Source organism: Acidobacteriota bacterium, assembly GCA_016208495.1.
GTDB lineage: Bacteria > Acidobacteriota > Blastocatellia > Chloracidobacteriales > Chloracidobacteriaceae > JACQXX01.
In genome coordinates, this window is the sequence record JACQXX010000079.1 from 1 (window position 1) to 57,671 (window position 57,671).

Sequence of the window (57,671 nt, forward strand, 5' to 3'; positions counted from 1 at the left end):
TGCTTTTGTTCCGGGGTAAACTCAAATGGTTCACCTTCCGATGGATAGACTGGAATCACGACTCCGCGATCCAGTCCAACCGTGATGGGTTCCAGGCTTGCTTCGTCCATCTGGCGGTATTCGGCCTGGAGTTCTTCTTCCGTCGCCAGTTCCTGGCCATCCTCATAATTGAATGACACGAAATACTCACCATTCCGACGTGACACCGTGATTGAATGTGGTGATTGAAACTCCCGCCGGGCGTCAAAACTCAGCTCTCCAATCTGATTGGTCTTTGTTCCAATCAGCAGTTGGTACCCAATCACGTCTCCGGTTTGGTCATCCGTTTTCGGTTTCAACTCAAATAATTCGCTCGTCAGCCAGACTGAATCCCGGTTGCCTTTCCGTTTCCTGACCGGTCTCTCCGCCAGTCCCGCCACGTATCGCTGGTAGGCTTCCCGCCACCGATACGCCGCATTCCGCAGCACCTGGCTCGGGATGTCTTTAAGCCAGGCCGTCATTTCCGTTTTGAACTGGGAATAGCACTGGTCCACCGGCACCGGCACCCCGACCAGCGCCAGGCTGTGCGCCTTGAACGTCCGGAAATACTCGTGTTCCGCCACCTTCGCGTTGTAGATAAACCGCCCAGCGCCCATCCATTGCGATAACACTCGTTTTTGCTCATGGGTTGGATGCGCCTTGAATTTGACGCCACACAGTGCCATATATATTCCCAATCTGTATTATTACTCTAGTAATAGCGTGCACGATACCATGTCGGTCTGTTTCCCGTCGAGCAAAATCTCATCTCTTCACGGCACTTTCGGTTGAAAGAAGTCGTTTCCAGATGCTGATTATCTTTTCCGTGATCCATCCAGTTCTGCTTGTACTCAGGTTCCTTGATTCTCAAAACCAGATCGGACTCGCTTAACTCGGCCATGAAGGGCCGAGACTGCGCTCGTCGTTTTGTTCAACAGGAAGATGGTTGCGCTGATTGAGCGGGCGTGTACAATGGGCAACAACCCATGACTTCGGCAAATGATTCCAGTGAAAGATTTTCAGATATAACCTCAAAGTATAGTTTTTCAAATAGATATCCTGTTCAGAGTATTGCCTTTAGGCGAGAGGTTTTAGCCACTGGGACGAAGTCCAAAGACATCTCGCCTAAAGGCGATCCTCTAAACCTTTTTCTGAGAAAATCGACGCGGCGCTTCCGCTTCTTATAGTGATGAGTATGAAAAAAATATATTCCAAATTTGCCCTTTTTTGTGTCGCTTCAGCATTAACCGCCACAATCGCGCTGGAATCCGGGAGAAGCCAGGCAACTCCCCTTTACGACGGACCAGGAACTGTGGCCGCCGCTGCCAAGGAAGGCAGCAAAATCGACAAAGAGCAGTATCTTGTCGAGATAAAATCAACTGCTACGTGCTCTGCGGGCCAGGAGTGCATGGTCGAGATTAGTATCAAAGCAAAGGCTGATTTCCACATCAATGATAAGTACCCTACCAAGTTCAAACTGGCAGATCCTGCCCCTGAGGGAGTTGCCTATACCAAGGTGTTGGTGAAGCGGGAAGATGGGAAGTTTGATGAGAAGTCAGGGAAACTCCCGGTGGGATTCACCGTTGCCAAGCCTGGAAAGGTCAGGATCTCCGGTACGCTATCGTTCAGCGTGATCAATGATGCAAATGCGCTCATGGAGAAGGTTGATCTTTCAACCGAGGTCGAGGTGAAATAGCCGTTTCCTCATATCCTTCATTTGGCTGGACGGCGAAAGCTCATTCCGGGCTTATCCACTCCTGGAAATCCGCGAAGGTCAATTCCGTGTTTTCGGTGGCATCGCAAAATGCCTCAGCCGCTGCTTTGGTGACTGTCCAGACAAAAAAGTTCAGAGTTCCGCCTTTAGGCGGGTTTTGTATCCCAAATTTGGTCTAAACAGATGCTGGGGCCGCCTAAAGACGGAACTCTTGACTCGATCCCAAACTTCAAACAAAGAATTGCTGACTATGCACGGGTCAAACCTTTATATCAGCGCGCCCTGGCAGTTTATGAAAAAGCGCTTGTCCCCAACCACCAGTTTGTTGCCCAAAGCCTCAGCAACCTGCCTCGACAACCTTGCCTCGCTGTATCAAGACCAGCCGGAGTTCTCAAAAGCTGAATGATCAGGTATTACAGTTGCTCAAAACCGGAGTTGGCCGGTCAACAGCACTTCGGCAGGTACGCCGGGAATTCCTCAAAAACCCAAAACGCAAGCATCCTTACTTTTGGGCCAGTTTTAGCTTATACCAATTTGCAATGAATACCTCGTATTATGAGAAAGCTAAATCATTGAAAAAATTGGATTTCCCTGACCTCTAACCCCGATACCCTGACCCCAAATTGGTATTATCGGGCGAATGGGCCAATTTCGACGGGAAAAGATGATCGGTGGCAAAATGACAAGGTGGCAGGAAAATCGAGAATATGTTGGCTCACCTCAAAACAATCATCGCACGTGGTATTATAAGTTGGGTTCTGCTTTCTGGCTCAGGCCACAGCAGTGCTTCTTCATCCCTCCAAATCTCTCAGTTTCAAACTCTCAGCCCCGGCCAAAAACATACCTATCCGCTCACGCTCGAAGCCAACGACTTTCTCAACCTGGTTGTGGAACAAAAAGGAATTGACGTGGTAGTGCGCCTTGTCGGGCTGGATGGAAAAATACTGATTGAAGTTGACAGCCCCAATGGCACCCAGGGACCGGAACCGCTTGCGTTCATTGCCGAACTGGCTGGTGACTACACCCTGGAAGTCGAATCACCAGCCAAAACCGGCTCACCGGGAGCATACAAAATAATTCTGGATCCGTTTCGCCCCGCCACGGACCAGGATCGCTCACGGCTTGAAATCAACATGCTCCTGGCAAAAATCCAAACCCTTTCGCTGGCAGGTGACGACGATGATGCCCTGCCACTGGCAATTGAAGCACTTGAGAAAAGTGAAAAAACTTTTGGTGAAAACCATGTCCTCACCGCTGAAAGTCTTCAGCACCTCGCACGGATCTATCAAAACAAAGGGGCTTACGCTCAGGCGGAACCACTCTCTTTGAGATCGCTGGCCATTCGGGAAAAAATGCTCGGCGCTGAGCATCCGGACGTGGCCAACAGTCTGAACAATCTGGCCGGGCTCTATTATTTGAAAGGAGAATACAATCGAGCGGAGGTCCTGTTTGAACGGTCGCTGGCAATTCGGGAAAAAAGACTGGGAAGCGATCACCCACTGCTGGCCGTGGGCCTCAATAATCTGGCTTCGGTTTACAAGGCCAAAGGCGAATATCCAAAAGCTGAGTCAATGTATTTGAAGTCACTGGCGGTTCGGGAGAAGGCGACTGGGGTTGATCAGTTGGAAGTTGCCCAAACGCTCAACAATCTGGCTTTGGTTTATGAAATCCTGGGTGATTACACCAAAGCCGAACCACTCCATCTGAAATCGCTGGCGATCCGGGAGAAAATCTTGGGACCTCATCACCGGAGTGTCGCGGTGAGTCTCAACAATCTCGCTGAGTTCTACCGAAGGAAAGGTGATGACACCAGAGCTGAGCCGCTCTACCTGAGATCACTGGCCATCTGGGAGAAAACATTAGGCCCCGACCATCCAGACCTGGCTTTCAGCCTCAACAACCTGGCCAGTCTCTATGAAACCCGAGGCGATTACACCAAAGCCGAACCGCTGTATCTGAGAGCGTTCGCCATCCGCGAGAACGTGCTGGGCCCAGATCACCCTGATGTCGCTCAAAGCCATAACAATCTGGCCGGGCTGTATCAAACCAAAGGTGATTATTCAAAAGCCGAACCGCTGTATCTGAAAGCACTGGCAATTCGAGAAAAAGCACTGGGTGCCAATCACCCGGAAGTTGCCCAAAGCCTCAACAATCTCGCGAATCTGGCTGAGGTCACCGGTGATTTTACCAAAGCGGAATCCCTGTATTTAAAATCGGTGGCCATTTGGAAGCAAACACTGGGTGGAAATCACCCCAACATTGCCCAAAGTTTCAATAATCTGGCACGGCTCTATCAAACCAAAGGCGACACCGCTCAGGCCATTCGGTTTCTGACCGAGTGTAATGAGGCAACCGAGCGTGACCTCATGCGGAATCTGATCGCCGGTTCTGAAAATCAGAAAGCGCTCTACCTGAAGCAAACCGGCGCCCGGACAGATCAGACGATTTCACTTCACGTCCAGGCGGCACCACAGGATAAGGACGCCTTGCAGGCGGCACTAACCGTCATCTTGCGGCGGAAAGGACGGGCGCTGGATGCGATGGCCAGTGCTATCGCGGTGTTAAGAAATCGAAAAGACGAACCAACCCAAAAGTTGCTGGACACGTATGCAAGTCTGGCCAGCCAAATTTCAGTCCTCACTCTTCAAGGTCCTGGCCAAAAGAATCTGGAAACGTACCTGGCCGACATCCAGGCATTGGAAGTACACAAAGATCAACTTGAAACCGAAATCAGCCGCCGGTCAGCGGAATTTCAGGCACAGACAACGCCGATTACCCTGGAGGCGATCCGGGAGTTGATTCCCGCCAATGCCAGTCTGGTCGAATATGCGATTTATCGCCCGTTCAACCCAAAAACCGCCCAGTACGGCGGCTTCCAATATGTAGCCTATGTATTTGATCAGAAGGGAGTTATCCAGTTTGTTGATTTAGGTGAAGCCGAGCCGATTGACAAAGCCGTGGTTGCTTTCCGCATGATGGTGCGCGGCACATCAACCCGTTTTTCAAAAGATGCAGCCTCAGCGGCGCAGGAACTTGACCGACTCGTCATGCAGCCAGTGCGAAACCTGATCGGGTCAGCCACTCACTTGCTGATTTCACCGGATGGAACCTTAAATCTCATTCCCTTTTCAGCCCTGGTTGATCCCCAGGGGAAGTTTCTGGTTGAAAACTATACTGTGACCTATCTTACCAGCGGACGTGACCTGCTCCGGCTCAAGGTCAAACTTCCGGCTCAGGAACCGCCGGTCATCATTGCCAACCCCAATTATGGGAACGGCGCCGGACCGATCCTGGCGGGTCACCCACTTGCCCCCTTGCCACAGCTACCTGAAACAGCCAAAGAAGGAAAGAACATCCAGACCCTTTTGAAAAGAGCCGGCTTTGTCTCTGGACGCAAGGCGACTGAACACTTCGTCAAATCCATTCGGCGACCCGAAGTGCTCCACATTGCGACCCACGGCTATTTTCTGGAGGACGCCCGCAAAGAACGAACCACTGAGGCAACCCGAGATTTAAGACTTCAAACCGTGGGAGATCTTGAAAGCTGGCGGATTGCCAACCCACTCTTGCGGTCATGGTTGTTCTTTAGCGGTGCCAATCGGGGTGGACAGGCCGACAATGATGGCACCATGACCGCGCTCGAAGCCGCCCAACTCGACTTGTGGGGCACCAAACTGGTCGTGCTCTCAGCCTGTGAAACCGGAGTTGGAGAAGCCAAAAACGGGGATGGCGTCTTCGGCTTGCGTCGCGCCCTCGTCCTGGCCGGGAGCGAAAGCCAGATGATGAGCCTCTGGGCGGTGTCAGATCAGGCAACACGCGAATTGATGGTTGACTACTATACCTGGCTCAAAAATGGCGAAGGCCGCTCTGAAGCTCTGCGTAATGTGCAACTCAAAATGCTCAAAAATCCAAAGTACCAGCACCCGTTTTACTGGGCGGCATTTATTCAATCAGGTGAATGGGCCAATCTGGATGGAGTCAGAAAGTGAAAAGCCGGGTTCTGGGTTCCGGGTTCCGGGTTCCGGGTTCCGGGTTCCGGGTTCCGGGTTCCGGGTTCCGGGTTCCGGGTTCCGGGTTCCGGGTTCCGGGTTCCGGGTTCCGGGTTCCGGGTTCCGGGTTCCGGGTTCCGGTTCAAAATCCCAAACCCGGAACCCGGAACCCCCTACTCTGTCACCACCACCGTTTCCCATTCGGCATAGAGCGCCTCGATACGGGCGTTGAGGGTTTCGTACTGAGACTGGCATTCGGCCAGTAATTCTGGATTTGAAGCGACTTCGGACGTGCCCATCCGGTCTGAAACTTCGTGGAGCGCAGCTTCTGCTGTGGCAATGTCGGCTTCGATGGTTTCTGGAGCACGCAGCTTTTGTTTGTTTTTGCGGGCCGGTTTTTTCTCTTCCTGACGCGCGGCGGCTTCCGCTTCGGCTTTGGCGCGGCGTTCTTCCTGAGCCTGAAGACGGGCCGCCTCAGCCGCCGCCTGACGTTCAGTCTGACGAAGTTCCCAAAACTCAGTGTAGCTGCCATCAAACAACCGATAGTCCTGATTGCGTTCGAGATAGAGCAACTGCGTCGCGACCCGGTCCAGAAAATACCGGTCGTGCGACACGATCAAACACGTTCCGGTGTAGGCATTGAGCGCCTGTTCCAGCGCTTCGCACGAAGCAATGTCCAGATGGTTGGTCGGTTCATCTAAAATCAGCACATTGGCCCGGCTGTAAATCAACTTGGCCAGTGCCAGCCGACCGCGTTCTCCACCGGAAAGCGTGCGAATCTCTTTGTATACATCATCATTGCGAAACAGAAACTGCGCCAGAAACGAGCGTAATTCGCCTTCCGAAACATTCAGATGATCAGCCTGGAGTTCCTGCAACACGGTATTGTCCAGTCGGAGTGATTCAAGCCGCTGGTCATAATATCCAGGGTTGACGCCAGTTCCCCATTTCCAGTCACCATCAACCGGAGTCAGATTTCCAAGCAGCGTTTTCAGCAGGGTCGTCTTCCCTGTCCCGTTTGGACCAATCACGCCAAGTCGTTCGCCGCGTTTGAGCGTCAGGTTAAACGGACCGGCCAGCGGTTTGCCGTCATAGCCAATCTGCAATTCATCCAGCGTCAGTACATCTTCGCCGGTCCGGGCCACGGGTTTGAGATTAAAGTTGCTCGCCTGGCCATCGGTGGTCGGCGCTTCGAGGCGTTCCATGCGTTCAAGCTGGTTGCGGCGGGATTTCGCCTGCTTGGTTTTCTGCCCCGCCAGATTACGCCGGACAAATTCTTCGACACGGGCAATTTCTTCCTGCTGCTGTTCAAAATGCCGGAGCTGGATTTCGCGCTCGATCTCGCGCTTGATCAAATATTCAGAAAAGGACCCGGTGTAGGACTTCGCCACGCCCCGATCAATTTCAACCGTGCGCGTCGTCACCCGGTCCAGCAAAAACCGGTCGTGCGAGATGACGACATAGGCTGTTTTGTAGGCCATCAGGAATTCTTCAAGCCATTCAACCGCATGCAGATCCAGATGATTGGTCGGTTCGTCGAGGAGCAAAATATCCGGCTCGCCAAGCAGCAACATCCCAAGGTGCAACCGGCCCTGTTGCCCCCCACTAAGCGTCATCACGTGGGTGTCGAAATCACTTTTTTGAAAGCCAAGCCCCATCAGGACTTCTTCGATACGGGCCCGGTAGGTAAACCCGCCCTGCTCTTCAAACCGATGCTGACAGTCGCTGTATTTCTCCAGGATTTGTTCCAGGAACTCATTTTCTTCCGAGTGCTCGGCCATTTCATGTTCCAGGTCAAGCATATCGGCTTCAATTTTGAGGAGCGTGGAGAAAACGCTGCGGGCGGCTTCAAAAACCGTGATGTCGGATGGAAAATTGGGATGTTGTTCGAGTAACCCGATTGAGAGATTGTTGATGCGGACAACCTGTCCACGGTCAGGGGTTTCCGTCCCGCAAACAAGTTTGAAAAGAGTTGATTTTCCGGCGCCGTTGCGCCCAACCAGACCGACTTTCTCTCCGGGGTTAATCTGGCAGGTTACACCACACAAAACATCGGTGGCGCCGTAGGACTTATAGACATCATCAAGACGAAAAAGCATGAGAACAATTGATTGGCCACTGGCTGGCTTTTATTGATTGAAACCAGTTGGTGTTGGATTTGAATTTGGAATGCGTTGCAACCCATTTGTATTCGCAGTTTTCCAGCCATGCAAGTTAATCAGGCCAATTGTGAAGACCAGACCAGGTTCTGTTGACATTTCTTCACCGCCTGGCGTCGGTTGAATGAGAACTGGTGACTGGAGCGCTGGGAATGACCAGATCCGGAATTGGAAGCCGTAAAACCACCGAAATTTGAGGAAGGTAAGGCCAGGAACAAGAATCAAAAATATCAACCCAAATTAAATTGAACTCCGCCGACAATTTAATTTTCCTCACAATCCCAAGTGAAGCTCATCCAGGCTGCCCAAACGGGTGGCCAGACGCTTGCTGTCTCCCGCTAAATCAATGACTGGTAACGATTTCTTTCTTTTATAAACGAATAGTGAAGGCTGGCACTCCAGTTGCTCTTTTGAGTGGGCACAAATTCACTCTGGAGCATAACCGTGCGAAATAAATCCACAACATCGCCTTCACCAAAAACTGGGAGATCGTCGTCGCCATCCTTCGATGGTTGGAACGGGCGAGTTGCTCATCCGAATTCACCCAACGGCGGAGGTGGACCTGGTGGCTTTACCCAACCGAAACCATTGGGAGTGAACTTCACGGCTTCAACCAGGAGTCCCCATCCCCTGGCACCGGCCAATCGCAATCGGGTTCCAAGTGAAAAACCTGTGGCGGGCCCTCCGCTTGAATGGTTTTCAAGTGGGGTTGCGGGCTACTCCAAAGAAGAAATGAACGATGCGCTCCTGTTACTGTTTGGAGAGGTTTCGACCATTATGTCAACCCTGGATGAGGAAATTAAGGCGGCGGCATCAACCCTTTTTAATCGTGCAACTTTAATTGACAAAACCCGACGTGAGCTCATGCGGGTTTATCGGGAAAAGAAGAAAATTGAAAAAACAGTCATCAAATTCAAAACGGAATATTCAAATTTGCTGAAACAATCAAAAAATCAAAATCAGACCGAAGAAATAAAGGCCGAGCTAAACAAACAAAAGGTCTTCTTAAATGAAGTTGAAAGGTTACAGAATTCAATCGTCGAATCCCTCAAAGAAGCCAATGACAATCGGTTGTCGGCTGAATCCTACATCAAGCGTGACCGAGTCGGATCATCATCCAAGTGGGCCAAGCAATACGAAACCGGGATTCCACGCGTTACACTGACTGAGGTCATAAATGGTCCGAAACAATATGAAGCACAATTTTCCGGTAGTGCGCAAAAACGGTTCGATAGGTATTCAAGGTTAGACCCCAAGAGTAAACAAATTGATTTTCAGCGATGGGAACGGATCAAGCAGATATTGACCCAACTTGCCCAAACCCCAAGTTCCCGAACGAGATATATTTCATTCCTGGCACATCAAAATGGATTTTCCGCTACGAAAACAAAAGCAGACCTCATCAACGGAAAACAAATCGGAGGAAACGATTTTTGGGAACTGAGCTGGGGAAATATGTACCTGCCCTAGTTTTTTAGAATCAAAGACCTGATTCGGCGAGCCATTTCCGATTCACTTTATTGACCGGCATTTCAAAAACCCGCCTGAAGGCGGAACTCTTAACAGTTTTGTCGAAAGCAAAAGGGCTGAAACTCTCAGAGTTCAGCCCTTTTTCTTCAGCCTTGAACTTGCGAATCTTCAGCCTAAAGAACGAATGACACAATTTTCACACATGAGACTGAGAAACCTCAAAGATTCAAGCTGCAATTGAAACGTCATCGGGCAGCACGACTTCAATGGGAATATAGGTCAGATAGTCGCCGACTTCTAAAAATGGCTCTTCGGTTTTTTGGCTTTCGGTAAGGTGAAAGGCAATCCCTTTTGGTGTCGGTAGTGTTTCACCATCTTTTACCATTTCCGAAAGGTGCAACCGGAGCGCAGCTTTCATTTCTTCAACCGTTTTTTCAATCGTTTTTCCAGTGGCAACACACCCCAACACATCAGGCGAAAAGGCCGAGTAATTCCGCTCTCCTTTTTCAATCACAATCAGATATTGGTTCATCACACACTCCATCAACGGTTTATTTCAAACCTGCTTGTCTTAAAATGCTATTCTCGGTTTTTTTGAGCAAGTCGTCACTGAGTTTTCCTGCCACAGTCACTTTTCCTGGTTTGAGTGGATGTTTAAATTGGCGGTGACTGCCTTCAGTTTTTGCTAAAAACCAACCATCGGCTTCGATAATCTTAATGATTTCTTTGACTTTCATTTTGATTTAACTGGCCAATGTAACTCAATGTTCTTAAAACAACTTACAACAAACTAACAGTACCCAAGTTTATACCACTTATATTCAAGACACCTGGAAACCCTAATTTACAAAACACTCAGTGCAAGAAATAGGTCACCAGTTGGGGGTTGAAGACTTAGGGCTGAAGACTTCCGGGCCTGAAACTGAAAGACCCATCTTCTTCAGCCCATTTTCTTCAGCCCCGAGCCCAATGTCTTCAGCCCGTTTTCTTCAGCCCGATTCTTCTTCAGCCGGCCTTACTTTTTATCGGCTGGCTTGGTTTCGGCTGGCTTGGCGGTTTCGGCAGGTTTGGTGGTTTCGGCAGGTTTGGCTTCGGTAGCCGGCGTCGGCTGTGGTGAAGCATTGAGGCTGGCTGGCCGGGTTGAACCAAAATTGGCCGGGTTTTCCAACACACGCTGGGCCAGATAGTTCTCGATCCGGGATTCGCTCATCGCGCTCAGCATCAATGCCTGGCTGATGACCTGTTCACGCTGCTGGCGAATGTATTCCGCAATCTTGCGTTTGACATCCGCGTTGTCGAGCTTGAGTTCCTGTTCATCCAGTTTTTTGCCCGTCACTTTGAAAATGAAAAAAGCACCCTGGAGCTGGATTGGCTCGGTGACTTCGCCTTCGCGCATTGCGAAAAAGCGCTGTCCCAATCCATTGGGAAACCCTTTGAGCGATTCTTCGGGGATAAAGCCCATATCGCCGCTCTGCAACGCTGACTGATGTTCCGAGTAGTTGCGGGCCACCGTGGCAAAGTCATCACCGGCTTTGAGTTGGGCGGCAATCGTCGCAATTTTCTGCTTGGCCTGTTCTTCGGTCACGGCATCGTTTTTGAGGCCGTCATTGGTTGGGCTCACGACGATCTGGCTCAGGTAGACCCCTTTGCCGAGTTTGAACTGCTCAGGATTTTGCGCATAAAAGTCGGCGATTTCTTTTTCAGCCGGCGCGGGGATCCGCGTCTTTAAGCGATCAACCAGCTTGTTGATGAGCAATAATTTGCGCTGTTCGGCCCGGAATTCTTCTTCCGTCATGCCCAGTTCTTTGATCGTTTTCTGGTACTCTTCCTGGCTCCACCCTTGTGCCTGGATTAGTTCCTGAACGCGCTGTTTCACATCGTCGTCAGAAACCTGGATGCTTTCTTTCTGGGCGCGCTGGAGCAAAACTTCCTGCGTGATCAACTTATCCAGCGCCATCATCCGCAGCGAAGCCAACGCAATTGGGCTCAGTTCGGTCAGGGACTGGTTAGTTTGACTTTTCAATTCCTGTTCAATCTGGCGATCAACTTTTGAAAGCGGAATGATGACTGAATTCACTTTAGCGGCAACTTCGGCGCCACCGCTGCTGCTTGATGCTGCTTGATTGCAGGCGCATAGCGTGGCGACGCAGATCAGGCAAATGAGGTTGAGAAACAAACGAAGAGAGAAACGCTGGTTCACGTGGAAAAACTCCTTACACAGAAATTAGAGAGTGATGAAGGATGAATGATGAAGAGTCTCCCCAATTACATACCAGACAGCTCGCTTTGTCATCATTCATCGTTCGCATCGAAATGGATTTCGCCATGACCTACAGGCAGTAGGGGGGGGTACGTCTCAACGGCGTGCTGACTCAACCGGTCCGGGCCTGGAGCATTTCCGGGAGATCGGTGCCGCGCGTCCTCGGCCATAGCTGAACGAAGGACGTTTAAGACTTTTGGCTTCAAAAGATAAGAGCTTGGTTTGACTTACCAGTGACGACTTTGCTATAAAGTCGAGTTTTGCATTGTAACTAAGAAAAGAAAGGAGAGCAATTCCCATGGCGAAACGATGTGACATCTGCGATAAAGGGCCCATGTTTGGTAATCGCGTCTCACACGCGAACAACCGCACCAAGCGGCGCTTTAACCCAAATTTGCAGCGCGTCCACGTTCGAGTTGGTGGTGGTAACACCCATCTGCGCGTCTGTACTCGCTGCATCAAGGCTGGCAAAATTGTCAAAGCCGCCTAAGCCCTGTTGTTTGAAGAACTAGCCGAAGCTCTGGTACGCGGGAACATGGTTGTTCCCGTCATCACACGATGCCTACGGTCCGTTTCTTTCGCTGATCGTAAAATCCAAAAACGTCCGGCTTCCCTCACCTACCTTTCAAGCCAGCTTTTCATCACGCGTTTTTGCGGTTTTCAATCACTTCTGATATCTAAAACTCCTGCCCCAGCGGGCAGAGGTTTGTTTACTGCGGAGGATTTTTCTGTGGCACTCGCAAGCGAATTAAAAGCGAAAATTATTGCGGAAAATAAAACCCACGATTCCGACACGGGATCGCCTGAGGTTCAAATTGCGCTCCTCACCAAGCGCATCGAAGAACTCACTCTTCACTTCAGAACTCACGTCAAGGATAACCACTCCCGTCGTGGTTTGTTGAAACTTGTTAGCCAGCGCCGGAGCCTGCTCGATTACTTGAAGCGCATTGATAATGAACGCTATCACCGACTCATCGCCAAGCTTGGAATCCGGAAATAATTCAACCGTACAGTGTCAGCCACTTATCTATAACGTCGCTCAAGTACAAGCCGCCAGCACCCCCAATCTTGCTTTGCAGAGCGGGGACTGCTGCGGCTTTTTCTGTTCACGAACTGAAAGTACCCCACCTGTCACGGACTGTGGGCGGAAATTCCCAGTTTGTGCGTCAGGGGCGAGAGGTCAATCACCCCTGAGACCCTTGTGTGTCTGAGATCAACACACAACTAGATCGGTAGAGGAGAAGATATATATGTATGTAAAGCAGTCCATCCAATTCGGAGGACGTGAGTTTTGTCTTGAAACTGGAAAAATTGCCAAACAGGCCAACGGATCGGTCATTGTGCGCTATGGTGACACCGTGTTGCTCGTGACGGCAGTCGGCGCCGCTGAACAACGCCCCGATCAATCCTTTTTTCCATTGACGGTTGATTATCGCGAATACGGCTATGCCTCAGGCCGGATTCCAGGTGGCTATTTCAAACGTGAAGGCCGCCCCACCGAGCGTGAAACCCTGATTTGCCGGCTGATTGATCGCCCAATCCGGCCCCTGTTCCCAGAAGGCTACATGGCTGAAACCCAGGTTATCGCCATGGTGATCTCGGCAGATACCAACAATGATCCAGATGTGCTGGCGATTACTGGCGCATCCACGGCCCTCTTTATTTCAGATCTCCCATTTCATACCCCAATTGCCGGGGTGCGGGTCGGTCTGATTGATGGTCAGTTTGTGGTCAATCCCAACTACCAGGACATGCGCAATTCGGAACTGAATCTGGTTCTGGCTGGCAGCGAAGAAGCGATTGTGATGGTCGAAGCCGGCGCCAAGGAAGTTTCGGAAGAAACCATGGTCAAAGCCATGGTCTTTGGACATTCGGAAATTAAGAAACTGTGCGCCTTGCAACGCGAACTGCGTGAAAAGGCTGGAAAAGCGAAACGCGAAGTCGCACCGCCTGAACTGGATGCGGAACAACTGGCTGAAATCGAAGCCAATTTTGCTGGCGATATTCGGACCGCGCTCGATACCCGCAATCGGGACAAACTGACCAGCTATGCGGAGCTGGATGCGCTCAAAAAACGAATCGCCGAATCGTATCCGGAAGATGCCCCGGCCAAACGCAGCATGGCCAAACAAATCTTTGAACACCTCAAAGAACAAATTTTCCGTGATGACATCCTCAACAACCGCCGCCGTCCAGATGGTCGCCGATTTGGAGAAGTTCGCCCAATCAGCATCGAAGTCGGCTGGCTGCCGCGCACTCACGGAAGTTCCCTGTTTACCCGTGGCGAAACCCAGGCGATTGTGACCACCACGCTTGGAACCAGTGAAGATATTCAGTACCTCGATGATCTCGAAACCGGCGAAGTTAAGCGGAACTTCATTTTGAACTATAACTTCCCACCGTTTAGCGTGGGGGAAACCGGTCGGATGGGCACCCCTGGCCGGCGTGAAGTTGGTCACGGCGCACTGGCGCATCGTGCGATTCAGGCCGTGCTCCCCGGAGATGAGTTCCCGTACGTGCTCCGTGTGGTTTCAGACATCACCGAATCCAATGGATCTTCTTCGATGGCAACGATTTGCGGTGGTATTCTGTCGTTGATGGATGCGGGTGTGCCGATCAAAGCGCCGGTGGCTGGGGTTGCGATGGGTCTGGTGATGAGCGACAAGAAATATGCCATTTTGACTGACATCGCTGGTGCCGAAGACCACTATGGCGATATGGATTTCAAAGTCGCGGGAACGGCCAACGGGATCACCGCCCTCCAGATGGATATTAAAGTCAAAGGTCTGAATGCTCAGATTCTGGCCGATGCACTGGCCCAGGCCAAAGAAGGCCGGATGCACATTTTAGGGAAAATGGCCGAAGTTCTGGTCGCGCCGCGCGCCGCAATCAACCCACTTGCCCCACGCATCATGACGATTCAAATTCCAGTCGCCAAAATCCGCGAAGTGATCGGTGCGGGTGGGAAGGTTGTTCGTGGAATTGTCGAAAAAACCGGTGCCAAAATTGACATCGAAGATACTGGCCGCGTGACGATTGCCGCTTCCGATACCGAAGCTGGCGAACGTGCCAAAGCGATGATCGAAGCCATTATCGAAGAAGTCGAAGTCGGCAAAACCTATCTCGGCACCGTCACGCGACTGGCTGATTTTGGCGCCTTTGTCGAAGTGCTGCCAGGAACGGAAGGGCTGCTTCATATCTCCGAAGTTGCTAACTACCGTGTGCGCAGCATCCACGACGAACTCAAGGAAGGTCAGCAGATTATGGTGAAGTGTCTCAGCACTGATGCCAGCGGCAAAATCCGATTGAGCCGCAAAGCTCTGTTGACCGACGCCGATGGCGGCCCCAAAGCCAACGGCAATGGATCTGAAGAAGCTTCAGCCGCCCCGGAACGACAGGAACGCGAACCGCGTGAAGAACGTGAACGCGAACCACGTCACCGTGGTGGTGGAGACCGTCGCCCACCCCGGCGCAAATAAGAATGAAGAATGAAGAATTGAGAATGAAGAAAATGAAGAATGAAGAATAAAAAATAGAGAGCGGCTCAAAACGCGGTTCTCTTCAGGCTCAGCTCTGGAATTCTCAATGCTTCATTCTCAATTCTCAATTCTTCATTCTCAATGCTTCATTCTCAATGCTTCATTCGTGCTTATGAGTCTTCCCAACATTGCCGTTCTGATTTCAGGTCGTGGATCAAACCTGATGGCGCTAGCCAATGCGATTGATCGTGGTGAACTGCACGCCCGGCTGGCCTGTGTCATCAGCAATCGGGCAGACGCCCCCGGCCTGAAACTGGCAGCCGAACGACACATTCCCACCTGCATCCTTCCCCGTCAGGGACTTTCCCGTCAGGCCCATGGCCGCCACATTCGCGAAGCGCTGGCCCCTCATCACATCTCACTGATTTGTCTGGCAGGCTATATGCGATTGCTCGACAGCGAATTTATTCAGGCGTACAAAAACCGGATCGTGAATATCCATCCATCGCTCTTACCAGCCTTCCCAGGACTCCATGCCCAGGTTCAGGCATTTGAACATGGGGTAAAAGTGACGGGCTGTACCGTTCATTTTGTGGATGAAGAACTCGATCACGGCCCCATCATTGCCCAAACCGCCGTGCTGTCCCAGGATACAGATACTGAAGAAACCCTCGCTCAACGTATTCTTGACGCTGAGCACCACCTCTACCCCGCTGCTGTTGAAAAAATCCTCCATTCCAGATGGACGATTCAGGGACGTCGCGTCGTTTTTGGATAACAATTGCCAGCCAGGAGAATCGGCTGGTACTGGCTGGAATGAACTCTGGCACCAATCCATCTGCTAATTTGATCAGGCCGCACACAATCTTCTTGAAAAAAAGTGAAAATCAATGAAAATACCTGCGCCCAGGTATTTTCAATCGTTCGCACCCACATTCACCCCAACCCAATTTACCATTCCGCCCCAATGTGCATTAAGTCGGGCAACTTGCTTTTCTTTTCGACCAGTCTTGAGTAGCAAGTACGGGAATCGTTTTTGGTTTGAGGTGACTTGTGCGCAAGGAGTTGAAGTGGGTGTCGTGTCGTCTCACGTTTTCTCAACAAGTCAATAGACTCGGCCCGCAAGGGCCGAGCTTGAGTCGTGTCCCCACAACGCCATCCTGATGGATGGCCGCTGTGGGGAGAATGGCTCAAGTTCCGGTTGACCAGATCCCCGTGCAAATCACGGGAACCGATTGGGAAGAATCGATAGGTACCTGCGGATGCCGCCTCAGTCCGCTGCTCTACGGTGACCGGTTAAACAGGCATGGGAGTCAGTGCCAGTGCCGGTCACGGCAAACCTTCCCAAATCCGGTCGAGAGGACGTCGAATCCGGTCAGCGGTCACAGTCGGACCGGTACGCACTACCCGACGCAAGTCGGTGCGTGACGTGAATCTTTCACGTCACATCTCAAGCGGGAGGAATTCGTTCTTCCCGCTTTCACACTCACACCCAAGCAGGAGCGGCGTTTCCTCCCGGCCCAGCCAGGACCGGGTCTCCACGCCGAAAAGAGGATGAAGCTGTGTCCAAAGTGCAACACGCAATGGGATGATTTCAAACGATTTTGCCCGTACGATGGGACATTTCTCCCGTCACTGGCTCACCCACCTGTGGAATCTACGGCTGAACCAACCAACAGCACCAGTGACTTCCGGACCTCCCAAATCGGGTATGCTTCTGACCAGCCTCAACTGGCAGGCTTGCCATCAGAAGGAGCACCCGTCTTGGGAATGACAGGTGTTCCAGCCCCAGTCTCAGTTTCAGCCGCCACCACCAGTGCCCAAACACCCTCGCCCGCCAGTCCATCTCCACCTCTTTGGACAACCGACGATACCCCAACGGTCAAAGCCAGCCATCCACATGCAGTCTGGCCCGCTTCTTATCAACCGGGTCAGACCCCAAGAGAAGGGGTACCCGCAATCCCGGTTGATGATGACCAGCTCTTTCCACTTCAAGAAGCATCAGCTCCCAATTCAGGGCCAATCACCAGAGAAACTCCAACCGCTCCAGTGACCGCGCCTGAAATGCCATTCACACCAGGTGCCTGGGGTGGCGACTCACCTGAAGATGTCGGATTTCTCTTTGATGCCACACATCAGGCTCCAAATCCAGATGCGGTTCCAACCACACCAGCTTCACCACTGCCCGGACAATCATCCGGTGGAATAATCCATCGTGACCTGGAAGCCACGGCCAAAGCTCCTCCGGCTGATATTCCGAAAACCGTGAGTGTTTTTGAAGTTGCCAGAGAAGCCCGAGACCGCATGCGCCGCTCACAGAGCATGCCGGCTTTAGTCGAACCAAGCCGTCCCAAACGCACGCATGCCGAGTATTTTCAGCTCCTGAACGAACGAAATCGGATTATCCAGCAATTTGTTGAAGTTTTAGTCAAACAAGGCTTTTCATATAAAAGCAGTTACAGCAACAAAGATGACCATCTGATTTATCGGTTTGATCTTTCATTCGGAGACGCCGACGATCACCGGACATTTCCAGTCTCAGTTGCCCTGCACCGAAAACCGTCTTATTCCGTCCTGGTTTCAATTGATTTGTTTGAGATTGGTCGAACGCTTCCCGAACGAACGAAGCGAACGGAATTGATTGGCGGAAAGGTAGAACGAACTGACCATGGCATGTATTTCCATATTGATGCCACTGAAGACCTCCCCAACGAATACCTGATGCAATGGCTGGACGAAAATCTGAAGAGCATTTTCCGCATCACGTACGAGAACTGATCAGTTAAGAGCGAGTAGTGAGTAGCGAGTGGTGAGTAGTCAGGCAAGGTGAGGAACAGAAAGTAAGGAGGGAATGGACGATTCCAGTTCCTCGGTCACCTTGTCACTCTGTCACCCTGTCATCCTGTCACCCTGTCACCCTGTCACCCTGTCACTTTGTCCGCCTGCCCCTGAATCAGAAGGTACCGAGAAATTATTTGGTGGCGACCAAAATCAGCGGTATACTTGGAGTGCGGCTCACTTGACGCCGCTTTCGATCTTCAGCAACTTCACTCCATCTCTTTTTTCTTTACCAGCTTAGGCAGTGTCAAGCCGTTGCGATGAAAGCGGCGTCAAGTGAGCCGCACTCCAAAAATATTACCCGACGAGCTTTCTCAGTCTGCGACCTCTGAATCTGATTTTTTAGACGCGGCAGGAGACCATCTATGTTTCTCAACAAATCACTTCTTCGCATTGGAGCCATTGCTGCAGCCATTTGTGGGTTAGGTGGTGCAGCCCTGTGCTTCATCAACCCTAGCCTGGGTGGTGCGCTTATCGGGTTAGGCGTCGCTCTCGGAGGCGGCAGTTTCTGGGCTCTGGCAGATTTATTGGCTCAACAGGAAGATAACTATCAAACACCAAAAACGCTGAGTTCGTCGTTGGCAGCTCCAAATGCTCCTTCCTATGAATCAAACCCAGTCAGGTTGCCATCTGCCAGTCCAGCGCCCGCGCCACCGGCGAGTAGCCCAGTTGCAACTGGCGCCCGGCCACCAATGCCGGCACCGCCATCAACTCCGGCTCCAGCACCGCAAGCTCTGATGCCTCCGCCGCCCGCGCCACAAGCCTTTACGCCACCACCGCCACCACCCGCGCCACAAGCCTTTACGCCACCACCACCGCCGCCAAGACCAGCACCACCAGCTCCTGCTGCCCGTCCAGCTCCGCCGCTCCCACCGCCACCGCCGCCAGTTCTTTCCGCAACTCTTCCGCCACCGCCACCGCCACCAATGGCAGTTGAAAAACCGGCTCCATCTGGACATGGCCTTATGGGAGGTGGCGTGACCCAACGATACAATCCATTTGAAGACCCGCTTGATTTACCAGCACCTGAACCTCCTCCAGCGGCGCCAGCGATGTTTATCCCGCCACCACCACCATCGGCTGATCTATTCGGCGGGTCTGGATTGATGGGACGGGGGGCAACCCAACGGGTTTCATCGGAAGAAGCCGCCGGATTCTCCCTCGATGTTCCATTGCCACCAGCTCCGCCAGTTCAACCTTCGGTAAGTGAAGGAATGTCCCTTGCCCCCGATTTTGGCTCCGGGTTGATGGGAAAAGGTTCAACCCAACGCGTAAGCGCTGAGGAAGCAGCCAGTTTTTTGCTGGGAGAAACCCCATCACCAACTCGACCGGTTCCACCGCCCCCAGTTGCGCCCCCCCCAGCCGCACCTGAACCGCCGTCTCCATCAATGGGATTACTTGGACATGGGGCCACCCAGCGATACAACCCGAGTGAAGATCCATTGTTTGCACCACCACCCCCGCCAAGTGCGAACAAACCCAATATTCAGGAAAGCAATTACAGCACTTTTGGCGGGCTGTCACTGGGAAGCCCGGTGGTTTCATCGGCACCAACGGCATCCAAACCGGCGGCGCCCCCCCAGGAGACGCCAATTGATTCGACTCAGCGGTACAGCACGTTTGCCGGGTTGTCCTTAGGTGACCAGCGATCAACAACGCCCCTCCCTACTTCATCACCGACTGCATCATTTACCCAGCCGCCAACTGCCAAAAACAAGGTTGAAGATATTGCTTCAACCCAGCGGTACAGTACCTTTGCGGGATTGTCGTTGAATGAACCCACACCACCATCCACCTCACCACTCACCGAACCAGATACACCTCGTTCGGCGCCGCCTTCAACCCAGCGATACAGTACATTCGCGGGATTGTCTTTGACCAACACACCACCTCAGGGAATTCAACACCCTCCGGCCAGTGGTGGGGGATTTAATCCAGATCAAACAGTGAAGATGGGCTCCACACCGGCCCCGCCGGTCGTGGCCGAAGTGAAAGGAAAAGTGCCTCGCCTTCAAGATGGGTTCTGTTCCGCCTGCGGCAGTCCGCAATCAATTGGTCAAGATGCCAATAAAACACCGACCGGCATGCCTGAATTTTGCTGGTACTGCGGTGTCCGATTTGAACCGTGATTGGGGCTGAAGACTCGCAGGCTCGGGGTTGAAGAATGTGAGAAAAAGTTAAACGGGCTGAAGACTATGGGGAATATAAACCCATCTTCTTCAGCCCGACGTCTTCAGCCCCAAGCCCACTGTCTTCAGCCCTAATTGGTTTCGGCGGCTTTTTTCTTCACAGGTTTGGTACTGGCGCCTGGAAGTGCGGCCAGTTCGGCACGGATTTCACCAAATGGGGGAGTCGCTTTCATCAATAGAGGCAATCGCTTGTGATCGTTGCTGATCCACATCCGAATCTGCATGGTGTCGGATGGATTGCCGGCTTTGTCCTGCGGACGAACGGCCAGATGGACGGCTTCGAGTTCTTCCCCACCCACAGTGAGTTTTTCAGTTCCAAGTTGCTCCACCTCAACCAGAAACAGCTTCCCGGCGCGGGTATCAAGTCCATTGAGTTTCTGGGTCTTCCCGCCCTTAAAATTCAGGTTGCGAATCGCCCACATTAAACCGGGAAGGTCAAACGTGGGTTTTTTCAGTGTCACCGTGGTTTTACCATCAATTTCAGCTTTCAGCTTCGAATGGTCAAACACCACCACGCCGTTTTCAGTGCGCTGACCTTCCTGAATATCACGTTCAGCCCGGTATGGAAGCCGGGTTTTTGGATCCAGGTAGGTAGTAAAAAGGTCGTTGACTTCGATCATGGTCTTGCGGATCAGACCAATTGTCTCAACTTTGGTCGTTACCTGATAGCCTTCCTGATCATGGAATGTCCCTTTGCCAGCCACTTCGAGCATCAGGCGTGCGGCGCTCACGTCGTTGAGCTTGACGGTATAACTCAATTTTTCACCAACCGTGAGGTGGTGGAATGATCCGACTTCAGCCGTGGTTGAATTCAGAGCCGGCTGGGCTGCCGAACCACGCCGCTGAGCTGCTGCCGGAACGACGGTTCCGGACCCAAATATCACAAGCAGCAATACCAGAATAAATACTTTGCGCATAATAATTTCCTACAATTGATGTAATTCCAGTCAGTAGTTAATAAGTCAGTAGTCAGTAGTCAGTAGTCAGTAGTCAGTAGTTTGTTAAGGGACCCAGAAGAAAATAAAATCCCACTGAAATCGGGTTCAGGGTTCAGGGTTCAGGGTTTCGGCGATGAGTTGACTTATTCCACGCAAGATGAAGGCTGGGGAACTGGCGGGTACCACTCAACGTGGAGTATCTGGCCCTGAACCCTGAACCCTGAACCCTGGTGGTATGATATTTCCATCCGACTCCCTAAGCTCATCTAGTTGAATAGCGTGACTATTTTCTAATGTGGGAGTCCCACTCCAAAATGGTATCAGTAGTCCACTAAACACTGATACCATTTTGGAATGAAGTAGTTGTATTAGAAAATAGCCAGGTAATTCAATCAAATAGAGTGAGTGAACTACTAACTACTGACTACTGACTACAAACTGATATCATTTCCTCAATCACCCTGGTGGCAGCCTCCGCCGGATCAGGATGGGCCGTAATTGGTCGGCCAACAACGAGATAAGAAGCTCCGGCACGGATGGCTTCTCCGGGAGTCATGACTCGTTTTTGGTCATTGGCGGCGGCCCAAACGGGTCGAACACCTGGCGTTACGATGTGAAAAGTCGGGTCTGGAATAGCCTCGCGAATCAAAGTAATTTCCTTTGGCGAAGCCACAACCCCGTGAAGCCCCGATTCCTGGGTTAATTTGGCCAGCCGGACGACCTGTCCTGCCGGAGTTTGGGCAATCCCAAGTTCATCCATCGTGCTTTGGTCACTGCTGGTCAGGACGGTCACCGCAATAACCATTGGTAATGCGAGCTGTTCGGCTTCGACAGCGGCGGTCAGTCGGCGGTTTGCTTCCGCCATCATGACACTCCCGCCGCTGGCGTGGACATTGAGCATTGTCACACCCAGTCGTGTGGCAGCAATCACGCTTTCCGCTACCGTGTTTGGAATATCATGGAACTTGAGGTCCAGGAAGATGCGGACGTTCTGGCTCAGGATGTCTCGCACCAGCCCAGGTCCTTCCGAAGTAAACAACTGGCTTCCAACTTTGAAGAAGCTCACCACGCCCGCCAGTTTTTCAACCAGCGTTACGGCTTCAGCCCGTGTGGCCACATCGAGTGCAACAATAAGTTTTTCATTCATAACAGTTAGGGGTCAGGGGTCAAGGGTCAGGAAATAAAGAATGAAGAATTGAGAATTGAGAATGAAAAACTGGTTCTTGGGTCTTGGGTCTTCTTCGAAAATATTGATTTCTAAGCACTAAGGGACTGTAAAAATACAACTTCCCGTTTTTATCGAAAGTCACCCGGAGAGATCCAATTTCAGAACAGGAAACCACGAAATACACGAAAAACATCGACCAATCTGAGTGCGGCACAAGGGTCAGCATAGTTGGCGGTTCCGATTTGCACGGCAGTCGCCCCAGCCAGAATAAATTCAATGGCATCCATGGCGGAGACAATCCCACCAATGCCAATCCGGGGAATGCGCAGGACCTTTGACACTTCATAAACCATCCGGACGGCAATCGGCTTGATGGCAGGTCCAGAGAGCCCGCCCGTGGCAAATGCCAGCCGTGGACGATGGGTGTAAACATCAATTGACATTCCAACGATAGTGTTGATCAGTGAAACCGCATCCGCACCGGCATCTTCGACGGCTCGGGCCACACCAATCAAATCACCAGCATTGGGTGAAAGTTTGACAATGACTGGACGTGTGGAGGCTTTCTTGACCGCCGCCGTGACTTCAGCCGCCAAAACTGGATCATTCCCAAACTGAGTGCCTCCCTGTTTGACGTTGGGACAGGAAATATTGAGTTCATACGCCGCCACGCCTTCAGCATCGTTGAGCATCTGGACCACTTCAAGATAATCATCAATCGAATATCCAAACACATTGGCAATAATCTGGGTGTCATGGGCTCGAAGCTGAGGGAGTTTTTCTTCAATAAATACTTTTACCCCAACATTTTGCAGGCCAATTGCATTGAGCATGCCGGCACTGGTTTCGGCAATCCGAGGGGGCGGATTTCCCTTGAGCGGTTTTGGAGAAAGCCCCTTGGTGCAAAAGCCGCCTAATCGTGATAAGTCAAAAAATGGAAGGAACTCCAGTCCATAGCCAAAGGTTCCGCTGGCGGGAAGCACCGGATTTTTCAAGCGAATCCCCGCAATTTCGACCTCAAGCGGATTACCAGACACACTGGAAGGAGCAATAGGCGCAGACGACATAAAATGATACCCTCGGTTTTTTCGGGTTTGATGAGTGAAAGAACCCTTTGATCCGTACCGGATGGATTGAAACTCGCCAGTGTACCGATTGACCTTCGACTTGGAAAGTCATTTATCAACTTCCTGGCATGCAAATGGATAAACAAGAATTGTAAAGCATTGATTTTCTGAATTTTATGAATGGACGTTCGTCTGCTTCGGCTACTACAGTTCCAGAGTCGGTTGCACCTGCCCTCGCCGCTGAATCCCAACCAACTGCTTCGTTCCCCGCCCCCGCGATTACCAATCTTCCACCAGCCATTCGAGCCCTTGCCTATCGTGACTTTCGCAATATCTGGCTTGGCGCCATGACTTCCAGCACAGGTTCCTGGATGCAAACCGTGGCGCAAAGCTGGCTGGTTTTTACGATGACCGGGAGTGCCTTTTGGCTTGGACTGGATGGATTTCTGGCCATGGCACCGTCCATGATGTTTTCATTGATTGGCGGTGTAGTGGCTGACCGGGTTGACCGCCGCAAGTTGTTGCTCTTTTCGCAATATTCGCAAATGACCTATGCTTTTGTCCTGGCGGCCCTGGTTTTTACCGGGAATGTTCAGGTCTGGCATATTTTGGTGCTCTCGTTTCTGACCGGTACCTCACAGTCCTTTGGCGGACCAGCCTATATGTCGCTCCTCCCAACGCTGGTGGCAAAGCAAGACATCCCCAACGCCGTGGCATTTAACGCCATCCAGTTCAATATGGCCCGCGTCATTGGCCCGGCACTGGCGGGGATTGCGCTCTACAAATTTGGAAGCGCCGCATGTTTTCTGCTGAACGGGGTTTCATTTCTGGCCGTGATTTTTTCGATTTACACCATCAAACCCAGAGCGGTTGGGTCGCAAAACGCCAAAGGTTCAATTCTGGATGGGCTTCGGCAGGGGCTTTCCTTTGTTGCCAATACCAAGGTCATCTGGCAACTGTGTGTGCTGGCCTTTTCGGTCACGTTTCTGGGGATTGGAATGAGCACGCTGCTGCCGGTGTTTACCCGCACTATTTTTCATGGAGACGAAGCCGTGTACTCGCACCTGATGTCTTGTGTGGGACTCGGCGCCGTGGCTGGAGCGTTTGTGGTGGCACTGCTGAGCCAGCTTCCTCATCGGGGCAAACGCATGCTCCTTGGGCAGGTCTTTTGCGGGTTGTTTATTGTGCTGTTTGCCCAGGCCCAAACCTTGTCACTGAGCTACTTCATTCTATTTTTTGGCTCAATGTCAATGGTTACCGTGTTTGCGGTGATGTCGGCACTGGTTCAAAATGCGCTTCCGGATGAAGTTCGTGGACGTGCGATCAGTATTTATATGCTGCACTTCCAGGCTGGAATGTCGCTTGGCGGACTGACCGCCGGAGGACTCGCGCAACTGCTGACTCCGGTACTGACCCTGACCATCAACGGTGCGCTGCTCTCAGTGGTTGGAATAGTACTTCTGTTGACACGTTCGAAGGTCAGTGAACTGTAAGAAGCGGGTTCCGGGTTCCGGGTTCAGGATTTTCGCCGCGGAGCGGTGGTTGAATTGAGGCAGGTCGTTTACGGCCTGAAAGACCAAAAGGACGAAAGAGACATAAAGGACATAAATTCGAAAACCCAGAACCCAGACCAGATGACCGAATGACACGGTGAGAGGGTGATTTTTTTCATCCCTCATCCCTCATCCCTCATCCCTTCTGAAAACCCCGAACCCTGAACCCCGAACCCTGAACCCCAAACCCTGAACCCTGAACCCCCAACCCTGAACCCTGACCCCTAAAATCATGTCTTTCGACCGCTATTCACGACACATTTTGTTTTCAGGCATTGGCAAAGCTGGCCAGCAACGATTGCTTGACAGTCGGGTGGCAATTTTGGGCTGCGGAGCGCTCGGCTGTATGCAGGTGGAATCGCTCGCCAGAGCCGGCGTTGGTTTTTTGCGCATCATTGATCGCGACTTTATCGAGTTTTCCAACCTCCAGCGACAGGTGTTGTTTGATGAAGCGGATGCCGAACAGCAGCTTCCAAAAGCGATTGCGGCGAAAAACCATATTCATCGGATTAACTCAGAGATTCAGGTTGAAGCCGTGGTCACCGATGCCCGCGCGGCCAATATCGAAGAACTCATCACCGGTGTGGATCTGGTCATTGATGGAACTGACAACTTTGAGACCCGGTTTTTGCTCAATGACGCCTGTGTCAAACAGGGCCGGCCCTGGATTTACGGGGCAGCCGTCGGGGCCTATGGGTTAACGATGACCATTCGACCGGGCCAAACTCCCTGTTTACGCTGTGTTTTGGGGGAAAATCCGCCGCCGGGGTCGTCTCCGACCTGTGACACGGCTGGAATTATTTTGCCGGCGATTGCGATGATTGCTTCAGCCCAAATCACAGAAGCATTAAAACTCCTCACCGGGCAGGTTGAGAAATTGCGCGGCACACTTTGGCAAATTGACCTGTGGGAAAACACGGTTCGGTCAACCAAACTGGATGGAGTGCGAGAGGCAGGCCAGTGCCTGTGCTGTGTTCAAGGCCAGTATGAATATCTTGATGCCGCTGCCAGCCAGCTTACAGCCATGTTGTGCGGACGTGGGGCAATTCAGATCACTCCGGCCATTCAAAACAAAGGAAAACTGGACTTGCAGGAACTGGCAACACGGCTTCAGCCTGTCGGAGAGGTCAAAGCCAATCCTTTTTTGGTGAAATGCCGCATCGGAGAGCATGAATTGACGATTTTTTCTGACGCCCGTGCCATTATTAAAGGAACGGATGATCTTTTAACCGCACGCAGCCTTTACGCCAAATATGTCGGGGTGTGAAATATCGTCATCTAGTCAATACTTGCAGCCTCAGCAATTGGTTTTGATTGGCGGAGATACACGCTATCATTCACACACGCACCCAGCCTGAAAACTACCTGACCGATAACCGCAGACCGCCTCATCTCTCAATTAGAAAAACCGCCTCAAAGCGGGACTCTCAACTCCTTTTCCGAGGAAGCTTCCAATGATCAATAAGCAAAGTCGTCTGGCAATCAGCATGATGGGCGAACGCCCTGAAAAATATGATTGGGTCACTGGTGAAATCCTGGTCGAACGGTATGGGCAATCCCATCCGCATTTCCTCTTAAAACAAAATGATCACGTGCTGGCCAAAATTGACTGGCCGTTTGCCCGCCGGGGCAACTACACCTCGACTGATGGTTCAGTAGATCTGGATTTAGTCGTGTCACAGATGGGCCGGACACTGGTTGCCAAGGACCTGATGAGTCATATGTCAACGTTGCACATCAAACGGACGATGAACCGGAAACACTCTAAGTTGATGATTTGCTTGTCAGATAGCGACTGTTTTCTGATTAAACCTCAGATTGACCGAACCAAACCCTGGCGATTTTCGCTGCACATTACCAAACAATTTTATTCGTCGGAGTTGTTTGATATCGAAATTCTGACCAGTCAGGAAAAAGCCCGACACCGACGCCGGCACGATGCACGAGTGGTGGCAAAAATTTTTATCAACCCGATCATGCGATGGGAAGGCCGCCACTTTCATCATTTGATGGCGCTGGTGGTTGGACGCATTATTTTTATTGGCAAACACGATAAGTTTCACTTTGACTCGGTCCATAACCAGTACTTTTCAGTCGAGGGCGCCAATGTCGTTTCACAAAAACGGCGAAACCATCATTTTCAGGACCGGCAATTTCTGCTCTAACCCCACCCGCTGACGCAGGTGGTACGGACTTCTTTCCTATGATTTATCTGGATAATGCAGCCACCAGTTACCCCAAGCCAGAGATTGTCTACACCGCATTGGGAAGATTTTTACGCGAGGTCGGTGGAAACCCTGGGCGTGGAAGCTACCGGGTTGCGGTTGAGGCTGAACGAGTACTGATTGATGTGCGCGGCAAACTGGCACGACTGATTGGGGCAGCAACGCCGGACCGGGTTATTTTTGCGTGTAACACCACGGATGCACTCAACATGGCGATCAAGGGAGCACTCCGCGAAGGTGACCACGTCATCACGTCTGAGTTGGAACATAATTCCGTGTTGCGTCCCCTGGCCCGGCTCAAGCAAACGCGCCAAATTCAGGTCACGACGCTCCCGTTTGATGTTCGCGGACAGGTTGACCCAGATGCCTTTCGGCGAGCCATTACCCCCCGAACCCGGATGCTGATCCTGACGCATGCTTCAAATGTGATCGGCACCATTCAGCCCATCGAAGAAGTCGGCAAAATTGCCCGCGCCCACAATCTGTTATTTCTGGTTGATGCGGCCCAAACCCTGGGCAAGATTGATATCAACGTCCAGACAGCCAACATTGACCTTCTGGCCGGGCCAGGCCATAAAGGCTTGATGGGCCCGCCCGGAACCGGATTTCTCTATGTTGGAGAACGAGCGGTGCTGGAACCGTGGCGTGAAGGCGGAACGGGAGGTAATTCGTTGCTCGAACTCCAACCACCCGAATATCCATTCTTTCTTGAAGCCGGAACCCCAAACACAGTGGGACTGGCGGCGCTTGGTGTCGCCCTCGAATATATCGCCGAACGTGGCATTGACCGTATTCGCGAGCACGAACTTCAGTTGCTTGAACTTCTGGCCGATGAGTTATGCCAGCTTCCGGATGTTTCAATTTTTGGGCCGCCAGATCTCGACTACGCGGTGGGTGTGATTTCATTCACGATGGAAGTCTTTGAACCACAAGAAGTTGGGATTGTGCTGGATGAATCGTTTGACATTGCGGTTCGATCAGGGCTGCACTGTGCCCCATTGACTCATAAACGGCTGGGCACGTCGCCAACGGGCACGATCCGGGTCAGCCCCGGAGCATTTACAACGGTGGCCGATATCGAACAGTTTATTTCAGCCCTGAAAACACTGGCCTTGAGCTGAGGAATGAAGAATTGAGAATGAAGAATGAAGAATGAAGAATGACCTGAATTTCGCCAAAATAACCTTGCCTTGCCAAAAGACCACCACCGATCTGTTCGGGGCACCTCTTGCAGGCGGGAAGCTCCCGGTCAGTGAGTGGAATCGAAGTTCACCTAAATTGAGCCTTTGCGGTGACGAAACTGACTCCCACCCTGTCTTTTATGTCCTTTATGTCCTTTGGCTCTGGCTCAATCAACCACCTGTGTGACCAAAACCGAGGACAGGATCGGTATTTTGGGCGAAATTTGGGGAATGAAGAATGAAGAAAGTAATACCAGCTACCCATCTCAGGTTTATCTACCCGACTCTATGTCAATCAATTCCGTGGTCAACGAAACTGGATCAGCGACACCAATCAACACAAACTGGAAACTTCAGGTCTGGGTTGGTGTGGGGCTGGTCCTTCTGATTGTTGTGGTTTATGGACAGGCGTGGCAGTTTGGGTTCGTTCGTTGGGATGACAACGAATATGTTTATGAAAATGAACATGTTATCGCTGGACTCACCCTCAAGGGAGTCATCTGGGCGTTTACGACGCTCTATTCGTCCGGGTACTGGCATCCGTTGACCTGGCTTTCCCATATGCTGGATTGCCAGTTGTTTGGGGTGCATCCGGGGTGGCATCACGTCACCAATATTACATTGCATGCTCTGAATACTTTGCTTTTGTTTGGAATCGTCAACCAGATGACTCGCCGCCAGTGGTCTGCGGTGGCAACGGCTGCGGTGTTTGCCATTCATCCAATTCACGTTGAATCGGTTCTCTGGCTTTCAGAACGCAAAGATCTGCTCTGTACTCTGTTTGAACTGCTGGCGATTGGGGCCTATCTTCGCTATGGCGCACAGACAAATTCCTGGGCCCGCTATCTGACAGTCATTGGGCTGACTGTGCTGAGTGCGCTCTCCAAACCGAGTATGGTCGCACTGCCTTTCCTTCTCTTACTGCTTGATTTCTGGCCATTGAAGCGAATTGATCTGCCTCAAACCGGTCAATGGAAATCCTTTTGGGTACAGACCTGGAGGCTTTTTTGGGAGAAGCTTCCACTGATTGTGATTTCGCTGACGATCATGCTGGTGACCTATGTTGGAACGCATCAGGGACTGATGGCCGCCAAATTTGGTATTCCCCGAACTCCCACAACCACCTATATCGAACCGGTTGAAATACCCGTCTCACATCAATTTGCGGATGCACTGGTCACCACCGCCATCTTCCTCAAGCGAACTGTCTGGCCGAATGGATTGTCATTTTTCTATGAATGCGATGACCCGATTGCCTGGTGGCACATTCTGGTGGCCGGAGTGGTTCTTCTCGGCTTTTCGGCGGGTTCACTCTGGATGATCCGCCGGGCGCCATACCTGTTTGTCGGCTGGTGGTGGTATCTCCTGGTTCTGTTTCCAGTCAGCGGCATTGTCGCAATTGCCACCCCTCGGGCTGATCATTACAGCTACTTTTCACTGATTGGGATCTTCCTGGCGCTCAGTTTGGGACTGGCAGACCTGACCAAACAAAGGCCGGGGCTTCGACTTGTTGTTGGAACCGGGGTCTGTGTGGTCCTGCTTGTGCTGTCAGGTCTTGCCTGGAAACAAACCCAAACCTGGAAAAGCAGTCTGACTCTATTTCAACATGCGACCCTGGTTGATCCGAGCAACAAAATCGCCCATCACAAACTGGCTGAAGAATACTTTCGGCAGGAACAATATGAACTGGCTCATCAGCATTTTGAAGCGGCAGGGAATGAGTGGGGGATGGCACTGGCCAATCAAAAAAATCAAGTCGGGCAGATTCAGGTTCTTCGACACCGCCTCACGGCCAACCCACGGGATGCCAAAACTCAACTGGCATTGGGGCAGGCATATGCCCAGCGTGGACAGCCAGAAGACGCCGTACCCTATTTGCAACGATCAACTGAACTGTCACCAAATGAAATTGAACCCTGGGTTGCGTTGGGGAAAGTGTACCTTCAAACAGGTGAGCACCCGAAAGCCCTGGCTGCTTTTTCACGGGCATTGACGCTTGATCCGAATCGGATTGAAGTCAGGCAGCAGGTTGAGACGTTGCGGGAAAAAATTGGAAAGTGAATCGCGACGAACCATCAACATTGAAAGCGCCGACAAGTCGGCGCACTCCAAAATTTTCTCCAAAACACAACTGGCGGCACATAGTGCCGCCAGTTTCTTTTTCGATTCAACACAATGGAGGTTACTTGCACCGGCAAGGACTGCCTTTTCCACCACGTTCACTGGCATAACTTTCAGCATCGGCCAGATTACTGAATTCAGCCAGGGTGCACACATTGTTGCCGCGAGCCGCCTTCATTTGATCCAGCGTCCGGCTATCAACTTCGAGTTTCCCATTGGCACAATAGACGTTATAGCGCCCAAAACTGGCGGCCAGGGTTTGAGTTCCCGCCAACAAGACCAGCGCAATGAGTCCAAAAAGCAATACCGACAGATGTTGTTTATGAAAGCGCATATTGAGAATCTCCAATAAATAGGTCGAATAAAATCAAAATGAGAAATGCTTGAACTGGAAAGGAATGTGATATCCCCTGCGATGTCCTGGATTTTTCAACAGTTGCCTTTTTGAGTGAAGGAGCGAGATAGCGAGTAGCGAGTGGTCAGACCAGTTGAGATTAAACTGGTTGTTTCAACTGGTCCTAAAACAAATTTTGGTTGACGACTCACGACCTCACGACCTTGCTCTTTCTGACTACTCGCTACTCGCTACTCACTATCTCGCTCTTTCTGATTACTCGCTACTCACGGTTTCGCTCATCTCAAAGCTCATCCTCAAATTGCTGGCGGATAACTTCCAGAATTGCTTCCCGACTGACAAACCCTTGTAATTCATTGTCCTTGACCACTGGCAGGCACGGAACGTTGGCAAATTCCATTTGTTCGAGGGCCACCACCACATCGGTTTCAGGCGAAATGCGCTCAAAGCGTTCAATCGGCAGCATATAGTCACGCAACCGGACGGTCTGCAAATCTTTTTCTTCAAGTGTGGAGCGCAATAAACGGAGCAGTTCCATGGTGATGATTCCAGCAATCACTTCTCCGTTTAAAACCAGAAATAACCGGTTGCGTGCCCCAAAATCGTGAATATCCAGAAATTCCGTCGCCGTCTGGTCGGCTGGCACAAACGGGAGTTCTTCCCAACCAACATCCTGAATGTGAATTGCGCGCAAACGTTCCCGGAGTTCAGCCTGCCGATAGCCATTCCAGGCCGCCCCAAACAAATAGAGTCCAAATAAAACCCACAACAGCCCCAAACCACGTTTCTCCAAAAGTAAAAAAATTCCAACGAACAAAAACAGTCCGGCGACCCCCTGGCCAAAGCGTGTCGCAACATAGGTAGCCTTGCGAAAATCGCCAGTAAACCACCAGATGGCTGAGCGCAAGACTCGTCCACCGTCAAGTGGAAACCCAGGCAGCAAGTTAAACACACCCAGTAAAATATTGATGGCACCGATTTCACGCAGCATGAAGCTAAATGATTTCAACTGGGTCTCAGTAAGTAAAGCCAGGATGAGCAAAAGCGCCCCGGTGGCCAGACTGACCAGTGGGCCAGTCAGGGCAATCCAAAATTCCTCGATTGGTTTCAGGGCTTCGCGGGCAAACCGGGCCAAACCGCCAAAGGGTTGAAGTGTTACAGAGTGAACCTGGATTCCATTGGCCTGGGCCACCAACCCACGACTCAATTCATGGATTAAGACTGAGAAAAAAAACAGCAAACTGGCGCACAATCCCCAGCTATAGCGTTTCCCAGGTGTCCAGGTGGGAAATTCAGAGGCCGCCCGCTCTGCCAGCAAGAGGGTCACAACCAGAAAGATGAAAGCCCAGGCACGGCTTACCCGGACATGAATGCCCCGAAAGGTGCCCAGTTCCACAGAAGAGGAATCCGTCATACTTCCATTCCACATAGAAAAAGTCAGCACCGAGAGAGCGAACAAATCAATGAGTTCCCTCCTTCCCGGTACAGTCAACCATCAATCAGATCAACGTGGAGCTGCCGTCTCATTCGGGGAATCAGGTGACTGAACCATTGAGACTGCGGCTTCATCGCCGTCTGGTATTTCCAGAAAATGATCTCCACGACCAAACATAAAGCGGGTTGGATGCTCACGCATAATTTTATCCTGCAAGCGCATTAACCCATACATCAGTGCCTCGGGGCGGGGCGGACACCCAGGTACATACACATCCACCGGGACAATTCGGTCAACGCCTTGCAGCGTCGAATAGGTGTTAAACGGCCCACCGACATTCGAACAAGAACCCATCGAAATCACCCATTTGGGTTCCGGCATTTGTTCATAAATGCGCCGAACCACCGGAGCCATCTTCAAAGTGACGGTTCCGGCCACAATCATCAAATCTGACTGACGCGGGCTGGGTCGAAACACACCAGCCCCAAACCGATCCAGGTCAAAGCGCGAGGCCCCAGTTGCCATCATTTCAATCGCACAACAGGCCAGACCAAACGTCATTGGCCAGAGTGCTGATTTGCGCGCCCAGTTAAAAACAAAATCAATTGAGGAAACGACAACTCCTGGTGAGGCTTCTTTTTCAACTGGCATAAGACAGAATTCGCCTTTCTGATTGTGAAAACTAGGGTTTGGGGTTCAGGGTTCAGGGTTCAGGGTTCAGGGTTTTCAAACCAAAAACCCTGTCATTTTTTATGTCCTTTTCGTCCCTTTTGTCCTTTTGAAATCTCTGAAACAGAAACTACCCCCACTGCAAAGCACCCTTTCGCCAGGCATAGTAGTACCCAACCACCAAAATTCCAAGAAAGACAAACATCTCAATCAGCCCAAACCACGCAAGCTGGTCATAGATGATTGCCCAGGGAAACAGAAACAAAATTTCAACGTCAAACACCAGAAAGAGCATTGCCACCATGTAATACCGGACTGAAAACCGCCCACGGGCGTCTTCCACTGGATCAGAACCACACTCGTAAGCCATCATTTTTTCAGGGGTTTCATTGGTTCGCCGCAGAAACCGCCCAGCCGTTAAAGCCCCAACTGGAATCAACACGGCAATTCCCAGCAAGATCAGAATCGGCAAGTAATTAATGGACGCGGTTGAATGAGCCAGTTCAGTGGTGTGTGCAAACCAGAATGCCAACATATAGACAAAGTCTCCTGCAGGGCAAATTGAAGTGATGAGGTTCACTCTCTGGGGTTGGGGCACTTGTTGGTGGATTGGACTTGAATTGTAAATGGAATTCTATCAACGAATTGCAGAAAGAGACAAGAAAACTGGCTGATTTTTTACAGACTATGGTGTGGAAAGCAGCCAGGTCACCGAAATTCAAGGTCAGAGGCCAGGCAATTTGCGACCGGCAAAGAAAAAAGACTCCAAAAACCAAATGAGTTTTCGGAGCCTTTTTTGTCCATACTGACATTGACCGTCCAGAATTCCGGCGTGAAACCACTCCGGGTTTCCGGTTTGGCCTAGCGCTTGCTGGCCTGACCGGCAGCTTTGGCATGAGCGGTAACTCGTGTATCGCGTTCCCGGATACGCGCTGCCTTTCCGCGCAAAGCACGCAGGTAATAGAGTTTGGCGCGACGCACGCGACCACGCTTGGTGACTTCGATCTTTTCAATCACGGTCGCATGGAGCGGGAAAATGCGTTCGACCCCGATGCCGAAGCTGATTTTACGCACCGTAACAGTTTCACGAACTCCACTATGCTTGCGGGCAATGACAACCCCTTCGTAAAGCTGAATTCGCTCTTTGTCACCTTCCTTAATGCGAACGTGAACGCGAATCGTGTCACCGGCAATAAATTCCGGATGCTGACGCATCTGCGCTTTCTCAATGCTATCAACCAACTGGTTCATCATGATGGCGGTACCTCCCTAGTAGTGCTGTCTCAAATCCGGCGTCATCTCATCCGGAAAAATTATTTATTCAGTAGTGTGGTTACTTTTGCGGGCTAACAAATCCTGCAGTATTTTTTGGTCTACTTCATCAAGGCAATCACGCTGACTGAGCAAATCAGGTCGGTAGGCCAGCGTTTTTTCAAGAGCTTTGCGGCGACGCCACTTATCAATTTCGCCATGGTGTCCGGTCAAAAGTTCTTTTGGGACATCATAGCCGCGATAACTGGCAGGCCGGGTGTAAACCGGATAATCGAGTCGTCCGGCGCTAAATGACTCGTTGACGGCTGAGGTTGAACTCCCCAACGTTTCGGGTAGAAGCCGGGTCACGGCGTCCACCACCACCATTGCGGCCACTTCTCCCCCGGAAAGCACATAGTCGCCAATGGAGATCTCTTCAGTGGCAACGTGGCGTGCAACCCGTTCGTCAACGCCTTCATAGCGACCGCAAATCAAAACAATCTGTGATTTTTGGCTCAGCCGAATGGCTTCCGCCTGGGTAAACAAGCGCCCCTGTGGTGTCAGTAAAATGATTGACACCTCAGACTGATCACGGTTGGGGTTGGTGTCAGACGGCAACGACCACTCTGGGTGAGTAAGTGCCTCAACCGCCCGAAAAATTGGTTCCGGTTTGAGCACCATGCCATCGCTTCCCCCAAAAGGACGATCATCAACCACGTGGTGACGGTCAAATGTGTAGTCACGTAAATCGTGAACTCCCACCTGAATCCGATGTGCCTCGTGCGCCCGTCGCACGATGCCATGCGTGAGAAACCCTTCAAAGAACTTTGGAAAAATCGTCAGGATATCAAACCGCATGCTGTGTGCTTCTTTAGAGTTCAAGCAACCCCTCAGGTGGCGTGACCACAATTCGTCGCGCCTCGACGTCAACGTGTGAGCAAATGCTTTCGACAAAAGGAATCAGATGCTCGCGTTCCTCATCTGAGGCGTCAGCTCCTGGGGAACGAACCACCAGCGTATCACCACCGCCCACCGCCAAAACATCCACCACCTGGCCAATCCGCTGACCGTCGGCCAGTTCGACCTGACAGCCAATCAACGAATCAACGAAAAACTCGTCGTCCTCAAGCTCAACTCGTTCATCCGAAGGGATTTGCACTTTGCATTTGGCAAGTGCTTCCGCCTGGGTTCGGGTGTTAATTCCTTCAAATTTGAGAATCAACGTGCCGTTTTGAAACCAGGATTCTTCGAGTTTGACAGGCTTGACCTCACCTGAAGGGTACTGCAACCAGACGTCTTCCAGCTCGTCAAAGTGCTCGGGAAAATCGGTCAGCAGATGAGTAATCACTTCCCCGCGTAACCCCCGTGCCCGCAGCACCACAGCCAGTGTGGCCCGGTCAGTTGGTGGATGGTTCATGGCGGGATGGTCCCTCTTCGGCAATTTCCAGCGCGCATCGAATTGACTGTTTCTCAGCCGCGGCATTGAGTACTGTCCGCAGGGCTCGCGCAGTCTTTCCATGTTTGCCTATGATTTTACCGATGTCAGATGACGCGATATGCAGCTCCAGAACCGAGGTGCCGGCTGATGATTGTTCTTCGACCCGAACCTCTTCCGGAAGATCAACCAGTGATTTCGCTAAATGCTCAACCAGCTCATGAAGGTCGGTTTCTGAATGTGATCGAGATCGAGAGGGGCGTTTTCGATTCATGGTACTTGGTGCTTAGTGCTGAACAAACCAGGGCTCAGGGCTGAAAACCAGGGCTTGGGGCTTGGGGCTGAAGTCCCGCAAGCTCGGAGCAATCGAAGGGATGAGGGATGAGGGATGAGGGATGAAATAAAACTAATTTCTTCAGCCCTTCGCCCCAAGCCCTCAGCCCTGGTTTTTTCAGCCCGCTGGCTTCAGGCGGCTGGTTTCAGGTGTTTGTTAAACAGTTCGCGAACGGTTTCAGTTGGCTGGGCACCGCGTTCTTGCCAGTAGGCAATCCGGTCGGCATTCAACCGAATGGCTTCCTGCGAAGGCTGTGCAATTGGGTTGTAAAATCCAAGGATTTCAATAAACCGCCCGTCCCGCTTTGACAGTTTTTCTGTTACCACGATGCGGTAAAATGGACGTTTTTTGGCTCCCATTCGGGTCATTCGAATCGCTAACACGAGTTACCTCCAGGTTACTAACGACGTTTTTTCTTGCCGCCGTGCTGTTTTTGCTTTTTGCGTTTACCACCGCCCATCATTCCACCGCCCATGCCGCCCATACCGCCCATTGGTGGCATTGGCATCTGCGGCATCATACCGCCCATGCCGCCCATGCCGCCGACCCCACCAAACAAGCCGCTGGTGGCGACGTCACGCATCATGCGGCGCATCATCATGTATTCCTGCAGGAGTTCATCAACTTTGCGCAGTGAGGTGCCGCTGCCTTTGGCAATCCGGCGACGACGGGAAAGGCTGCTGGTCAAGAGCACATGGTCATCGCGCTCTTTGCGGGTCATTGAATCAATGATGGCTTCGGTGTATTTGAGTTTCTGTCCGACCAGGGAGCTTTGCTCTGGCGTCAAACGGGCCATTCCAAAGCTGCGGAGCAGAGCATCGGGGAGCATTGACATTAATTTGTCAATAGACCCTAACTTCTTCACCTGCCGCAGTTGAGCGCGATAGTCTTCAAGCGTGAACTTGTTTTCCATCATGCGCTGCTGCAGGCGGATGGCTTCGTCCTCATCCACTTCGGATTGGACTTTTTCGATGAGCGAAAGCACGTCACCCATGCCGAGGATGCGCTGGGCGACCCGGTCCGGGTGGAAGGCTTCGAGCGCTTCGTACTTTTCGCCGACACCGACAAATTTGATTGGCTGCCCCGTCACATGTTTGACTGACAGCGCCGCGCCGCCACGGGCATCACCGTCCATCTTGGTGAGCACCACGCCGGTAATCCCAACCTTGTCGTGAAACTCAGAGGCGCTCTTGACGGCATCCTGGCCGATCATCGCGTCCGCCACAAACAGCGTTTCGCTTGGCTGCAGTTCGGCCTTGATGTTCGACAACTCTTTCATCAACTCATCGTCAATGTGCAACCGACCGGCAGTATCCACCAGCACCGTGTCAAACCCGCGCTGTTTGGCCATTTTGATGGCACCCCGACACAATTCAAGCGGGTCGTTGGTGGTGGCATCTTCATACACCGGGATGTTGATGGCGTTGGCAATGATGGAAAGCTGGGCACGAGCGGCGGGACGGTAAACGTCAACGGAAACCAGCATGGGCTGACGCTTCATTTGCGTCTTGAGATAGCGGGCGATTTTTCCGGTTGAGGTGGTTTTTCCAGATCCTTGCAACCCAACGATCATCACAACATTGGGTTTGACGTTTGAATTGAACTCCAGATCGGAGGACTCGCCGCCAAGCATGTCCCTGAGTTCATCAAATACAATCTTGACGACTTGCTGGTGTGGAGAGAGGGCTTGCAGGACATCCTGTCCAACCGCTTTTTGCTTCACCGCTTCGACAAACTGCTTCACAACCTTGAAGTTGACGTCGGCTTCGAGCAATGCCGTCCGGATCTCCTTCATGGCCAGATCAATATGTTCCTCGGTCAACCGACCCTGGCCGCGAAGGTTCTTGAGCGCGCGCTTCAGTTTGTCGGATAAGGCTTCAAACATGACTACTACCTCAACCTTTACTTATTGAAGATTATGCTGGGTTAGGGATTTTTTGGGCGAAATGCGCAAGATAGAGCTTTCCGGCAGGACTGTCAAGCAGTCGAACGGAATTCAAGGCGAGAAAATCGTTGGTCAGGGAAAAGAATCGGCGGAAAAAAGATTGTCAGGTGGGTGGAATTTGCGGGTGAGGGCGGGAATTTGAGCCAAAACCCACCCTCATCGTACCTGAAATCAAGCGGTGTGCGAACTGGCTTTATGGGCCTGTTCTTCAAGCCAGCGTTCGGCTTCGATGGCCGCCATACACCCGGATCCGGCTGCGGTCACGGCCTGCCGGAAGGTGAAATCCTGGACATCGCCAGCGGCAAACACCCCTTCAACACTGGTATAGGTCGAACCAGGTTTGGTCAAAATGTAGCCCTGCGGGTCAAGATCAAGCTGTCCGGTAAACAATGTGGTATTGGGCTGGTGACCGATGGCGACAAACAGCCCTTCACAGGGAAATTCTTCCAATTCATCGGTTTTGACATTGCGGAGCCGCAGCCCACTGACACCAGTTTCACGGGTGCCAAGCACTCCATCCACAACCGAATCCCACTTGTATTCGATTTTCGGATTGGCAAAGGCCCGGTCCTGCATAATTTTTGATGCCCGGAGCGACTTCCGACGATGAATAATGGTGACTTTGGGGCAGAACTTGGTCAAAAAGATGGCTTCTTCAATCGCGGTATCACCACCGCCAACCACGGCGACTTCTTTGCCACGGAAAAAGAATCCATCGCAGGTCGCACAGGCTGAGACGCCATAGCCCATCAAGAGCGTTTCGCAAGGGAGATTCAGCAGTTTGGCCCGGGCGCCGGTCGAGATAATCAGTGCGTCGCAGGTGTAGCGATCTTCCCCGACATCCACCACAAATGGGCGAACCGAAAAGTCAACCGCCGTGACCCGCCGGGAAATGACCTGGGTATGGAACCGAAGCGCCTGGGTCTTCATGTTGTGCATCAATTCCGGTCCCAAAATTCCATTCGGAAATCCTGGGAAATTATCGACATCGGTGGTAATCATAAGCTGTCCGCCTGGGACTTCACCACCTTCGACGGCCTCACCTTCAAACACCAGCGGTGTCAGGTTTGCCCGTGCCACATAGATAGCGGCTGTCCACCCAGCCGGACCCGATCCAACAATAATGACGCGATGATGATTTTGTTGTGTTGACAAGATGCCCCCAATCTCACGTCTGACGCTGTCACACTTCTATTGAGCGAGCATTTTCCGACTGGACAGGTCAGCGAAATTCAGTAAATGATGATGATTCAGAATGAAAAAAAACCGCCCACATTCTATGCAACCAGGAGAAGATAGCAAGACGCTGTGCCTTTTTACGTCGGGCGGAAAAACCAGGGCTGAAGAAGCCGGGCTGAAGAAGTCGGACTGAAGACTCGCAAGCTCGGGGCTGAACAATCCAGGGCTAAGGGCTTGGGGCTTGGGGCTGAAGAAAACAGCGTCGTGCCTGGCTCCTGGTTCTTCGTAGGAATTGGCTCCCAGGCACCACAAGCAATCTCCACTCTAACACTCAGGTTATTTCGATCAAAAAAACATATGCCGCGAACACCACACAAAAGTTCTCGTCCAAAACGTCTGTTGATCACTGGTATCGCGGGTGGTCTCGCCACTCAAGTCGCTTCGGCAGTACCACCGGATTGGGAAGTCGTTGGAATTGGCCGCCGCCCACCGCAGGAAACACTCAAGCGCGATATCATTTTCAAACAAATTGACATCACCAAAAAAACGCTTGAGGATCTCTTCCGCCATGAACACTTTGACGCGGTTCTCCATCTGGCTGTCGCCAATGACCAGCACTTGCCCATGAAGATCCGCCATACGGTGAATGTCATTGCCACCATGCGGCTGCTTGATTGTTGTGAGCGGCACAAAATCAAGGAAGTAATCCTGCTCAGCACCTCCGAAGTTTATGGCGCCGACCCAACCAATCCCATTTACCTGCCGGAAGACAGTCCGCTCAAAGCCATCCAGCGTTTTACCGAAATGGGTGATAAGGTTGAGTTTGATACTTATTGCCGGTCCTGGATGTATCACGTCAAAGACATTAAAACCACGTTGTTGCGTCCGTGCTATATCGTCGGCCCACACGTCCAGAACTTTTTGACGACCTACCTGCGCTATGGAATTGTGCCGATCCCGATGGGCTATGACCCGATGATCCAGGTCATTCACGAACGCGATATGGTTGAGGCCCTGCTCCGGGTACTGGCCAATCCCAAACGAGGCGTCTATAACGTGACCGGTCCTGGGGAAGTACCACTCTCGGTTGCCATCCGTGAAGCTGGTGGCATCGCCGTACCAGTGGTTTATGCGCTGGCCTCACCGTTGATGAAGCTTGGCTGGTGGGTTGGGATCTCACCTTTTCCAGTTCCGCAATTTGACTATTTGATGTATCCCTGCGTGATTGACGGTCGAAAATTTCAGGAGGATTTTCAATTCAAATCTGAATACAACCTCCATGAAACCTTGCGTACTTTGCGCCGGGCAGCCGTCCAAATGGATCGGCTTGATTCAATGCAAAGCCGGGAAGAGGAAGAGCCAGAAGAAGAGGAAGAGCTGGAAGAAGCCGAAGAAACTCGCCCACACCGGTCATCCAGTTCTGGGCTAAAGGGTATTCCACGTGACCGCCGACAAAATCTGGCACGGCCAAACCAGTGAGGAATGAAGAATTTACAGGGTTCAGGGTTCAGGGTTCAGGGTTCAGGGTTCAGGGTTCAGGGTTCAGGGTTCAGGGTTCAGGGTTCAGGGTTCAGGGTTCAGGGTTCAGGGTTCAGGGTTCAGGGTTCAGGGTCAGGGTTCAGGGTTCAGGGTTTTCGAATCAATGGTTGGTTTGGTTTCCGTGGGCTACGCACCACGGGTATTGCGCGACGCCCGTGCCGGGCTAAAACCCTTATTTCGACGTTTATGCCCTTGAACCCTGTCTTTCAAACCCTGAACCCTGAACCCTCTTCATTCTCACTGGTTTCCAAAAACCTTCCATAAATCATGAAGGTGGATCAGACCTTCAACCCGGTTGGCTTCATCAACCACCACCAGCGACGTAATCCGATAGCTTTCCATTAAATGCAGGGCGTGCGTGGCCAACTCTGAACGGGTTACGGTGCGTGGCTGTGGATTGCGCGGGTGATGAACGTGCATGGCATCTCCCGCCATCACGGTCAGGGCATTGGCGTGCTGGCGTTCGACCAGTCGGCGCAGGTCACCATCAGAAATGACTCCGAGTAGACACCCATTTTCATCAACCACTGTGGTAATGCCAAATCCTTTGCGCGACATTTCGATAATTGCCTCTGACATCGGGGTTTCAAACGTCACCCGTGGGACCTGTTCGCCGCCGTGCATCAGGTCAAAAACCCGGAGCAATAATCGGCGACCGAGCTGACCCGCCGGATGAAGCGCGGCAAAATCCGACGCTTGAAAGCCACGATACTCCAGGAGCGCCATCGCCAGGGCATCTCCGAGTGCCATCGCCGCCGTGGTTGAGGCGGTTGGCGCCAGGCCAAGTGGACAGGCTTCGCCATTGACACCAGCATCCAGCACAACCTGACTGGCTTTGGCCAGCGTGGACCTGGTTTTTCCAACAATCGAAATCAACGCGACATCTACGCTGCGTTCAATCAACGGGAGCAACCTCAAAAGCTCTTCAGTTTCACCACTATAGGAAAAAGCCAGCAAAATATCGCCTGGGGTGACTCGACCAAAATCACCATGCAGCGCTTCAGCCGGATGTAAAAAGAATGACGGGGTGCCGGTGCTGGCCAGCGTCGAAGCGACCTTTTGGGCCACAATTCCACTTTTGCCCATGCCAATCGTCACCACGTGGCCACGACAGTTGGCGATTTGCTCAACGGCGGCGTCAAAGGCATCATCGAGTCGGGTCGCTATATTGGAAATAGCTGAAGCTTCAAGGTTTAAAACAGTACGTGCCCGCTCGCGCAGGGTCAATTTCCGGGTTTCGATCACAGGTGCAACCATTGGGGAATGAAGAATGGAGAAATCAGGGTTCAGGGTTCAAGGTTCAGGGTTTAAGGAAATCCAATTTTTCCAATCAGTTAACCTTTTGTGAGTGTAAGGTAATAGCTTGAGACTGGTATTTGAGGATTTGGTCTTCCTGAACTGATGCTGGTGGTTGTTTACTCGGGGTTGGTATGTGAAGTCAATATTTTGCCGATGATGGAATCTGAAAATTGGGAGCTTGGGAGCGCACTAAACGATTCACCAATTGAAAAGGTGGGATTCCCAGAACCCTGAACTCCAACCCCTGAACCCTGACAATTCTTCATTATCGGGCGGTTACCAGAACATATTCTCCGCCAGCCAACGGGCCGGGTTTGTGCAGTCCCCGAATCAGAATCTGAGGAAATCCATTGGATTGAAGGCTTTCAATGAGTTCATCACGCGTGGGAAATACCTGGTCACTGAAATCAACCAGTCGTTCGATATAGCGTGCCCGCCATTGACGATATTTGGTGAAGTTTTTTTGCCAGGTCGGAAACCCACTGTACAACTCAACCACCGCCACCAGATATCCACCTGGGACAACCGCTTCACGCGCCCAGGCAAAAAACTCATTTAAAATCAAAGTTGTCGTGGCGGCACCACACAGCAAAGCGCCCAGCTTAAACCCGGCGGGATTGGGTTGTTTGGGGAGTTTAAGCACCTGCCAGGTCACCCGGTTAAAGCAATCCAGTTCGTGAGCCCGGTGCTGGGACTCGGCTTGTTCCGCTGCACAGACGGCAATGGCGTGCAAATCCAGTTTTCTCGATTTCTGCCACGCGGCTGCCAGCCAGTCAGCGGTCGGTTCCGCCACAATTCCAACCCGTGTGTCGTGGCACACGTTGGCTGCGTCCAGGACCTGGGCCGCCACTTTGGCAAAATTCATCCTGGTTTGGACTTCAAAGCGTCGCGTGATTTGGGTTGCTGTCGGGGTTGAAGCAGGCATGAAGGTGTGCCGAAAATCAACGCTCGATCATATCGAGCATGCTTCCGCCGCCTCCGCCTCCGCCACTACTACCTGGAGAGTGAGCACCCGTCGGCGTTCCTGGAAACCGATAGGCGCCAGTTTGACGAGCAGATGACGGCGGGGCCGGCGGAGGCTGGGGAGCACTCGGAGGAGCACCATCTTCCATGTCATTGAGTTGCAGCAACAGGTTGCCCGGATTTGAGGCGTAGGCGATGCCATCCTCTTTTGAAACCAGACCGCTCCGGATCATCTTTTCGATGATGCTGTCAAAAGTCTGCATGCCTTCGTTGTCACCGTCCCGCATGGCATCAACCAGTGTTTTTCCGCTGGATTCACCTTTTTCAATGTACTCGCGGGTTCGCATCGTCGAGCGTAGGATTTCAATTGCCGCAATTCGCCCCTGACGATCCGCCCGGGGCATCAGGCGTTGCGAAATAATGTAGCGGAACGACTGGGCCAGACGGGTTCGCACTACGTGCTCTTCGCTCTTGGGAAAGATCCCGATAATCCGATCAACTGTCTTGGCCGCATCAATGGTATGTAGCGTCGAAAGCACAAGGTGCCCGGTTTCAGCCGCTTCCATTGCGATTTCCACCGTTTCACGGTCACGCATTTCACCGACCAGAATCACCTTTGGGGCCTGACGCAGGGCGGCTCGGAGCGCCAGCGCAAAGTCCGGTGTGTCGCTATACAACTCGCGCTGGTGAATGGTGCTGTTTTTGTGTGGATGAATAAATTCAATCGGGTCTTCAATCGTGACGATGTGGTAGTACTTGGTCTGGTTGATCAAATCAATCACCGCTGCCAGCGTTGAAGATTTTCCGCTTCCGGTCGGTCCAGTCACCAGCACCACGCCATTTTTTAACTCTGAAATCTGTTTCAGTTGCTGCGGCAGCGAGAGTTCCTCGAATGACGGAATTCGATTGGGAATCACCCGCATCACGATGGCGTGTGTCCCGCGCTGCATAAAGACATTCACCCGAAACCGCGAACACCCTGGAACGCTGTAGGACAAATCCGCCGAGCCATTTTTTTCCAATTTTTCGGCATTATGAGGGTTGGCCCCGAGCAAAACCTGCGTGATTCCGTGGGTGTGTGCCGGCGTCAACATCTCCAACCCCTGAATTTTGACAGCTCGCAACTGCCCCAACAATTCAACTTGCGGAGGTCGCCCAGGCGAAAAGATCAAGTCACTGACCTTATCGGAAACCGACAACATCATTTGCAAAATCTGATTAAAGGTTTGTGCGAAGTTGTTAGCTGTGGACATAGATGGACCGTCTCCCCCCTTGGAGCTTGCTCAGTGTGAAAACTCCGTGCGTGATGAGTCGATTTTGGTTTGAGGATTGAAAACATTTGGTGTGTGAACAGGCGTGATGTTACTGGATTCTTGACCGTCCCGCAACTGAACATCAATCCGAACGGATGATTTCTTATGTGGAAATCTCCAGTCAGCTCCCTGTATTTTTCTAGCTGGATGAAACTAAATGTATTTCCAGCCAGATGTGAACCATATCGCACCAGGGTTACACCATATCGGATGCCACCCAAACCATTTCCTGGCTGACCAGTCTTGTTTCCGATGACTTCCCTGCCGGACTATCACATTTTGGACCAGCAATTTAGGAAAAACTGGAAAAATATTCGCTTATTTGGCACACGAAATGCCCAGAGAAAGAGAAACCAAAAGAGAAACCAAACAAGGGCACACCAACAACCCTTTCGCATCCAGGTACAACAACAACCCACAACCTTTCTGGGAGGAACAATTTATGATGAACCGTTTTAAGAAAATTACCCTGCTTGGTGTGATGCTGGCCGTTTTTGGATCCATTCTGGCGATCCCGACCTCGATTCAAGCTCACGAACGCAGTAAATGGAGCAAATACCGAACTCCAATCACAATTGCCGGCGGGACCCTGGCCGGAGCGGGAATCGGTGGACTGGCTGGTGGCCGCAAAGGCGCCGTCATCGGTGCCATTGCCGGGGCTGGGAGCTCCAGCATCTTTGAAATCGTGCGCACTAAACGCGATAAAAAGAATGACGACCGCTATTACCGCAACAACCGGTCTTCAAAAAACCGATGTCACCGGTCACACCATTGATACCCTGACGAAGTAGCGAAATAGTGAACTAGCGAAGTAGCGAAGTAGCGAAGTAGCGAAGTAGCAAAGTCAAAGCGATGAGTGAGTAGTTACACCAGATTGATTTGGATTGACTGCTCACGAATCGCTTTTCTTTTGTCATTTCACGACTTCGCTACTTCGCTATTTCGCCACTTCGCTATTTCGCTATAATTCCTCCCATTCTGATATTCCATCTTGTGCCGCCTCAACCAAATATGAAGTTTCTTCCCACCGACCTTCCAGGTGTGATTATTATTGAGCCAACCCTTTTTCGTGATGACCGGGGGTTTTTTCTGGAATCGTACCACCTTGAAAAATTCCGCCAGGGAGGGATTGATATCTCTTTTGTGCAGGATAACCACTCGCAATCCGTTCGGGGAACCTTACGCGGCCTGCATGCCCAGCGACAAATTCCACAAGGCAAGCTGATACGGGTGATTGAAGGCGAGATTTTTGACGTGGCCGTGGATATTCGCCGCACGTCCCCGATGTTTGGAAAGTGGGTTGGTGTTACGCTTTCGGCTGAGAATTTTCGTCAACTCTATATTCCACCAGGGTTTGCGCATGGGTTTTGTGTTCTTAGCGAACACGCCCAGGTTCAGTACAAGTGCACCGCTTTCTACCACCCCGGTGATGAAATCGGTATTGCCTGGAACGATCCAACGCTGGCCATCACCTGGCCAGTGACGTCCCCTCTTCTTTCCGCCAAGGACCAAAACGCCTTATGCCTCAACGATTTGCTCGATATGTTGCCCCATTAATCGCGCTGGTGGTTGGACTCTTCTCGCCAGGATTCCAAACCGCATCAGGATCAGTGGCCGCCCAAACACCACCGCCTAGTTCATCGCGAACAGCCCTTTCAACGCCAGTTGAAGTCCTTCCCCATCCTGGTTCCGCACACTGGTTTTATGAACGCGCACTGGTCAATTTTATTTTTGATCGGTTTAAAGAAGCGGATCTGGATCTGACCCTGGCCTTCGAGCAAAAACCTCAGTATCCGGAAGCCAAATACTTGCTAGGAGTTATGAAGGAACGGCAGGGACGTTTCACAGAAGCAATCGAATGTTACCAAACCGTGTTATCACGCACGCCCACCGAACACCTTCCGGCTCGATTGCGGTTGGTGCATTTGCTGCTGACCCAGGAACGGCCTGGTGAAGCCGGGCCACACGCCGAGAAGTTGATTCGATTGCTGAAAATCCCCGGTACTGAAATTGCCGATGCTCGGACCCAACTCCAGGTACTGCTCGCCACACCTGATGCCCGGCCATCTCAGATTTTTGCCCTGGTGGATGAACTCACGGATCGCATTGACGCCTATCTGGCCGATAATCCCAGTCACTATCTGGCAGCCACGCTTGACCGTGGACTTAATGACGGACTGGTCTGCCTTGAATATGTCAATCTGGTTCGGAAACAGGCGGAAGTGAAGCCGGTTGAGGTAAATACGGCGCTTCGCAAGGGATTTTTTACCCGGAGCATGTTCTCACCAGTGCTCTATTTTCAGTGGGGTGAGATCGAAGAACGCCAAAATCACCTCAAGGAAGCCGTCGCAGGGTACAATCAGGCAATAAAACAAATGTTCCATTTGGGATTTTCTGAAGGCAATCAAGATTTTTCAGCGGAACACTTTCGCGAACTCGAACAAAAATTGCAGGAGCAATCCCTTAAGAAATGAAGAACCCTTTTAGTGGTTAGTGGTTAGTGGTTAGGGAGCGTTAAAAAACAACTTCCCGATTTTCATTTGGGTCGAAGCCATTTTCTTTTGAGTTCGGTGGCACTTTCCCTGACAAAAGCTCAGACCCCATTGAAGTCTTTGGATTTCTTTTTCGTGGTTTTCGTGTATTTCGTGGTTTCCTGTTCTGAAATTCGATCTCTCCGGGTGACTTTCGATAAAAACGGGAAGTTGTATTTTTACAGTCCCTAACCACTCACCACTAACCACCAACCACTACTCTTCATTTACTCAGTTCTTGCCCATCGAAGCAAAACCGCATCCAACTCGTGTCTTTTGAGCGGTTTGGAAAGATATTCGTCCATTCCAGCGGCCAGGCATTTTTCGCGATCACCCACCATCGCATTGGCAGTTAAGGCAACAATCGGAACATGTGGCATGATTCCATTTAAACCACCGACTGAGGAGTCAGGATGCCCCAACTGGTTCATTGCTTCCAATCGGCGGATAATTTGTGTTGCTTCATACCCATCCATTTCGGGCATCTGGCAGTCCATAAACACCAGATCATAGGTTCGGTGCTGCAAAGCGCGAATTGCTTCCTCTCCGTTATCAACCACATCCACCCGATATCCACGTTTTTCCAATAACCGCACTGTCAACTTTTGGTTTACCGGGTTGTCCTCGACAACCAGAATCACCCCACTGGTCTTCGGCTGATCGTTGTCAGCGGTCAGGTTACTTTCGGTGAATAAGATTCCAGTCGTTTCAAACTTTCTCTCCTGAACAAGTTCTTCCTGATTGACAGAGGCAAAGGTTGAAGCCAGCAAAGCCTGTAAATGAAATGGGTTGACTGGTTTTGGAATCCGAGCTTCAACTCCCATTTCTTTGAGTTCAGTATCGGTCAGAATCTGGTCAACCGGGGTGAGCAGAAAGATTCGGGTTGAAGCCAGATTGGGAATGGATTTGACCATACTGATCACGGCCAATCCGTTCATTTCAGGCAACTCTTTCTCAATCAGCATCAGATGAAATGGTTCACCAGCCTTGACCGCAGCGCGGAGCACTCCCAATGCCTGTAAGCCCTCTTCAGCAATTTCACACTCAACGCCCAACCGTCTGAGATACGTCTGGCAGGTTTCGCGCACGATTTCAGAATGTTCAACCACCAGTACCCGCAGATGTGAAAAATCAGGCCGATCTGAGGTGGTTTCCCCAACTGACCGGAGTGTGGGTACGGAGTGGTGAGTCAATCCAAACTGGGCCGTAAACCAAAAAGTACTTCCTTTTCCGATTGTACTTTCAACTCCAATTTGCCCGTTCATCAACTCGGCAAGTTGCTTTGAAATGGCAAGCCCCAATCCTGTCCCCCCAAACTGGCGGGTGGTTGAGCCGTCAGCCTGCGAAAAGGATTCAAAAATATGGCTTGTGATGGTGACAGGAATCCCAATTCCGGTGTCAGTAACCTCAAAGCGGAGGCAGATGGTATCTGGTGAATGCAAAGACTCCACTCTGACACGGAGAACGACATGCCCGGTTTGGGTAAATTTGACGGCGTTGCCAACCAGATTGAGAATTACCTGCCGGAGTCGAACCGGATCGCCGTGCAGCCAGGGGGGTACATCTTCAGCTATCAAGTAGGCCAGCTCGATACCTTTTTGATGTGCCTGCCGGGCAAATAACTCAACGCCCTCAATAATGGTGCGGGTAAGATCAAAATCCACCAGTTCAAGCTGCAGTTTGCCGGATTCGATTTTCGAGAAATCCAAAATGTCGTTGATGATCTGCAACAGCGATTCCGCCGAATGATGCGCAATCGAGGCATATTCCTGCTGGTCAGTGCCCAGTCGGGTTTCGAGCAGCAATTCCAGCATGCCCAGAACTCCGTTCATCGGCGTTCGGATTTCATGGCTCATATTGGCCAAAAACATGCTTTTGGTTGCGCTGGCTTCGAGGGCTTTGCGTTCAGCTTCGAGGGCTTTGTCTTTGAGTTCCAGCGCGTTTTTCTCTGAAAGTCGAAGCTGATCAATCGTTTGTGCCAGTTCACGGGTGCGGGCCCGAATCCGTGCTTCAAGGCGTTCGGTTCGCTGGCTCAAGGCTCGCAACCGCAACTGCGTCCCGCCATAAACGCCCCCAATCACAATGCCGGTCATCAGAAAAATGGCCCAGGGTGACTGGTAAAAATAAGGTTTCAGGGTGAACTCGACCGTGGCTGGCGCAGTGCTCCAGATACCATCATTGTTTTGAGCCCGAACGACAAAGCGGTATGTGCCCGGCGGCACGTTGGTATAAAACGCGACCCGCCGCGTGTCGGCTGACTTCCATTCCGATTCAAACCCTTCAAGCCGATATTGAAAGGTCACCTTTTCCGGCACCAGCAAACTCAGCCCGGCATAATAAAACTCAAAATTTTCTTTTCCTGGGGCAAACTCAATCTGACGTTGAGGATAGAGCGGAATTGGCTCGTTATTGACCAGCACTTTTTCAATGACAACTGGTGGCGGTAACCTGTTGACCGGAATATGCCGGGGGTCAATCACCGTGACTCCAGCCGGCGTTGGGAACCACATCCGCCCATCACGCGCCTTCCAACCGGCTGGCTGTGAGGCTCCGTTGCACTGGCTGGAGCGCATCCCATCGGCTTTTCCATACACAACCGACTGTGCCAGGGGAATTTCGCCACGTCCAACCTGCTCAAGCTCTGCCCGGCGGATTTGAAACACCCCCTTGTTGCACGTCATCCACAAAAATCCATTCTCATCTTCCAGGATTTGGAAAATCTTATCGTCAAACAATCCCTGACGCGTGGTAAAGGCAGTCACGTGACCATCTTTAAACCAGTTCAGGCCACTATTGGTGCCAATCCAGAGTGCACCGGTTGGATCCTCATAAAATGAAAAGACGATATCGCTCGATAACCCATCACGGGATGATAGGGTCGTGATGGTTCCATCCTTGATGCGATTGATTCCGCCACCATCGGTGCCAATCCAAACCACACCCTGGCGATCAACAAATAAGGATCGCACAACATTATGGGCCAGGCCGTTGGCGACGGTGTAGGTCGCCGTCACTTTGCCATTCTCGACACAATTGACCCCGCCGCCATACGTGCCTACCCAGAGTCGCCCAAGCCGGTCTTCACACAGGGCATACACAATATCGTTGGTGAGCCCATTTTTGGTGTTCAGGTGAGCAGTGAATCGTCCATCAGTCCAACAATCAACCCCACCTCCGGTCGTGCCAAACCAGAGTCGCCCAAGCCGGTCTTCACAAATGGACTTCACCAGGTTGTTGGACAATCCATTGGCAGTGGTGTACGTCGTGATGGCTCCATTATGAAGGCAATTGACGCCGCCGCCATCCGTGCCAATCCACATCCTCCCGGCATGGTCTTCTAAAACAGAGCGGGTATTGTTGTTCGACAGACCTTCCTGGGTTGAATAGTTGATGAATTTTCCATCTTTCAGGCGATTCAGACCGGCATTGGTGCCAATCCAGAGGCTGCCTTCAAAGTCAATGCAGAGTGAGCGGGCATAATCCTGCGAAAGTCCCTGGCGTGTGGCGTAGACCTGCAGTGTTCCATTTTGAAACCGGTTGAGGCCACCGCCTTCGGTTCCAACCCAGAGCGTTCCGGTGCGATCTTCAAGCAGGGCCCACACCAGATTGCTCGATAACCCATCGCGCTGGCTGTACCCGACGAATTTCCCTTGCTCAAAATATCCAAACCCGCCACCATACAGACCAATCCACAACCGGCCATTTCGTCCGCACCAAAGCGATGAAACCGTGGTATGCGGCAGCCCTTCGGCTTTTGTAAACTGGCCCTGATGAAATCGGTTGAGCCCACCACCATCGGTGCCAATCCAGATATCTCCAATCGTGTCGGCACACAGAGAGAGGATATTATTGGAGGAAAGGCCATCTTGTGTGGTAAATGACTCAAACCGGTCGTTGACCAGCCGACTGAGCCCCGATTTGGTACCAACCCAGAGTGTGCCGGCGGCATCTTCACAAAACGCATACACAAAATCGCCAGCCAGTCCGTCACGCATTGAATAGGCCCGAAAGGCGCGATTCTGGTAACACACCAAACCACCACTGAGGGTGCCAATCCACAACCGCCCCGAGCGATCTTCAAACAGTGACCAGATACTGTTGCTTTTGATTTCCGGAGTATTGCGCTTATCAAAGACAGTAAACTGAGTGCCGTTGAACCGAACCAGACCTTCGTGGGTTCCAAACCACAAATACCCATCCCTGGTTTGACATAGAGAAAGAATCGAAGTATGCGGCAACCCGTCCTGCCAGACGTCATGTCCATACTGAGTCAGCGTTTTTTGAGGGTCGAGTGCAAAAACGGAACCAGAACACAGGCACAGCGTGACACACAGGGATAGCCACATCCCCAGCACTGTCCAAATGTGAAATTTTTTCTGCCCACATCGGGTCAAACATTTTGGATCAGTAGACATCTGACGAGACACACAACCAATCAGTGATCAAAACCAGGTGGCGACGGCTTTTTATCTGTACCCTTGGGAATGCCTTGATGACAGAACACCAGCGGTTCTGCATTTTTGGGGAAAGGAGAAAATCGCGTCAAGGCCAGGATTCTCTGAGAAAATCAAGCTGGGATATCGGGCGCTTCATCTCGACTATACCATAAAATCCTCATTTACCACGTGAAGCAGCATGATTTTTCATTCCCTTTTGGATCAGGCGGCACAGGGGTCTGGCGGTTTTGATTCAAGTGGTACCAGACAATCCGGGTGTTTCAATTCCGGCAATTGTTGGAGCTTTCACCGTTCAACTACCTTGAGAGCATTTGACCGCAATGGCATAATGCGAACCCTTTTACCTGGTTGGCCATTCCTGCTGAAGCTTTTCCTTCCGTTTCAGGCCAACCCCAATCACTTGTGGAGCAGTACCCATGCCTTCTTTTTCGTTGATTCGTCGAATGCTGGCCGTCTTTGTCATCGGCTTTGTCCTCACCGCTGGTCTTTTTCCGCAAGACCTCTTTGCCAGCCAGCGCAAACGCGCCGCGGCTAAACGATCAGCCGCCAAACGCTCTGGCGGTGCCAAGAAATCATCCCGTACCAAAAAAACCAGTCGCAAGAGCACTCGCGCCAGCAGCAAAAAAAGCCGTGGGAAGACCAGTGCCCGCTCCAATCGGAGTCGGCGTGGAAAGACCCGCTATGTCCGCACCCGTCGTGGAGGACGCCGTGCCGTATACACCCGGAGCCGCCGGGGCCGGGCGCGGAGCCGAGCCACGGTTGCCAGTACGCCACGGGCACCACGGACGCCACCTCGGGCTCAAATTCCTTCAGACCGGGTAACCGAAATCCAGGATGCTTTGAAAAAGGCCGGGTTCTATCAAGGTGAGATGACTGGTGAGTATGATTCATCAACCCGTGAAGCCATGAGCGCTTTCCAACGCGCCAATGGAATCAAAGAAACCGGGATGCCGACGGCGCACGCCCTGGCTAAACTGGGGTTGACGAAAAAGACTTCAGCCGCGGGCGACACCTCAGCTCCGGGCGTCCAGTTTGAACCATCCAAAAACCAGCCGCAAAATGAGGAAGACAATAATCAGTAGAACTTAGTCAGTAGTCAGTAGTCAGTAGTCAGTAGTCAGTAGTCAGTAGTCAGTAGTCAGTAGTCAGTAGTCAGTAGTCAGTAGCCGAGTGTTGGGAGTTCGGAGCTTATGTCAAGTATATTTGGTTTTATTTGAGTCATTTAGGAACAATTCTTTTCAAGAATTCGACGAATTCAACTATCCAGGTTTTATCTACTGACTAAGTTCTACTGACTACTGACTACTGACTACTGACTACTGACGAACAACTACATTCACAAATGCCGATGAACATCCACAAACTTACCGTTCCAACGCCATTTTATGTCGGTCCGGTGAATGTCTACCTGATTGACCAGGATCCGTTGACGTTGGTAGATGTCGGTCCAAATACCGACGAAGCCTGGAACGCGCTGCACGCTGAAATGCGCCGGGTTGGTCACGAAGTCCGTGACCTCCGGCGCATTCTCATTTCACACGCGCACACGGATCATTTTGGGCTGGCCGGCAGAGTTCAGGAAATCTCTGGCGCGCGTGTCTTTATTCATGATTGGGATGCACCACGTCTAAAACGTGACCCGGATTACACCTGCCATAACACGCTGCTCCATCGGGCAGGTGTTCCAAATGAAGTCACTCAAGGATTTAAAGCTGGCTATGAATCCGTCAAAGAGCTGGCCTACCATCTGCTTGACGTAGACACACTCAAGGACGAAGACGAAATCCTGTTCCAAAATTCAGCGTTACGCGTGGTGCATACACCGGGACATACCCCTGGCAGCATTTGCCTGTTGCGCGAAAGCACGCGGCATTTGCTGGCGGCAGATACCCTGCTCAAACACATCACCCCAAATCCGACGCTGCATGCAGATCCAATTGACGAACAGCGTCGCTTTCCATCGCTTTCCGAATATTTATGCTCGCTGGCGCGCATCAAGGAGATGGCCCCAACCTATATCCAGACCGGCCATGGCGACGATATTGCTGATTACTCCGAGCATTTTCATACGCTGGTGCATTACACTGATCGCCGCCAGCAGAAAGTGATTCAGTTCGTCCAGCAGAAACAATCGGTCACCGCCTGGGAACTTTCGCGCTATCTCTTTCCAAATACAAAGGATGTTCACATTTACCTTGGCGTTTCCGAAGCCCAGGCTCACCTTGATCTGGCAGTTGCCGAAGGTAAGCTCCAGCTTGAAAAACGCGGCCCAATTGACTTCTTCCGCCCCGCTTGAGATGACAGAATGACAAGGTGACAAGTGACAAAATGACAAGGTGACAAATGACAAGGTGACAAAGCGAACTTTCTTCTCACTTTCCTGAATTGACAACTCGCTACTCGCTACTCGCTACTCGCTTTATCTGGATTGACAACTCGCTACTTCGCTACTTCACTATTTCGCTACTTCACTATTTCACTATTTCACTATTTCGCTTTCCTGTTGCTCCTTTATTTTACCGTTGGAGATTCTCATAACTTATGGAATTTAAAAAAGTAGGCGTTCTCGGATGTGGACTGATGGGCTCTGGCATTGCCCAGGTGGCAGCCAGTGCCGGGTTTGAAACCGTGGTGGTCGAAGCTGACCAGAAAGCACTTGAAAAGGGCATGGCCGGTATTCAGAAATCACTGGCCAAATTCGTCGAAAAAGGCACTCTCACGCCTGAAGCCAAAGACGAAATTCTGGGACGGCTTTCCAGCAGCCTCGAACTGTCAGCCCTGGCTGACTGTGACATCATCATCGAAGCCATCATTGAAAATCTTCCCATCAAGCACGAAACATTCAAAAAGCTTGATGAATTGTGCAAACCAGAAACCGTGTTTGCCAGCAATACGTCATCACTTTCAGTGACTCAAATGATGACGGTGACCAGCCCTGAGCGGCAACGTCGGTTTGTCGGCGTGCACTTCTTTAACCCGGTGCCGTTGATGAAACTGGTGGAAGTCGTCAGAACCATTTTAACCGCCCCTGAAGTCTTTGATGCGGTGAACGACTTTGGCAAAAAACTGGGCAAAGTCACGGTGCGCACCAGTGACCGAACTGGCTTTATTGTCAACCGGTTGCTTGTTCCGTATATGCTTGACGCCATCCGCGCTCTCGAAGAAGGCGTTGGGACAATTGAAGATATTGACAATGCCATGAAACTGGGCTGTGGCTATCCGATGGGGCCGTTTACGTTGACGGATTTCGTCGGCGTTGATACCACCTATTACATTGCCCAGATTATGTTTGACGAATTCCGCGAAAAACGGTTTGCGCCGCCGCCGCTCCTCACCCGGATGGTCGCCGCCAAACTGTATGGGCGGAAAACCGGTCGCGGCTTTTACGACTATGCCGATCCAAAAAATCCGAAGCCGATGAATTTGGTCTAGGGAATGAAAAATTGAGAATGAAGAATGAAGAATGAAGAAACAATTTGGTTCCTGGTTTTTGGTTCTTCGAAAGCATTGGTTCCAAAGCACCAAGCACCAAGCACCAGATACATTCTTCATTCTCAATTCTTCATTCTCAATTCTTCATTCGACATCAGGAGGTTCTATGGGTACTGATCAGAAAAAGTTTACTGAATATCGTGTCGGAGACGAAGTTTCATTTGCCACGCCAAACGGTATGCTCTATGGCGAAGTGGTTCGAATCGTGACGGCTGGTGAGAACGGGGCCGTCGAAATTGAATATGAAGATGGCCGCCGCGAGACCAAACGCATGCGTGATCACGCCATGCGGCTGCTTCGGCGGCGAACTGGCGTGAGCGAACTGGAAGAACAACGCGGACCACGCACCCGCAGCAAAGATGATGAAATCCAGGAAGTTCGCCGGAGCGACCAGCGCCGCCGCTGGTAGTCGCTCAGGGCGGTCCCAAAAAAAGCAAACCCGATTGCTTTAGTTTGACTCAAACACAAGTCAAGCGATTGCCGACTGCCACTCAGAATTGTGAATGAGCTATCTCTTGTCAATAAATCATTTAGCTTATTCTTTATTCTTTATTCTTCAGTTGAAGCTGCCCACCGAAAACGAACATTTGTCAACGCTACATCAGCCGGTTGTTGGTTTAAACTGGTATTGTAGAAAGGAATCCTATGTTACGTCAGGCTTTGGTTCGCAGGCCGTGGGTATGGTGTCTTGTCACCAGCATCCTTGGAATTCACCTCCACCTTCTCTCAAATTCAACACCCGCTTTCAATTTGGAATACACCACCAGGGCGCGGCAGACAACCACGCCATCCATCACCCTTGAACGCGTGGTCACAGGGTTATCGAGCCCGCTCCTGGCCACGCATGCTCGCGACACCAGTGGCCGACTGTTCCTGGTTGAGCAACCTGGACGGATCCGTATTTTTCAGAATGGCACCCTGCTGGAATCACCCTTTTTGGATATTTCCTCGCAATTGATTTTTAGTGGAGAACGTGGACTCCTTGGACTCGCCTTTCATCCGGAATTTGCAACCAATCGCCGTTTTTTTGTGAACTACACGCGCCGACCTGATGGCGCCACGGTGATTGCCGAATACCAGGCCAGCGCCAGCAACCCCAATCTGGCCAACAACGCCGAGCGAATCCTGCTCACGATTCCACAACCCTTTGCCAATCATAATGGCGGCATGATTGAGTTTGGGCCGGATGGGTTTCTCTACATCGGGATGGGCGATGGAGGATCGGCGGGTGACCCGCAAAACAATGCCCAGAACGTAGACAGCCTTCTTGGGAAATTCCTGCGCATCAACGTTGATTCCGGAAATCCCTACAGTTCACCGAGCGATAACCCCTTCTTTGGGGCAACCCGTGGGCGGGATGAAATTTATGCCGTGGGTTTGCGCAATCCCTTCCGATTCTCTTTTGACCGGGAAACCGGCCAGCTTTATGCCGGAGACGTCGGCCAAAATCGCCTTGAAGAAATTGATATCATCACCAAAGGTGGGAACTATGGCTGGCGAGTGATGGAAGCCTCCGATTGTTTTAACCCGTCAACCAACTGTAACCGCACTGGTCTGACCTTGCCGATAGCCGAATATGATCATTCGGTTGGCTGTTCGGTCACTGGTGGGTATGTCTATCGCGGAAGCCGGTTTCCGTCACTGGACGGCATCTATTTTTATGGCGACTACTGCACGGGCGTGATATTTGGGTATCGAAACGGTCAGTCGTTTGAAGTTCGTGCCCCTGACAGCAACCTCAACATCACGTCGTTTGGCGAAGATGCTGACGGTGAACTGTATGTCATCAGTCAGGGCGGCGAAGTGTTTCGCATTTTGGGTCCGCAAAATGAACCGTGCTCCCTCACCTGTCCAAATGACATCACGGTCACGGATGAAGACGGCAATGGCTCGGAAGCGGTGACATTCTCAGCACCTCAGACCAGCGGCAACTGCGGGACGGTCACCTCGACGCCAGCCTCTGGATCAACGTTTGCAGTCGGCACCACCACCGTCAGGAGTCGAACAGTGGATGGAAGCGCTGAATGCTCGTTTACGGTCACCGTACGCCCCAAACCAGCCGACAGTGTTGAACCAGCCGTTCAGGTCATTGCTCCAAATGGTGGCGAAACCATCACCGCCGGCGACCAGGTCACCATCACCTGGACATCAAGTGATAATGTGGCCGTTGTCTCCCAGGATATTGATTATCTGTTTGAATTCATTGATCTGGCGCCAGTCCCGATTGTCACAGGTCTGCCAGGGAATGCTCAGAGTTTTCTTTGGGAATTTAATGGTCGCGAATCAGCCGCTGACACGATCCGCATCCGGGTGATTGCTTTTGATGAAGCCGAAAACCGGGGAACAGATATGTCAGATGCTCCGCTGACGCTGGTTACACCCACGGTTGACACCACGCCGCCGACGGTTCGGGTGGTGTCTCCAAATGGCGGCGAGAAACTCAAAGCTGGAACGACAACGATCATTCGGTGGGAATCGGCTGACAATCAGGGCGTAAACCGGCATGATGTCCTGCTCTCAACTGATGATGGAGCAAGTTTCCCGACCACACTTGCCTCAGGACTGCCTGGAACGGCCCAAAGTTTCGATTTTGCAATTCCAGCAACTCAAGGGAAATCAAAAACCGCCCGCATTCAGGTTCGTGCGACCGACGATGCTGGCAATTCGGCATTTGATACCAGCGATGCCAGCTTCCGAATTAAAAGACGAAAATGAACTGTCCAATTTGTCGCACCACACAGCTTGTTAGCATTCAACTGGAAGATCAGCTTTGGGCATTTACCTGTACTGCCTGTCACGGACATTGGATTTCTTCAGCAAAATACCACGCCTGGCTGGCATATCATGGGCAAACCCTGCCGGAAAAACCCTATGACGGGCCGCCGCTGGATACATCCGATGTGGAACAGACCAAAATCTGCCCTGAATGTCATCGGGTGATGCTCCGTTATCTGGTTGGCCACGGGACTGGGTTCTCACTCGATTTGTGCACCGGATGTCAGGGTGTCTGGTTTGATCCTAATCAATGGCAGGCTTTAAAAGGAAAAAACCTGCACGACGAAGTACACCTCATCATCACTTCGCCCTGGCAAAGCAAAGTCCGCC

General features: G+C 51.6%; 48 protein-coding genes and 1 pseudogene (1 of these 49 running past the window's edge). 26 read left to right on the forward strand and 23 right to left on the reverse strand.

The features are described 5' to 3' along the window. A partial coding sequence (locus tag HY774_15465) for a helix-turn-helix domain-containing protein (protein MBI4749884.1) occupies nucleotides 1-704 on the reverse strand: 704 nt, incomplete at its 3' end. Between the two features lie 509 nt (nucleotides 705-1,213). Here HY774_15465 and HY774_15470 point away from each other — a divergent pair. The 4 genes and pseudogenes from HY774_15470 to HY774_15485 all read left to right on the forward strand — a co-directional run bounded on the left by HY774_15470 (nucleotide 1,214) and on the right by HY774_15485 (nucleotide 5,721). Then, entirely contained in the window at nucleotides 1,214-1,714 is a 501-nt protein-coding gene (locus HY774_15470; GenBank protein MBI4749885.1) for a hypothetical protein, read from the forward strand. Between the two features lie 268 nt (nucleotides 1,715-1,982). Continuing rightward, nucleotides 1,983-2,138, forward strand: a complete 156-nt coding sequence (locus tag HY774_15475) for a hypothetical protein (GenBank protein ID MBI4749886.1) — start codon at nucleotides 1,983-1,985, stop codon at nucleotides 2,136-2,138. Continuing rightward, nucleotides 2,135-2,334: pseudogene (locus HY774_15480) on the forward strand (CHAT domain-containing protein). The gene HY774_15475 and the pseudogene HY774_15480 overlap by 4 nt, the downstream one beginning before the upstream one ends. Nucleotides 2,335-2,439: 105 nt before the next feature. Further along, nucleotides 2,440-5,721, forward strand: coding sequence for a CHAT domain-containing protein (locus HY774_15485; GenBank protein ID MBI4749887.1), 3,282 nt, complete (start codon nucleotides 2,440-2,442; stop codon nucleotides 5,719-5,721). 173 nt (nucleotides 5,722-5,894) lie between these two features. On the opposite strand, the gene HY774_15490 is transcribed toward HY774_15485, so the two are convergent. Beyond that, nucleotides 5,895-7,820, reverse strand: a complete 1,926-nt coding sequence (locus HY774_15490) for an ABC-F family ATP-binding cassette domain-containing protein (GenBank protein MBI4749888.1) — start codon at nucleotides 7,818-7,820, stop codon at nucleotides 5,895-5,897. Nucleotides 7,821-8,324: 504 nt separating this feature from the next. On the opposite strand from HY774_15490, the gene HY774_15495 reads away from it, so the two are divergent. Next, complete coding sequence (locus tag HY774_15495) at nucleotides 8,325-9,350, forward strand: hypothetical protein (GenBank protein MBI4749889.1); 1,026 nt, start codon at nucleotides 8,325-8,327, stop codon at nucleotides 9,348-9,350. Nucleotides 9,351-9,576: 226 nt separating this feature from the next. Here the strand turns inward: HY774_15495 and HY774_15500 are convergent, their stop codons facing one another. The 3 genes from HY774_15500 to HY774_15510 all read right to left on the reverse strand — a co-directional run bounded on the left by HY774_15500 (nucleotide 9,577) and on the right by HY774_15510 (nucleotide 11,550). Beyond that, nucleotides 9,577-9,885, reverse strand: a complete 309-nt coding sequence (locus HY774_15500; GenBank protein ID MBI4749890.1) for a type II toxin-antitoxin system HicB family antitoxin — start codon at nucleotides 9,883-9,885, stop codon at nucleotides 9,577-9,579. Nucleotides 9,886-9,901: 16 nt separating this feature from the next. After that, a complete protein-coding gene (locus tag HY774_15505; GenBank protein MBI4749891.1) occupies nucleotides 9,902-10,087 on the reverse strand; it encodes a type II toxin-antitoxin system HicA family toxin in 186 nt (61 codons plus the stop codon). Between the two features lie 278 nt (nucleotides 10,088-10,365). After that, the gene (locus HY774_15510; protein MBI4749892.1) at nucleotides 10,366-11,550 is read right to left on the reverse strand and encodes a SurA N-terminal domain-containing protein; all 1,185 of its coding nucleotides are present in this window, start codon (nucleotides 11,548-11,550) and stop codon (nucleotides 10,366-10,368) included. Nucleotides 11,551-11,908: 358 nt separating this feature from the next. Between HY774_15510 and HY774_15515 the strand changes: the two genes are divergently transcribed. The 6 genes from HY774_15515 to HY774_15540 all read left to right on the forward strand — a co-directional run bounded on the left by HY774_15515 (nucleotide 11,909) and on the right by HY774_15540 (nucleotide 20,056). Next, nucleotides 11,909-12,100 carry a 50S ribosomal protein L28 gene (locus HY774_15515; protein MBI4749893.1) on the forward strand — a complete coding sequence of 64 codons (192 nt, stop codon included), beginning with the start codon at nucleotides 11,909-11,911 and terminating at the stop codon, nucleotides 12,098-12,100. Nucleotides 12,101-12,145: 45 nt separating this feature from the next. Next, nucleotides 12,146-12,610, forward strand: a complete 465-nt coding sequence (gene rpsO, locus HY774_15520) for a 30S ribosomal protein S15 (GenBank protein MBI4749894.1) — start codon at nucleotides 12,146-12,148, stop codon at nucleotides 12,608-12,610. A 250-nt stretch (nucleotides 12,611-12,860) separates the two neighbouring features. Further along, nucleotides 12,861-15,089, forward strand: a complete 2,229-nt coding sequence (gene pnp, locus HY774_15525) for a polyribonucleotide nucleotidyltransferase (protein MBI4749895.1) — start codon at nucleotides 12,861-12,863, stop codon at nucleotides 15,087-15,089. A 172-nt stretch (nucleotides 15,090-15,261) separates the two neighbouring features. Continuing rightward, nucleotides 15,262-15,867, forward strand: a complete 606-nt coding sequence (locus tag HY774_15530) for a phosphoribosylglycinamide formyltransferase (protein MBI4749896.1) — start codon at nucleotides 15,262-15,264, stop codon at nucleotides 15,865-15,867. A gap of 776 nt (nucleotides 15,868-16,643) precedes the next feature. Beyond that, complete coding sequence (locus tag HY774_15535; GenBank protein ID MBI4749897.1) at nucleotides 16,644-17,867, forward strand: hypothetical protein; 1,224 nt, start codon at nucleotides 16,644-16,646, stop codon at nucleotides 17,865-17,867. A gap of 425 nt (nucleotides 17,868-18,292) precedes the next feature. Beyond that, the gene (locus HY774_15540; protein MBI4749898.1) at nucleotides 18,293-20,056 is read left to right on the forward strand and encodes a hypothetical protein; all 1,764 of its coding nucleotides are present in this window, start codon (nucleotides 18,293-18,295) and stop codon (nucleotides 20,054-20,056) included. Between the two features lie 131 nt (nucleotides 20,057-20,187). Here the strand turns inward: HY774_15540 and HY774_15545 are convergent, their stop codons facing one another. The 3 genes from HY774_15545 to HY774_15555 form a co-directional block, all read right to left on the reverse strand. After that, nucleotides 20,188-21,033 carry a DUF3108 domain-containing protein gene (locus HY774_15545; protein MBI4749899.1) on the reverse strand — a complete coding sequence of 282 codons (846 nt, stop codon included), beginning with the start codon at nucleotides 21,031-21,033 and terminating at the stop codon, nucleotides 20,188-20,190. Between the two features lie 445 nt (nucleotides 21,034-21,478). Next, nucleotides 21,479-22,201 (reverse strand): orotidine-5'-phosphate decarboxylase, encoded by a 723-nt coding sequence (gene pyrF, locus HY774_15550; GenBank protein ID MBI4749900.1) that lies wholly within the window; start codon nucleotides 22,199-22,201, stop codon nucleotides 21,479-21,481. Between the two features lie 179 nt (nucleotides 22,202-22,380). Then, nucleotides 22,381-23,289 (reverse strand): dihydroorotate dehydrogenase, encoded by a 909-nt coding sequence (locus tag HY774_15555; GenBank protein ID MBI4749901.1) that lies wholly within the window; start codon nucleotides 23,287-23,289, stop codon nucleotides 22,381-22,383. A gap of 176 nt (nucleotides 23,290-23,465) precedes the next feature. On the opposite strand from HY774_15555, the gene HY774_15560 reads away from it, so the two are divergent. The 5 genes from HY774_15560 to HY774_15580 all read left to right on the forward strand — a co-directional run bounded on the left by HY774_15560 (nucleotide 23,466) and on the right by HY774_15580 (nucleotide 30,309). Beyond that, nucleotides 23,466-24,782, forward strand: a complete 1,317-nt coding sequence (locus HY774_15560) for an MFS transporter (protein MBI4749902.1) — start codon at nucleotides 23,466-23,468, stop codon at nucleotides 24,780-24,782. Nucleotides 24,783-25,074: 292 nt separating this feature from the next. Next, nucleotides 25,075-26,109 carry a ThiF family adenylyltransferase gene (locus tag HY774_15565; protein ID MBI4749903.1) on the forward strand — a complete coding sequence of 345 codons (1,035 nt, stop codon included), beginning with the start codon at nucleotides 25,075-25,077 and terminating at the stop codon, nucleotides 26,107-26,109. 187 nt (nucleotides 26,110-26,296) lie between these two features. Further along, nucleotides 26,297-27,007: a hypothetical protein gene (locus HY774_15570; GenBank protein MBI4749904.1), complete on the forward strand. Its 711-nt coding sequence runs from the start codon at nucleotides 26,297-26,299 to the stop codon at nucleotides 27,005-27,007. Between the two features lie 38 nt (nucleotides 27,008-27,045). Beyond that, a complete protein-coding gene (locus HY774_15575; GenBank protein ID MBI4749905.1) occupies nucleotides 27,046-28,188 on the forward strand; it encodes an aminotransferase class V-fold PLP-dependent enzyme in 1,143 nt (380 codons plus the stop codon). Nucleotides 28,189-28,536: 348 nt separating this feature from the next. Then, the gene (locus HY774_15580; GenBank protein MBI4749906.1) at nucleotides 28,537-30,309 is read left to right on the forward strand and encodes a tetratricopeptide repeat protein; all 1,773 of its coding nucleotides are present in this window, start codon (nucleotides 28,537-28,539) and stop codon (nucleotides 30,307-30,309) included. Nucleotides 30,310-30,430: 121 nt separating this feature from the next. On the opposite strand, the gene HY774_15585 is transcribed toward HY774_15580, so the two are convergent. The 11 genes from HY774_15585 to trxB all read right to left on the reverse strand — a co-directional run bounded on the left by HY774_15585 (nucleotide 30,431) and on the right by trxB (nucleotide 38,948). Then, complete coding sequence (locus tag HY774_15585) at nucleotides 30,431-30,703, reverse strand: hypothetical protein (protein MBI4749907.1); 273 nt, start codon at nucleotides 30,701-30,703, stop codon at nucleotides 30,431-30,433. Between the two features lie 304 nt (nucleotides 30,704-31,007). Beyond that, the gene (locus tag HY774_15590) at nucleotides 31,008-32,138 is read right to left on the reverse strand and encodes a site-2 protease family protein (GenBank protein MBI4749908.1); all 1,131 of its coding nucleotides are present in this window, start codon (nucleotides 32,136-32,138) and stop codon (nucleotides 31,008-31,010) included. 90 nt (nucleotides 32,139-32,228) lie between these two features. Beyond that, nucleotides 32,229-32,810, reverse strand: a complete 582-nt coding sequence (locus tag HY774_15595) for an NADH-quinone oxidoreductase subunit B (GenBank protein MBI4749909.1) — start codon at nucleotides 32,808-32,810, stop codon at nucleotides 32,229-32,231. 148 nt (nucleotides 32,811-32,958) lie between these two features. Further along, nucleotides 32,959-33,363, reverse strand: coding sequence for an NADH-quinone oxidoreductase subunit A (ndhC, locus tag HY774_15600; protein ID MBI4749910.1), 405 nt, complete (start codon nucleotides 33,361-33,363; stop codon nucleotides 32,959-32,961). A gap of 326 nt (nucleotides 33,364-33,689) precedes the next feature. After that, nucleotides 33,690-34,079: a 50S ribosomal protein L19 gene (gene rplS, locus HY774_15605; GenBank protein ID MBI4749911.1), complete on the reverse strand. Its 390-nt coding sequence runs from the start codon at nucleotides 34,077-34,079 to the stop codon at nucleotides 33,690-33,692. 66 nt (nucleotides 34,080-34,145) lie between these two features. Next, complete coding sequence (gene trmD, locus HY774_15610; protein ID MBI4749912.1) at nucleotides 34,146-34,937, reverse strand: tRNA (guanosine(37)-N1)-methyltransferase TrmD; 792 nt, start codon at nucleotides 34,935-34,937, stop codon at nucleotides 34,146-34,148. A gap of 13 nt (nucleotides 34,938-34,950) precedes the next feature. Beyond that, the gene (gene rimM / locus HY774_15615) at nucleotides 34,951-35,496 is read right to left on the reverse strand and encodes a 16S rRNA processing protein RimM (protein ID MBI4749913.1); all 546 of its coding nucleotides are present in this window, start codon (nucleotides 35,494-35,496) and stop codon (nucleotides 34,951-34,953) included. Further along, nucleotides 35,477-35,788, reverse strand: coding sequence for a KH domain-containing protein (locus HY774_15620; protein ID MBI4749914.1), 312 nt, complete (start codon nucleotides 35,786-35,788; stop codon nucleotides 35,477-35,479). The genes rimM and HY774_15620 overlap by 20 nt, the downstream gene beginning before the upstream one ends. A 191-nt stretch (nucleotides 35,789-35,979) precedes the next feature. Next, on the reverse strand, nucleotides 35,980-36,231 hold the full coding sequence (gene rpsP, locus HY774_15625; protein MBI4749915.1) for a 30S ribosomal protein S16: 252 nt from the start codon (nucleotides 36,229-36,231) through the stop codon (nucleotides 35,980-35,982). A 17-nt stretch (nucleotides 36,232-36,248) separates the two neighbouring features. Beyond that, nucleotides 36,249-37,733, reverse strand: coding sequence for a signal recognition particle protein (ffh, locus tag HY774_15630; protein MBI4749916.1), 1,485 nt, complete (start codon nucleotides 37,731-37,733; stop codon nucleotides 36,249-36,251). Nucleotides 37,734-37,964: 231 nt separating this feature from the next. Continuing rightward, nucleotides 37,965-38,948 (reverse strand): thioredoxin-disulfide reductase, encoded by a 984-nt coding sequence (gene trxB, locus HY774_15635; GenBank protein ID MBI4749917.1) that lies wholly within the window; start codon nucleotides 38,946-38,948, stop codon nucleotides 37,965-37,967. A gap of 381 nt (nucleotides 38,949-39,329) precedes the next feature. Between trxB and HY774_15640 the strand changes: the two genes are divergently transcribed. Beyond that, the gene (locus tag HY774_15640) at nucleotides 39,330-40,451 is read left to right on the forward strand and encodes an NAD-dependent epimerase/dehydratase family protein (protein MBI4749918.1); all 1,122 of its coding nucleotides are present in this window, start codon (nucleotides 39,330-39,332) and stop codon (nucleotides 40,449-40,451) included. A 297-nt stretch (nucleotides 40,452-40,748) separates the two neighbouring features. Here the strand turns inward: HY774_15640 and HY774_15645 are convergent, their stop codons facing one another. From HY774_15645 to HY774_15655, 3 genes are all read right to left on the reverse strand, one after another. Further along, complete coding sequence (locus HY774_15645) at nucleotides 40,749-41,768, reverse strand: KpsF/GutQ family sugar-phosphate isomerase (protein MBI4749919.1); 1,020 nt, start codon at nucleotides 41,766-41,768, stop codon at nucleotides 40,749-40,751. A 307-nt stretch (nucleotides 41,769-42,075) separates the two neighbouring features. Then, nucleotides 42,076-42,735 (reverse strand): hypothetical protein, encoded by a 660-nt coding sequence (locus HY774_15650; GenBank protein ID MBI4749920.1) that lies wholly within the window; start codon nucleotides 42,733-42,735, stop codon nucleotides 42,076-42,078. A gap of 16 nt (nucleotides 42,736-42,751) precedes the next feature. Continuing rightward, nucleotides 42,752-44,026, reverse strand: a complete 1,275-nt coding sequence (locus tag HY774_15655; protein ID MBI4749921.1) for a PilT/PilU family type 4a pilus ATPase — start codon at nucleotides 44,024-44,026, stop codon at nucleotides 42,752-42,754. Between the two features lie 502 nt (nucleotides 44,027-44,528). On the opposite strand from HY774_15655, the gene HY774_15660 reads away from it, so the two are divergent. The 3 genes from HY774_15660 to HY774_15670 all read left to right on the forward strand — a co-directional run bounded on the left by HY774_15660 (nucleotide 44,529) and on the right by HY774_15670 (nucleotide 46,560). Beyond that, nucleotides 44,529-44,861, forward strand: a complete 333-nt coding sequence (locus HY774_15660) for a hypothetical protein (protein ID MBI4749922.1) — start codon at nucleotides 44,529-44,531, stop codon at nucleotides 44,859-44,861. A gap of 236 nt (nucleotides 44,862-45,097) precedes the next feature. Beyond that, the gene (gene rfbC / locus HY774_15665; GenBank protein MBI4749923.1) at nucleotides 45,098-45,643 is read left to right on the forward strand and encodes a dTDP-4-dehydrorhamnose 3,5-epimerase; all 546 of its coding nucleotides are present in this window, start codon (nucleotides 45,098-45,100) and stop codon (nucleotides 45,641-45,643) included. Further along, nucleotides 45,607-46,560, forward strand: a complete 954-nt coding sequence (locus HY774_15670) for a hypothetical protein (protein ID MBI4749924.1) — start codon at nucleotides 45,607-45,609, stop codon at nucleotides 46,558-46,560. Before rfbC ends, HY774_15670 begins: the two co-directional genes overlap by 37 nt. A gap of 284 nt (nucleotides 46,561-46,844) precedes the next feature. On the opposite strand, the gene HY774_15675 is transcribed toward HY774_15670, so the two are convergent. After that, a complete protein-coding gene (locus tag HY774_15675) occupies nucleotides 46,845-51,032 on the reverse strand; it encodes a response regulator (protein MBI4749925.1) in 4,188 nt (1,395 codons plus the stop codon). Between the two features lie 458 nt (nucleotides 51,033-51,490). On the opposite strand from HY774_15675, the gene HY774_15680 reads away from it, so the two are divergent. From HY774_15680 to HY774_15705, 6 genes are all read left to right on the forward strand, one after another. Continuing rightward, nucleotides 51,491-52,156, forward strand: coding sequence for a peptidoglycan-binding protein (locus HY774_15680; GenBank protein ID MBI4749926.1), 666 nt, complete (start codon nucleotides 51,491-51,493; stop codon nucleotides 52,154-52,156). A 266-nt stretch (nucleotides 52,157-52,422) separates the two neighbouring features. Next, nucleotides 52,423-53,370, forward strand: a complete 948-nt coding sequence (locus tag HY774_15685; protein ID MBI4749927.1) for an MBL fold metallo-hydrolase — start codon at nucleotides 52,423-52,425, stop codon at nucleotides 53,368-53,370. Nucleotides 53,371-53,615: 245 nt separating this feature from the next. Beyond that, nucleotides 53,616-54,506, forward strand: coding sequence for a 3-hydroxyacyl-CoA dehydrogenase family protein (locus tag HY774_15690; GenBank protein MBI4749928.1), 891 nt, complete (start codon nucleotides 53,616-53,618; stop codon nucleotides 54,504-54,506). Nucleotides 54,507-54,672: 166 nt separating this feature from the next. Beyond that, nucleotides 54,673-54,975: a hypothetical protein gene (locus HY774_15695; GenBank protein MBI4749929.1), complete on the forward strand. Its 303-nt coding sequence runs from the start codon at nucleotides 54,673-54,675 to the stop codon at nucleotides 54,973-54,975. A gap of 236 nt (nucleotides 54,976-55,211) precedes the next feature. Then, nucleotides 55,212-57,281: a PQQ-dependent sugar dehydrogenase gene (locus HY774_15700; protein ID MBI4749930.1), complete on the forward strand. Its 2,070-nt coding sequence runs from the start codon at nucleotides 55,212-55,214 to the stop codon at nucleotides 57,279-57,281. Continuing rightward, nucleotides 57,278-57,671, forward strand: partial view of a zf-TFIIB domain-containing protein gene (locus HY774_15705; GenBank protein MBI4749931.1) — the 5' portion only. 152 nt of this gene lie beyond the right edge of the window; 394 of the gene's 546 nt are visible here — the first part of the coding sequence; it begins with the start codon at nucleotides 57,278-57,280; its stop codon lies beyond the right edge, outside the window. Before HY774_15700 ends, HY774_15705 begins: the two co-directional genes overlap by 4 nt.

Excerpts from the sequence above, each read along its gene's own strand:
- HY774_15470 (MBI4749885.1), top strand. The coding sequence starts at position 1,214 with ATGAAAAAAATATATTCCAAATTTGCCCTTTTTTGTGTCGCTTCAGCA.
- HY774_15475 (MBI4749886.1), top strand. The coding sequence starts at position 1,983 with ATGCACGGGTCAAACCTTTATATCAGCGCGCCCTGGCAGTTTATGAAA.
- HY774_15485 (MBI4749887.1), top strand. The coding sequence starts at position 2,440 with ATGTTGGCTCACCTCAAAACAATCATCGCACGTGGTATTATAAGTTGG.
- HY774_15490 (MBI4749888.1), bottom strand. The coding sequence starts at position 7,820 with ATGCTTTTTCGTCTTGATGATGTCTATAAGTCCTACGGCGCCACCGAT.
- HY774_15505 (MBI4749891.1), bottom strand. The coding sequence starts at position 10,087 with ATGAAAGTCAAAGAAATCATTAAGATTATCGAAGCCGATGGTTGGTTT.
- HY774_15515 (MBI4749893.1), top strand. The coding sequence starts at position 11,909 with ATGGCGAAACGATGTGACATCTGCGATAAAGGGCCCATGTTTGGTAAT.
- rpsO (MBI4749894.1), top strand. The coding sequence starts at position 12,146 with ATGGTTGTTCCCGTCATCACACGATGCCTACGGTCCGTTTCTTTCGCT.
- pnp (MBI4749895.1), top strand. The coding sequence starts at position 12,861 with ATGTATGTAAAGCAGTCCATCCAATTCGGAGGACGTGAGTTTTGTCTT.
- HY774_15530 (MBI4749896.1), top strand. The coding sequence starts at position 15,262 with ATGAGTCTTCCCAACATTGCCGTTCTGATTTCAGGTCGTGGATCAAAC.
- HY774_15535 (MBI4749897.1), top strand. The coding sequence starts at position 16,644 with ATGAAGCTGTGTCCAAAGTGCAACACGCAATGGGATGATTTCAAACGA.
- HY774_15540 (MBI4749898.1), top strand. The coding sequence starts at position 18,293 with ATGTTTCTCAACAAATCACTTCTTCGCATTGGAGCCATTGCTGCAGCC.
- HY774_15545 (MBI4749899.1), bottom strand. The coding sequence starts at position 21,033 with ATGCGCAAAGTATTTATTCTGGTATTGCTGCTTGTGATATTTGGGTCC.
- pyrF (MBI4749900.1), bottom strand. The coding sequence starts at position 22,201 with ATGAATGAAAAACTTATTGTTGCACTCGATGTGGCCACACGGGCTGAA.
- HY774_15555 (MBI4749901.1), bottom strand. The coding sequence starts at position 23,289 with ATGTCGTCTGCGCCTATTGCTCCTTCCAGTGTGTCTGGTAATCCGCTT.
- HY774_15560 (MBI4749902.1), top strand. The coding sequence starts at position 23,466 with ATGAATGGACGTTCGTCTGCTTCGGCTACTACAGTTCCAGAGTCGGTT.
- HY774_15565 (MBI4749903.1), top strand. The coding sequence starts at position 25,075 with ATGTCTTTCGACCGCTATTCACGACACATTTTGTTTTCAGGCATTGGC.
- HY774_15570 (MBI4749904.1), top strand. The coding sequence starts at position 26,297 with ATGATCAATAAGCAAAGTCGTCTGGCAATCAGCATGATGGGCGAACGC.
- HY774_15575 (MBI4749905.1), top strand. The coding sequence starts at position 27,046 with ATGATTTATCTGGATAATGCAGCCACCAGTTACCCCAAGCCAGAGATT.
- HY774_15580 (MBI4749906.1), top strand. The coding sequence starts at position 28,537 with ATGTCAATCAATTCCGTGGTCAACGAAACTGGATCAGCGACACCAATC.
- HY774_15585 (MBI4749907.1), bottom strand. The coding sequence starts at position 30,703 with ATGCGCTTTCATAAACAACATCTGTCGGTATTGCTTTTTGGACTCATT.
- HY774_15590 (MBI4749908.1), bottom strand. The coding sequence starts at position 32,138 with ATGACGGATTCCTCTTCTGTGGAACTGGGCACCTTTCGGGGCATTCAT.
- HY774_15595 (MBI4749909.1), bottom strand. The coding sequence starts at position 32,810 with ATGCCAGTTGAAAAAGAAGCCTCACCAGGAGTTGTCGTTTCCTCAATT.
- ndhC (MBI4749910.1), bottom strand. The coding sequence starts at position 33,363 with ATGTTGGCATTCTGGTTTGCACACACCACTGAACTGGCTCATTCAACC.
- rplS (MBI4749911.1), bottom strand. The coding sequence starts at position 34,079 with ATGAACCAGTTGGTTGATAGCATTGAGAAAGCGCAGATGCGTCAGCAT.
- trmD (MBI4749912.1), bottom strand. The coding sequence starts at position 34,937 with ATGCGGTTTGATATCCTGACGATTTTTCCAAAGTTCTTTGAAGGGTTT.
- rimM (MBI4749913.1), bottom strand. The coding sequence starts at position 35,496 with ATGAACCATCCACCAACTGACCGGGCCACACTGGCTGTGGTGCTGCGG.
- HY774_15620 (MBI4749914.1), bottom strand. The coding sequence starts at position 35,788 with ATGAATCGAAAACGCCCCTCTCGATCTCGATCACATTCAGAAACCGAC.
- ffh (MBI4749916.1), bottom strand. The coding sequence starts at position 37,733 with ATGTTTGAAGCCTTATCCGACAAACTGAAGCGCGCGCTCAAGAACCTT.
- HY774_15640 (MBI4749918.1), top strand. The coding sequence starts at position 39,330 with ATGCCGCGAACACCACACAAAAGTTCTCGTCCAAAACGTCTGTTGATC.
- HY774_15645 (MBI4749919.1), bottom strand. The coding sequence starts at position 41,768 with ATGGTTGCACCTGTGATCGAAACCCGGAAATTGACCCTGCGCGAGCGG.
- HY774_15650 (MBI4749920.1), bottom strand. The coding sequence starts at position 42,735 with ATGCCTGCTTCAACCCCGACAGCAACCCAAATCACGCGACGCTTTGAA.
- HY774_15655 (MBI4749921.1), bottom strand. The coding sequence starts at position 44,026 with ATGTCCACAGCTAACAACTTCGCACAAACCTTTAATCAGATTTTGCAA.
- HY774_15660 (MBI4749922.1), top strand. The coding sequence starts at position 44,529 with ATGATGAACCGTTTTAAGAAAATTACCCTGCTTGGTGTGATGCTGGCC.
- rfbC (MBI4749923.1), top strand. The coding sequence starts at position 45,098 with ATGAAGTTTCTTCCCACCGACCTTCCAGGTGTGATTATTATTGAGCCA.
- HY774_15670 (MBI4749924.1), top strand. The coding sequence starts at position 45,607 with ATGCCTCAACGATTTGCTCGATATGTTGCCCCATTAATCGCGCTGGTG.
- HY774_15675 (MBI4749925.1), bottom strand. The coding sequence starts at position 51,032 with ATGTCTACTGATCCAAAATGTTTGACCCGATGTGGGCAGAAAAAATTT.
- HY774_15680 (MBI4749926.1), top strand. The coding sequence starts at position 51,491 with ATGCCTTCTTTTTCGTTGATTCGTCGAATGCTGGCCGTCTTTGTCATC.
- HY774_15685 (MBI4749927.1), top strand. The coding sequence starts at position 52,423 with ATGAACATCCACAAACTTACCGTTCCAACGCCATTTTATGTCGGTCCG.
- HY774_15690 (MBI4749928.1), top strand. The coding sequence starts at position 53,616 with ATGGAATTTAAAAAAGTAGGCGTTCTCGGATGTGGACTGATGGGCTCT.
- HY774_15695 (MBI4749929.1), top strand. The coding sequence starts at position 54,673 with ATGGGTACTGATCAGAAAAAGTTTACTGAATATCGTGTCGGAGACGAA.
- HY774_15700 (MBI4749930.1), top strand. The coding sequence starts at position 55,212 with ATGTTACGTCAGGCTTTGGTTCGCAGGCCGTGGGTATGGTGTCTTGTC.